The 56,997-nt window shown below is 39.9% G+C and carries 64 protein-coding genes and 1 tRNA gene (1 of these 65 only partly in view); 24 read left to right on the forward strand and 41 right to left on the reverse strand.

Annotated features, from left to right (window positions below):
• From AB6T38_RS16845 to rpsJ, 15 genes are all read right to left on the reverse strand, one after another.
• A partial coding sequence (locus AB6T38_RS16845) for a hypothetical protein (RefSeq protein WP_372548418.1) occupies positions 1-1,161 on the reverse strand: 1,161 nt, incomplete at its 3' end.
• A gap of 595 nt (positions 1,162-1,756) precedes the next feature.
• On the reverse strand, positions 1,757-1,909 hold the full coding sequence (locus AB6T38_RS16850) for a type II secretion system protein (protein ID WP_372548419.1): 153 nt from the start codon (positions 1,907-1,909) through the stop codon (positions 1,757-1,759).
• A gap of 90 nt (positions 1,910-1,999) precedes the next feature.
• Positions 2,000-2,806, reverse strand: coding sequence for a substrate-binding periplasmic protein (locus AB6T38_RS16855; RefSeq protein WP_372548420.1), 807 nt, complete (start codon positions 2,804-2,806; stop codon positions 2,000-2,002).
• A 231-nt stretch (positions 2,807-3,037) separates the two neighbouring features.
• A complete protein-coding gene (locus tag AB6T38_RS16860; RefSeq protein WP_372548421.1) occupies positions 3,038-3,805 on the reverse strand; it encodes a substrate-binding periplasmic protein in 768 nt (255 codons plus the stop codon).
• Between the two features lie 251 nt (positions 3,806-4,056).
• Positions 4,057-4,317: a 30S ribosomal protein S17 gene (gene rpsQ / locus AB6T38_RS16865; RefSeq protein ID WP_348491445.1), complete on the reverse strand. Its 261-nt coding sequence runs from the start codon at positions 4,315-4,317 to the stop codon at positions 4,057-4,059.
• Positions 4,317-4,505 (reverse strand): 50S ribosomal protein L29, encoded by a 189-nt coding sequence (gene rpmC, locus AB6T38_RS16870; RefSeq protein ID WP_348491444.1) that lies wholly within the window; start codon positions 4,503-4,505, stop codon positions 4,317-4,319. The genes rpsQ and rpmC overlap by 1 nt, the downstream gene beginning before the upstream one ends.
• Positions 4,505-4,918: a 50S ribosomal protein L16 gene (gene rplP, locus AB6T38_RS16875; protein ID WP_348491443.1), complete on the reverse strand. Its 414-nt coding sequence runs from the start codon at positions 4,916-4,918 to the stop codon at positions 4,505-4,507. Before rplP ends, rpmC begins: the two co-directional genes overlap by 1 nt.
• A gap of 5 nt (positions 4,919-4,923) precedes the next feature.
• Complete coding sequence (gene rpsC, locus AB6T38_RS16880; RefSeq protein ID WP_216048884.1) at positions 4,924-5,625, reverse strand: 30S ribosomal protein S3; 702 nt, start codon at positions 5,623-5,625, stop codon at positions 4,924-4,926.
• A 10-nt stretch (positions 5,626-5,635) separates the two neighbouring features.
• On the reverse strand, positions 5,636-5,965 hold the full coding sequence (gene rplV / locus AB6T38_RS16885; RefSeq protein WP_008845781.1) for a 50S ribosomal protein L22: 330 nt from the start codon (positions 5,963-5,965) through the stop codon (positions 5,636-5,638).
• Between the two features lie 11 nt (positions 5,966-5,976).
• Complete coding sequence (gene rpsS / locus AB6T38_RS16890; protein ID WP_014107406.1) at positions 5,977-6,252, reverse strand: 30S ribosomal protein S19; 276 nt, start codon at positions 6,250-6,252, stop codon at positions 5,977-5,979.
• Positions 6,253-6,267: 15 nt separating this feature from the next.
• Positions 6,268-7,092, reverse strand: coding sequence for a 50S ribosomal protein L2 (gene rplB / locus AB6T38_RS16895; protein ID WP_348491442.1), 825 nt, complete (start codon positions 7,090-7,092; stop codon positions 6,268-6,270).
• Positions 7,093-7,106: 14 nt separating this feature from the next.
• Positions 7,107-7,409 (reverse strand): 50S ribosomal protein L23, encoded by a 303-nt coding sequence (gene rplW / locus AB6T38_RS16900; RefSeq protein ID WP_216048886.1) that lies wholly within the window; start codon positions 7,407-7,409, stop codon positions 7,107-7,109.
• Complete coding sequence (gene rplD, locus AB6T38_RS16905) at positions 7,406-8,011, reverse strand: 50S ribosomal protein L4 (protein WP_216048887.1); 606 nt, start codon at positions 8,009-8,011, stop codon at positions 7,406-7,408. The genes rplW and rplD overlap by 4 nt, the downstream gene beginning before the upstream one ends.
• A 17-nt stretch (positions 8,012-8,028) precedes the next feature.
• The gene (rplC, locus tag AB6T38_RS16910) at positions 8,029-8,667 is read right to left on the reverse strand and encodes a 50S ribosomal protein L3 (RefSeq protein ID WP_348491441.1); all 639 of its coding nucleotides are present in this window, start codon (positions 8,665-8,667) and stop codon (positions 8,029-8,031) included.
• Between the two features lie 18 nt (positions 8,668-8,685).
• Positions 8,686-8,997: a 30S ribosomal protein S10 gene (rpsJ, locus tag AB6T38_RS16915; RefSeq protein ID WP_006002183.1), complete on the reverse strand. Its 312-nt coding sequence runs from the start codon at positions 8,995-8,997 to the stop codon at positions 8,686-8,688.
• A 458-nt stretch (positions 8,998-9,455) separates the two neighbouring features.
• Here rpsJ and AB6T38_RS16920 point away from each other — a divergent pair, with 458 nt between their 5' ends.
• The 4 genes from AB6T38_RS16920 (at position 9,456) to AB6T38_RS16935 (ending at position 12,581) form a co-directional block, all read left to right on the forward strand.
• Positions 9,456-9,623 (forward strand): class IIb bacteriocin, lactobin A/cerein 7B family, encoded by a 168-nt coding sequence (locus tag AB6T38_RS16920; protein WP_372548422.1) that lies wholly within the window; start codon positions 9,456-9,458, stop codon positions 9,621-9,623.
• Between the two features lie 17 nt (positions 9,624-9,640).
• A complete protein-coding gene (locus tag AB6T38_RS16925; RefSeq protein ID WP_372548423.1) occupies positions 9,641-9,796 on the forward strand; it encodes a hypothetical protein in 156 nt (51 codons plus the stop codon).
• 287 nt (positions 9,797-10,083) lie between these two features.
• Entirely contained in the window at positions 10,084-10,296 is a 213-nt protein-coding gene (locus tag AB6T38_RS16930) for a hypothetical protein (RefSeq protein WP_372548424.1), read from the forward strand.
• A gap of 134 nt (positions 10,297-10,430) precedes the next feature.
• Positions 10,431-12,581: an ATPase, T2SS/T4P/T4SS family gene (locus tag AB6T38_RS16935; protein ID WP_372548491.1), complete on the forward strand. Its 2,151-nt coding sequence runs from the start codon at positions 10,431-10,433 to the stop codon at positions 12,579-12,581.
• A 95-nt stretch (positions 12,582-12,676) separates the two neighbouring features.
• Here AB6T38_RS16935 and AB6T38_RS16940 read toward each other — a convergent pair whose 3' ends face one another.
• Positions 12,677-14,107, reverse strand: a complete 1,431-nt coding sequence (locus AB6T38_RS16940; protein WP_372548425.1) for a DUF5610 domain-containing protein — start codon at positions 14,105-14,107, stop codon at positions 12,677-12,679.
• Between the two features lie 215 nt (positions 14,108-14,322).
• On the opposite strand from AB6T38_RS16940, the gene trmA reads away from it, so the two are divergent.
• Positions 14,323-15,423: a tRNA (uridine(54)-C5)-methyltransferase TrmA gene (gene trmA, locus AB6T38_RS16945; protein ID WP_372548426.1), complete on the forward strand. Its 1,101-nt coding sequence runs from the start codon at positions 14,323-14,325 to the stop codon at positions 15,421-15,423.
• A 6-nt stretch (positions 15,424-15,429) separates the two neighbouring features.
• Here trmA and fabR read toward each other — a convergent pair whose 3' ends face one another.
• Positions 15,430-16,047, reverse strand: coding sequence for an HTH-type transcriptional repressor FabR (fabR, locus tag AB6T38_RS16950; protein ID WP_372548427.1), 618 nt, complete (start codon positions 16,045-16,047; stop codon positions 15,430-15,432).
• Between the two features lie 146 nt (positions 16,048-16,193).
• Between fabR and AB6T38_RS16955 the strand changes: the two genes are divergently transcribed.
• Positions 16,194-17,309, forward strand: coding sequence for an acyl-CoA desaturase (locus AB6T38_RS16955; RefSeq protein ID WP_372548429.1), 1,116 nt, complete (start codon positions 16,194-16,196; stop codon positions 17,307-17,309).
• Between the two features lie 90 nt (positions 17,310-17,399).
• On the opposite strand, the gene AB6T38_RS16960 is transcribed toward AB6T38_RS16955, so the two are convergent.
• Positions 17,400-17,711, reverse strand: coding sequence for a pyridine nucleotide transhydrogenase (locus AB6T38_RS16960; RefSeq protein ID WP_372548431.1), 312 nt, complete (start codon positions 17,709-17,711; stop codon positions 17,400-17,402).
• A gap of 108 nt (positions 17,712-17,819) precedes the next feature.
• Here AB6T38_RS16960 and AB6T38_RS16965 point away from each other — a divergent pair, with 108 nt between their 5' ends.
• Entirely contained in the window at positions 17,820-18,383 is a 564-nt protein-coding gene (locus AB6T38_RS16965) for a uracil-DNA glycosylase family protein (protein ID WP_372548433.1), read from the forward strand.
• A 45-nt stretch (positions 18,384-18,428) separates the two neighbouring features.
• On the opposite strand, the gene AB6T38_RS16970 is transcribed toward AB6T38_RS16965, so the two are convergent.
• Positions 18,429-20,654 (reverse strand): EAL domain-containing protein, encoded by a 2,226-nt coding sequence (locus AB6T38_RS16970; RefSeq protein WP_372548435.1) that lies wholly within the window; start codon positions 20,652-20,654, stop codon positions 18,429-18,431.
• Positions 20,655-20,875: 221 nt separating this feature from the next.
• Here AB6T38_RS16970 and AB6T38_RS16975 point away from each other — a divergent pair, with 221 nt between their 5' ends.
• A complete protein-coding gene (locus AB6T38_RS16975) occupies positions 20,876-21,775 on the forward strand; it encodes a TIGR03899 family protein (RefSeq protein WP_372548437.1) in 900 nt (299 codons plus the stop codon).
• A gap of 87 nt (positions 21,776-21,862) precedes the next feature.
• Positions 21,863-22,723, forward strand: a complete 861-nt coding sequence (gene yghU, locus AB6T38_RS16980; protein WP_372548439.1) for a glutathione-dependent disulfide-bond oxidoreductase — start codon at positions 21,863-21,865, stop codon at positions 22,721-22,723.
• A 214-nt stretch (positions 22,724-22,937) separates the two neighbouring features.
• Here the strand turns inward: yghU and AB6T38_RS16985 are convergent, their stop codons facing one another.
• The 13 genes from AB6T38_RS16985 to dusA form a co-directional block, all read right to left on the reverse strand.
• Entirely contained in the window at positions 22,938-23,702 is a 765-nt protein-coding gene (locus AB6T38_RS16985) for a phosphoadenylyl-sulfate reductase (protein WP_348491429.1), read from the reverse strand.
• Positions 23,695-25,404 (reverse strand): assimilatory sulfite reductase (NADPH) hemoprotein subunit, encoded by a 1,710-nt coding sequence (gene cysI, locus AB6T38_RS16990; RefSeq protein ID WP_372548441.1) that lies wholly within the window; start codon positions 25,402-25,404, stop codon positions 23,695-23,697. The genes AB6T38_RS16985 and cysI overlap by 8 nt, the downstream gene beginning before the upstream one ends.
• Positions 25,404-27,227 (reverse strand): assimilatory sulfite reductase (NADPH) flavoprotein subunit, encoded by a 1,824-nt coding sequence (locus AB6T38_RS16995; RefSeq protein ID WP_372548442.1) that lies wholly within the window; start codon positions 27,225-27,227, stop codon positions 25,404-25,406. Before AB6T38_RS16995 ends, cysI begins: the two co-directional genes overlap by 1 nt.
• A 114-nt stretch (positions 27,228-27,341) precedes the next feature.
• On the reverse strand, positions 27,342-28,100 hold the full coding sequence (locus AB6T38_RS17000) for a TIGR04219 family outer membrane beta-barrel protein (RefSeq protein ID WP_372548443.1): 759 nt from the start codon (positions 28,098-28,100) through the stop codon (positions 27,342-27,344).
• A gap of 3 nt (positions 28,101-28,103) precedes the next feature.
• Positions 28,104-29,096 (reverse strand): DUF2333 family protein, encoded by a 993-nt coding sequence (locus AB6T38_RS17005; protein WP_372548444.1) that lies wholly within the window; start codon positions 29,094-29,096, stop codon positions 28,104-28,106.
• 56 nt (positions 29,097-29,152) lie between these two features.
• Positions 29,153-29,710: a copper chaperone PCu(A)C gene (locus AB6T38_RS17010; RefSeq protein ID WP_372548445.1), complete on the reverse strand. Its 558-nt coding sequence runs from the start codon at positions 29,708-29,710 to the stop codon at positions 29,153-29,155.
• Between the two features lie 125 nt (positions 29,711-29,835).
• A complete protein-coding gene (locus tag AB6T38_RS17015) occupies positions 29,836-30,165 on the reverse strand; it encodes a hypothetical protein (protein WP_372548446.1) in 330 nt (109 codons plus the stop codon).
• A gap of 53 nt (positions 30,166-30,218) precedes the next feature.
• Positions 30,219-30,419, reverse strand: coding sequence for a PspC domain-containing protein (locus AB6T38_RS17020; protein WP_348491422.1), 201 nt, complete (start codon positions 30,417-30,419; stop codon positions 30,219-30,221).
• A gap of 82 nt (positions 30,420-30,501) precedes the next feature.
• Entirely contained in the window at positions 30,502-31,161 is a 660-nt protein-coding gene (pspA, locus tag AB6T38_RS17025; RefSeq protein ID WP_372548447.1) for a phage shock protein PspA, read from the reverse strand.
• A gap of 512 nt (positions 31,162-31,673) precedes the next feature.
• Positions 31,674-32,093, reverse strand: a complete 420-nt coding sequence (locus AB6T38_RS17030; RefSeq protein ID WP_372548448.1) for a MarR family winged helix-turn-helix transcriptional regulator — start codon at positions 32,091-32,093, stop codon at positions 31,674-31,676.
• A gap of 231 nt (positions 32,094-32,324) precedes the next feature.
• A complete protein-coding gene (locus AB6T38_RS17035) occupies positions 32,325-32,486 on the reverse strand; it encodes a hypothetical protein (protein ID WP_372548449.1) in 162 nt (53 codons plus the stop codon).
• A 14-nt stretch (positions 32,487-32,500) separates the two neighbouring features.
• Positions 32,501-32,788, reverse strand: a complete 288-nt coding sequence (locus AB6T38_RS17040) for a hypothetical protein (RefSeq protein ID WP_372548450.1) — start codon at positions 32,786-32,788, stop codon at positions 32,501-32,503.
• Between the two features lie 223 nt (positions 32,789-33,011).
• Positions 33,012-34,043 carry a tRNA dihydrouridine(20/20a) synthase DusA gene (dusA, locus tag AB6T38_RS17045; protein WP_372548451.1) on the reverse strand — a complete coding sequence of 344 codons (1,032 nt, stop codon included), beginning with the start codon at positions 34,041-34,043 and terminating at the stop codon, positions 33,012-33,014.
• Positions 34,044-34,375: 332 nt separating this feature from the next.
• Here dusA and AB6T38_RS17050 point away from each other — a divergent pair, with 332 nt between their 5' ends.
• Together AB6T38_RS17050 and AB6T38_RS17055 are read left to right on the forward strand one after the other, a co-directional pair.
• A complete protein-coding gene (locus AB6T38_RS17050) occupies positions 34,376-34,669 on the forward strand; it encodes a hypothetical protein (protein ID WP_372548452.1) in 294 nt (97 codons plus the stop codon).
• A gap of 147 nt (positions 34,670-34,816) precedes the next feature.
• Positions 34,817-35,377: a CBS domain-containing protein gene (locus AB6T38_RS17055; protein WP_372548453.1), complete on the forward strand. Its 561-nt coding sequence runs from the start codon at positions 34,817-34,819 to the stop codon at positions 35,375-35,377.
• A 56-nt stretch (positions 35,378-35,433) separates the two neighbouring features.
• Here the strand turns inward: AB6T38_RS17055 and AB6T38_RS17060 are convergent, their stop codons facing one another.
• Positions 35,434-36,555 carry a zinc-binding dehydrogenase gene (locus AB6T38_RS17060; protein ID WP_372548454.1) on the reverse strand — a complete coding sequence of 374 codons (1,122 nt, stop codon included), beginning with the start codon at positions 36,553-36,555 and terminating at the stop codon, positions 35,434-35,436.
• Positions 36,556-36,793: 238 nt separating this feature from the next.
• Between AB6T38_RS17060 and AB6T38_RS17065 the strand changes: the two genes are divergently transcribed.
• Positions 36,794-37,387, forward strand: a complete 594-nt coding sequence (locus tag AB6T38_RS17065; RefSeq protein WP_372548455.1) for a pyridoxamine 5'-phosphate oxidase family protein — start codon at positions 36,794-36,796, stop codon at positions 37,385-37,387.
• A gap of 18 nt (positions 37,388-37,405) precedes the next feature.
• Here AB6T38_RS17065 and AB6T38_RS17070 read toward each other — a convergent pair whose 3' ends face one another.
• Positions 37,406-38,695 carry a ribonuclease J gene (locus AB6T38_RS17070; protein ID WP_372548492.1) on the reverse strand — a complete coding sequence of 430 codons (1,290 nt, stop codon included), beginning with the start codon at positions 38,693-38,695 and terminating at the stop codon, positions 37,406-37,408.
• A gap of 357 nt (positions 38,696-39,052) precedes the next feature.
• On the opposite strand from AB6T38_RS17070, the gene AB6T38_RS17075 reads away from it, so the two are divergent.
• The 4 genes from AB6T38_RS17075 to AB6T38_RS17090 all read left to right on the forward strand — a co-directional run bounded on the left by AB6T38_RS17075 (position 39,053) and on the right by AB6T38_RS17090 (position 42,760).
• The gene (locus AB6T38_RS17075) at positions 39,053-39,610 is read left to right on the forward strand and encodes an HNH endonuclease (RefSeq protein WP_372548456.1); all 558 of its coding nucleotides are present in this window, start codon (positions 39,053-39,055) and stop codon (positions 39,608-39,610) included.
• 94 nt (positions 39,611-39,704) lie between these two features.
• Positions 39,705-40,613 carry an acyltransferase gene (locus AB6T38_RS17080; protein ID WP_372548457.1) on the forward strand — a complete coding sequence of 303 codons (909 nt, stop codon included), beginning with the start codon at positions 39,705-39,707 and terminating at the stop codon, positions 40,611-40,613.
• 6 nt (positions 40,614-40,619) lie between these two features.
• Positions 40,620-41,516: an acyltransferase gene (locus tag AB6T38_RS17085; RefSeq protein WP_372548458.1), complete on the forward strand. Its 897-nt coding sequence runs from the start codon at positions 40,620-40,622 to the stop codon at positions 41,514-41,516.
• Positions 41,516-42,760, forward strand: coding sequence for a mechanosensitive ion channel family protein (locus AB6T38_RS17090; RefSeq protein WP_372548459.1), 1,245 nt, complete (start codon positions 41,516-41,518; stop codon positions 42,758-42,760). The genes AB6T38_RS17085 and AB6T38_RS17090 overlap by 1 nt, the downstream gene beginning before the upstream one ends.
• 89 nt (positions 42,761-42,849) lie before the next feature.
• Here AB6T38_RS17090 and AB6T38_RS17095 read toward each other — a convergent pair whose 3' ends face one another.
• Positions 42,850-43,032, reverse strand: a complete 183-nt coding sequence (locus AB6T38_RS17095; RefSeq protein ID WP_303471126.1) for a hypothetical protein — start codon at positions 43,030-43,032, stop codon at positions 42,850-42,852.
• Positions 43,033-43,361: 329 nt separating this feature from the next.
• Between AB6T38_RS17095 and AB6T38_RS17100 the strand changes: the two genes are divergently transcribed.
• Positions 43,362-44,141 (forward strand): YggN family protein, encoded by a 780-nt coding sequence (locus tag AB6T38_RS17100; protein ID WP_372548460.1) that lies wholly within the window; start codon positions 43,362-43,364, stop codon positions 44,139-44,141.
• 17 nt (positions 44,142-44,158) lie between these two features.
• On the forward strand, positions 44,159-44,971 hold the full coding sequence (locus AB6T38_RS17105) for an NAD-dependent epimerase/dehydratase family protein (RefSeq protein WP_372548461.1): 813 nt from the start codon (positions 44,159-44,161) through the stop codon (positions 44,969-44,971).
• A gap of 66 nt (positions 44,972-45,037) precedes the next feature.
• Here the strand turns inward: AB6T38_RS17105 and AB6T38_RS17110 are convergent, their stop codons facing one another.
• Both AB6T38_RS17110 and AB6T38_RS17115 read right to left on the reverse strand, forming a co-directional pair.
• Positions 45,038-46,459, reverse strand: coding sequence for a sodium-dependent transporter (locus tag AB6T38_RS17110; RefSeq protein ID WP_372548462.1), 1,422 nt, complete (start codon positions 46,457-46,459; stop codon positions 45,038-45,040).
• Positions 46,460-46,656: 197 nt separating this feature from the next.
• Complete coding sequence (locus AB6T38_RS17115; protein ID WP_372548463.1) at positions 46,657-47,391, reverse strand: SDR family NAD(P)-dependent oxidoreductase; 735 nt, start codon at positions 47,389-47,391, stop codon at positions 46,657-46,659.
• A gap of 208 nt (positions 47,392-47,599) precedes the next feature.
• On the opposite strand from AB6T38_RS17115, the gene msrA reads away from it, so the two are divergent.
• Positions 47,600-48,136 (forward strand): peptide-methionine (S)-S-oxide reductase MsrA, encoded by a 537-nt coding sequence (gene msrA / locus AB6T38_RS17120; RefSeq protein ID WP_372548464.1) that lies wholly within the window; start codon positions 47,600-47,602, stop codon positions 48,134-48,136.
• Here the strand turns inward: msrA and AB6T38_RS17125 are convergent, their stop codons facing one another.
• Complete coding sequence (locus tag AB6T38_RS17125) at positions 48,137-49,255, reverse strand: hypothetical protein (RefSeq protein WP_372548465.1); 1,119 nt, start codon at positions 49,253-49,255, stop codon at positions 48,137-48,139. It abuts the gene before it with no gap.
• A 197-nt stretch (positions 49,256-49,452) separates the two neighbouring features.
• Here AB6T38_RS17125 and AB6T38_RS17130 point away from each other — a divergent pair, with 197 nt between their 5' ends.
• The 4 genes from AB6T38_RS17130 to AB6T38_RS17145 all read left to right on the forward strand — a co-directional run bounded on the left by AB6T38_RS17130 (position 49,453) and on the right by AB6T38_RS17145 (position 53,366).
• Positions 49,453-51,303 carry an alkaline phosphatase D family protein gene (locus AB6T38_RS17130; protein ID WP_372548466.1) on the forward strand — a complete coding sequence of 617 codons (1,851 nt, stop codon included), beginning with the start codon at positions 49,453-49,455 and terminating at the stop codon, positions 51,301-51,303.
• A gap of 190 nt (positions 51,304-51,493) precedes the next feature.
• Entirely contained in the window at positions 51,494-52,036 is a 543-nt protein-coding gene (gene fldB, locus AB6T38_RS17135) for a flavodoxin FldB (RefSeq protein ID WP_372548467.1), read from the forward strand.
• A gap of 7 nt (positions 52,037-52,043) precedes the next feature.
• Positions 52,044-52,826, forward strand: coding sequence for a CLCA_X family protein (locus AB6T38_RS17140; RefSeq protein WP_372548468.1), 783 nt, complete (start codon positions 52,044-52,046; stop codon positions 52,824-52,826).
• A 129-nt stretch (positions 52,827-52,955) separates the two neighbouring features.
• Positions 52,956-53,366 (forward strand): biopolymer transporter ExbD, encoded by a 411-nt coding sequence (locus AB6T38_RS17145; RefSeq protein WP_216048934.1) that lies wholly within the window; start codon positions 52,956-52,958, stop codon positions 53,364-53,366.
• Between the two features lie 187 nt (positions 53,367-53,553).
• On the opposite strand, the gene AB6T38_RS17150 is transcribed toward AB6T38_RS17145, so the two are convergent.
• The 3 genes from AB6T38_RS17150 to purE form a co-directional block, all read right to left on the reverse strand.
• A tRNA-Thr gene (locus tag AB6T38_RS17150) sits at positions 53,554-53,629 on the reverse strand.
• A gap of 206 nt (positions 53,630-53,835) precedes the next feature.
• Positions 53,836-54,978 (reverse strand): 5-(carboxyamino)imidazole ribonucleotide synthase, encoded by a 1,143-nt coding sequence (locus AB6T38_RS17155; RefSeq protein ID WP_372548469.1) that lies wholly within the window; start codon positions 54,976-54,978, stop codon positions 53,836-53,838.
• Positions 54,975-55,466 (reverse strand): 5-(carboxyamino)imidazole ribonucleotide mutase, encoded by a 492-nt coding sequence (gene purE, locus AB6T38_RS17160; RefSeq protein ID WP_372548470.1) that lies wholly within the window; start codon positions 55,464-55,466, stop codon positions 54,975-54,977. Before purE ends, AB6T38_RS17155 begins: the two co-directional genes overlap by 4 nt.
• Positions 55,467-55,921: 455 nt before the next feature.
• Between purE and nhaA the strand changes: the two genes are divergently transcribed.
• Positions 55,922-56,997, forward strand: partial view of a Na+/H+ antiporter NhaA gene (nhaA, locus tag AB6T38_RS17165; protein WP_372548471.1) — the 5' portion only. The gene runs 79 nt beyond the window's last position; only the first 1,076 of its 1,155 coding nucleotides appear in the window; the start codon lies at positions 55,922-55,924; the stop codon falls past the right edge of the window.

A 56,997-nucleotide genomic window follows, 5' to 3' on the forward strand; every position in this document is an offset into this window, starting at 1 on the left:
GTCTAAGCGTGCTTTGGCTAACAAAGCCCGTTCAGACTTAGACATATATTCAAATGCTTTCTTGAAATTGCCTTGCGCGTTGAGAATCTGTCCATATTGATTATATGCATCCCATTGGCCTGCGAGGTCGTCCGTTTGTGCAGCTAAGTTAGCCGCTTTTTCCCCATAAACAAGAGCTCGTTCAAGAAAGCCATTTACTTGTAAAATTGAGCTGTAATGAACATAGGAATTAGCGATAGCAACAGGATTGTTCAACTCTTCTCGTAAGGTAACAGACTCTGCAATCCAGCTAAGTGCTTCTTTATCATTACCATCTTTACTATGAAAGTAAGATTTAAGTAAGTAGGCATAGGCTAAGGAAGAAATATCCTCAATTTTGGCAAACACCCGAATGGCATTGTCCAATAAAAAAAAAGCATGTTTTCGGTCACCCACGATATTGACCATTTGCGCTTCACTCATCAGCGATATCGCTCGAAATATAGTAGTTTTCTCTGTAAACGTTTGCTTCGATAGTTCGTAAAAAACTTGAGCTTGTTCGTAATTTTTCAATTCATAATTAACATCACCACTGAAGTACAGTGATAACCCTGAAAGCACGGGCCAATTGTTTTCGTTGGCAACCTTGTTTACCTCAGAAAGTTCCTCCGTAGCTTTAGTATAATGTTGCAAGTAAGCATCATTAATACCGCTATACATGCTTAATACCGTTGATAAATACAAAACTTGGGGTTGATGGCCTTGCTCTGTTCTACTATTTAGTACATCCAGAATTGCCTGTGCTTTGAGAAAAGTTGTCTTTGCAACTACGTATTGGCTTGCAGAATAAAAGCTATACCCTTTGAGTAACTGCCACTTTAGTGCATTAATATCGTCAGACTGGTTTACTCCTATTGTTGCCATCTCTTCTAATAATTCTGTTAATAACTCTACCCGATCAAATTGCAAATACAAACACGCCAAAGAGATACTAGCTTCAACTCTTTGTTCTAACGAGTTGGAATTAGCAATATGGGTTTCAAATGATGCTTGCATGGATGAAAAAGGAGTTTGTGCATTAGCATGTTCAAAGAAAAAGTCCGTTTCAGCGTTAAGGCTAAAACTACAAATAAACACTAAGACTGCACATATGGATGGATAGTTTATTACGGGCAACTTCATAAGGCGCGTATTGCCTTCTATATGCTTAAGAACCGGTAGGATAAATATTTGTTTAATCGAGCAAATTAATCAACAGATATATTCAGGATTGAGAAGAAAAAGTAAAAAATACAACAATAAAGTGGATAATTAGCTTTAAAACAGCATTGAATTAACTCTTGGCTCTATAATTAAATTCGAACACTGTCTTATTTATGTGGATGTTATACAGCTGTTTACATATTTATTTTTTGAATGTCAGCAGCGGATCCTGCATAAGTTTGATCTAAAAACGCCCCCCTGATACATCATCAAATAAAATAAGCAAAAAGTGGTAGTTCGCCTAAAGCTCAAGTCGCACCGGTAAGCTTATTTCCGTAAATAGAAATATTAGAACTGCCAAATAGACACCAACCTGAGACTTGAGGGCTAGCGTTACTAATAGCATTCATGGGCTTAGCTTCTTCTAACAAACTATTCCACAGATTAATACACAGAGTTGTGCCACCTCCGATGGCAATTGGCCATCTAGAATCGCTATCAATTTCAACTTCAGAATCATGAACAACAGTAGGGCTTTTTTAATCAAATAAGTACTTCGCATCAAGTCGACAGATTACTTAAATACTGCAACTTCTCCTTTCATTGCCGCTAAATTCGCATCGTCAGATAAATTAACATAACGCGCTAACAGAGTGACCGCTAATATACCTAATATTACTGTGACTATAATATGCTCAAATAATGTAAAACCACTGTACTTACGCAAAGCACTATCTTCCTGCTTTAATTATTTTGTTGTCCAAGTCTTTTCAAGAATGTTTTAAGATCATTGTATCTCTCGAGCATACTTATAGAATTAATTACAGTTTTCGTTAGCTGCACCATTATAAATTCCACCATTCAAACGAATGGAGTTTTTTAACTGACCTGATTCCTGAAATGAACGCCATTGTCGATTTAAGGTCGGAATAATATGATTTAATTCCTTATTGACCACAAAAACCAATGGAGTGTCGTGAACAGAATTAGGCGATTTATAAAATGTGGTACCACAAAATGGTTTTTGGTTTATCACCGAATTAGCATTGTATTCATTCATAACGGCATAATCACAACGTCCTTTTTGTAGCATATTGGTTATAGTGTGTTGTTCGCTTGAATCTACTCTTATTAACTTTTTTTCTTTGAATAATTGCATTAAGGAGGGGTAAACATAACCTCTCCTCACACAAATCAGTTTTTTTGAAACCGAAGATAATGAAAAATGTTGAGCAAATGGCGTCAGGGAGTAAAAATAACTTTTATGTAGTAATAGCTCGTTGCTGAACAATACCTTGTCTGGTTGACTTAGCCAAGCAGGGCTAGATAAAAAAACATCTGCTTTACCTGCAATTACTAGGTGTTCATTCCTAGATCTATTAGAATCTAAATACACCACATCAAACTTCTTATCGTCATCGAAGCTGTCGAAAAAGTCGGGGACTATGCCTTGGTAAACGTTTCGTTTTTCATCAAAATATAAATAAGGTGGTGCGCCTGGATCATTTATGGCAAATACAAGTTTTCCAGGTGATTTAATTTGTTCAGGATGCTGAGAGGCAAAACTTTTACTACAGATTATCAAACAACTAAAAAACACTACTTTTTTAAGTAATTCCAGCACAGCACAACCCCTGTCGACGGCCTCTATTCCAAACTAAAAATAATTTTATCTGTTAATATTAAAATTGGAAGACGAGATATCCTATTAAAACGCCAAACTAACTATAATGCGGATAACTAAGTATAGGTTGGTCTTAAGAACGACTAAAATATAGTTAATTTTTAACTATATTTTCCTGATAAGTCATGAAAACGAATTCACCTAAATCACTTAATGTTTTAGCAGCTATTATTATCTTTGAATATGCTCTATTTCAGAAAAGTCCTGATATGGTATTGATACGCCATACTTCTGGTAGTACTGATTAATTTTACCGGTTTTTCGATATTTCAACAACACACGAGCTATATCATCGTACAAAACAATAGCTTTTGATTTCCTAGGGATACTGATGTAAAGATAGTTCAAAAAAGTATCTTCAAAAGTCGCCTTTTCGAATTTACTTTCAAATAGCTCTCCATTATGAGACGTAGAACTAACCACAACATCAATTCGCTCCATTTCTAACATTCCTACTAATTGTTCAGTTCTACCGACTAACGTAAGGCTATCAGTGTTGATTTTAGAAAAGCTTGGAGAATAAAAAATTCCACGAATTGCACCTACACTTACATTTTTCAGATCATCATAAGAGGTAATATCAGAGGTAAATGACTTTGATTTATAGAAAAACAAGATTCGTTTTTCTACCGCATATTTAATTGGTTTTAAAAAACTAATCCGCTCTTCGGTCATGGAATGTCGGATTAACAGATCAACATTCCCGCGCTTAGCTTCTTTGGTAGACCGGATCCACGGCGCGTATACCCATTCATTATCATGTCCTAGTTCAGCGAGAATATCTTCTACTAGTTCAGGAAGAATACCGATACATTTTTTGCCATTAAAATATATCTCAGGTGGATAATCGCGACAATGAGAGACGAGTGTATTTGCTAAAACATGTGATGGCAAAAAGGTAAAAAATAGAGTTACCCATATTCGAACAGCTGTTTTCATAGAAGCTTTCTCAATTGAACACACAATCAGTATAGCTATATTTATATCTTTGATTAAAGATATTTAATTTCAATATCTCTAAGGTGCTAAGTTAGTAATTTAATTGTCAAAAATAGAGAGAATTTTCTCTTTCTAAGTGATGAGCTATTCAATCAATTTAACGGCGGAATTTAACAAACAAAGAGTAAAAATATAACAGGCACAAAAAAGCCGCTCTTAAGAGCGGCTTTTTAATTTTCACTTAAAGCAAATTAAATAGCAGTTGCTTTAGTTACTACGTCAACCAAGGTCCAGTTTTTGGACTTTGACAAAGGGCGACATTCAGTAATAGTTACTACGTCACCTTCGTTACATTGGTTTGTTTCGTCATGGGCGTGAAGTTTAGTAGAACGCTTTTGGAACTTCCCATAAATAGGATGTTTTACGAAACGTTCAACAACAACTGTAATGGTTTTATCCATTTTGTTGCTTACCACACGACCTTGAACTGTACGAATTTGTTGTTCAGTCATTAGCTTTCAGCCTTTTCAGTCAGAATGGTTTTAACACGCGCAATGTTACGACGCACTTTACGTAGCTGGTCAGTTTTTTCCAACTGTCCAGTGCTGTGCTGCATACGTAGATTAAACTGTTCGCGAAGAAGGTTTAACAACTCTGCGTTCAATTCTTCAACGTTTTTGGCTTTCAGTTCAGCTTTCATTACATCACCGTCCGAGTTACAAAGGTTGTTTTAAATGGCAATTTAGACGCCGCCAGTTCAAACGCTTCGCGAGCTAATGATTCAGGAACACCTTCCATCTCATATAACACACGTCCTGGTTGAATTTGGCATACCCAGTACTCAACGTTACCTTTACCTTTACCTTGACGCACTTCAAGAGGCTTCTCAGTAATTGGCTTATCAGGGAAAACTCGAATCCAAATTTTACCTTGACGTTTAACGTGACGAGTCATAGCACGACGAGCTGCTTCAATTTGACGTGCGGTCATACGACCACGGCCAATTGATTTCAATCCGTAAGTACCAAAGCTAACTTTGCCGCCCGCAACTGCCATGCCGCGGTTGCGACCTTTATGCATTTTGCGGAATTTCATACGTTTAGGTTGTAACATAATTATTAGCCCTCACGCTTAGCAGAACGGCCTTTCTTCTTAGGTGCTTGAGCAGGTTGCTCTTGCGTAAGAGGCAATCCGCCTAGTACTTCACCTTTGAAGATCCAAACTTTTACGCCAATGATGCCGTAAGTAGTCAAAGCTTCTGAAGTTGCATAATCGATGTCAGCACGGAAAGTGTGTAGTGGTACACGACCTTCACGATACCATTCTGAACGTGCAATCTCTGCTCCGCCCAAACGACCGCTTACTTCTACCTTGATACCTTTAGCGCCAAGACGCATTGCATTCTGTACAGCACGCTTCATAGCACGACGGAACATTACACGACGTTCTAATTGGCTAGAGATACTGTCAGCAACAAGCTGGCCATCTAGTTCAGGTTTACGCACTTCAGCAATATTGATCTGAGCTGGCACACCGGCTAACTTAGATACAAATTTGCGAAGCTTCTCTACATCTTCACCTTTTTTACCGATTACAACACCAGGGCGAGCAGTGTGAATAGTCACACGAATGCTTTTTGCTGGGCGTTCGATAACGATTTTCGATAGAGACGCGTTTTTCAATTCTTTAGTCAGGTATTTACGTACCTGGTGATCATTAAACAGGTTGTCTGCATATTCCGCTGTGTTAGCGTACCAAGTAGACGTCCATGGTTTGCTGATACCCAGGCGTATACCTGTAGGATGTACCTTCTGTCCCATTTCTAATCTCCTAGTCCGCTACTACAACAGTGATATGACTGCTGCGTTTAAAGATACGATCAGCTCGGCCTTTGGCTCGTGGCTTGATACGCTTCATAGTTGGGCCTTCATCAACGAAGATTTTTGCGACAGTCAACTCATCGATGTCTGCGCCTTCATTGTGTTCAGCGTTCGCAATCGCAGACTCTAGTACTTTTTTGACTAGAGCAGCACTTTTCTTCGGACTATAAGTCAGAACTTCAAGCGCCTTTTCAACGTGTAAACCGCGAATTTGATCTGCAACCAAGCGTGCTTTCTGAGCCGAAGAACGGGCAAAACGATGTTTAGCTAAAGCTTCCATAATTTTTCCTCTTATCTCTTCGCTTTCTTATCCGCGACATGGCCGCGGTAAGTACGCGTTGGAGCAAATTCGCCCAACTTATGGCCAACCATTTCGTCAGAGACGAAAACAGGTACGTGCTGGCGACCGTTATGGACCGCAATGGTCAACCCAATCATATCTGGGATGATCATGGAGCGACGAGACCAAGTCTTAATTGGTTTCTTTTCGCCCTTTTCCACTGCAGCCTCTACCTTCTTCAGCAAGTGCAGGTCAATAAATGGACCTTTCTTGAGAGAACGTGGCATGGTGAATCCTCGCTGTTACTTGTTACGACGACGTACGATAAGTTTATCGGTACGCTTGTTACTACGGGTTTTCTTACCCTTAGTTGGTACACCCCAAGGTGAAACTGGATGACGGCCACCAGAGGTACGACCTTCACCACCACCATGTGGGTGATCTACTGGGTTCATGGCTACACCACGAACTGTTGGACGCACACCGCGCCAACGTGTTGCACCAGCTTTACCTAGTGAACGTAGCATATGTTCAGCGTTACCAACTTCACCAATGGTGGCGCGGCAATCAGCTAAAACTCTGCGTACTTCACCAGAACGTAGACGAAGTGTTACATAACCTTCGGCACGCGCTAATATTTGTGCATATTGTCCTGCAGAACGGGCAATTTGAGCACCTTTACCAGGCTTCATCTCAATAGCGTGTACAGTTGTACCTACTGGGATATTGCGCATTGGCATGGCGTTACCCGCTTTGATTGGTGCATCAGAACCAGACTGTAGAGCTTGTCCAGCTTTAGCACCTTTCGGAGCAAGAATATAACGACGCTCACCATCAGCATAAAGCACAAGTGCAATATTAGCTGAACGGTTAGGATCGTATTCCAAACGTTCAATTTTGGCTGGAATGCCATCTTTGTTACGTTTGAAGTCAATTAAACGATAATGCTGTTTATGACCACCACCAATGTGACGCACGGTAATGCGACCATTGTTGTTACGACCACCAGACTTGCTGTTTTTCTCAAGTAGTGGTGCGTAAGGTGCGCCTTTATGTAGATCAGGATTTGTAACCTGAACTACGTGACGACGACCTGCAGAAGTCGGCTTAGCTTTTAATAATGGCATATCAAATCCCCTTCTTAAGCTTCGCCACCGACGAAGTCGATGTCTTGACCTTCTTTAAGCACTACATATGCTTTTTTCCAGTCGTTACGCTTACCAAAAGACTGACCGTGACGCTTGGTTTTACCCTTCACGTTTAAGGTACGAACGCTGCTAACTTCAACTTCAAACAGTTTTTCAACTGCAGCTTTGATTTCAGCTTTGTTTGCGTCTTTTACGACTTTGAAAACAACAGCGTTGTTGCCTTCAGCAGCCATGGTTGATTTTTCAGAAACATGCGGTGCTAATAGCACCTTAAGTAAACGCTCTTCAGAGATCATGCTAACGACTCCTCTAGCTGTTTAACCGCATCGGCAGTGATTAACACTTTTTCGAATGCGATTAAGCTTACTGGGTCAATGCCTTGAACATCACGAACGTCTACTTTATATAAGTTACGAGCAGCTAAGAACAAGTTCTCTTCTACTTCTGACGTTACGATTAACACGTCGTTAAGCTCAAGTTCGTCAAGCTTAGCAATCAATGCTTTTGTTTTAGGTGCATCAACACCAAATTTTTCTACAACAATCAAGCGATCTTGACGTACCAATTCAGAAAGGATGCTACGGATAGCTCCACGGTACATCTTTTTGTTCACTTTTTGACTGTGATCTTGAGGTTTGGCTGCAAACGCACGGCCACCACCGACCCAAATTGGGCTGCGGATTGTACCAGCACGAGCACGACCAGTACCTTTTTGACGCCAAGGCTTCTTGCCACCGCCTCTAACTTCAGAGCGTGTTTTTTGTGCTTTAGAACCCTGACGGGCACCTGCACCGTAAGCCACTACTACTTGGTGTACTAGCGCTTCGTTAAAATCACGTCCAAAGGTTGCTTCGGAGACTTCAAGAGCGCTATTCGCGTCTTTCAATACTAATTCCATCACTTAACTCCCAGACGTTACGCTTTAACTGCAGGCTTGACGATAACGTCACTGCCTGGAGCACCAGGTACTGCACCTTTGATTAGAAGAAGGTTGTTCTCTGCGTCAACACGTACTAGTTCCAAAGATTGAGTAGTCACAGCTTTATTGCCTAATTGGCCAGCCATTTTCTTCCCTTTGAAAACTTTACCTGGAGATTGGTTTTGACCAATCGAACCAGGAGCACGGTGAGACAAAGAGTTACCATGTGTCATACGTTGGTGACTAAAGTTCCAACGTTTGATAGCACCGGCAAAACCTTTACCTTTAGAAGTTCCTGCAACATCAACTTTTGTAGCTTCAGTAAAGATTTCAACAGTAAGTTCACTGCCTACTTCAATACCTTCGCCTTCGTTGTTGTCTAAACGAAACTCCCATAAACCACGGCCAGCTTCCACGCCAGCTTTAGCAAAATGACCTGCTGAAGCTTTATTTACGCGGTTTGCTTTTTTATCACCAGCGGTTACTTGTAGCGCGCGATACCCATCTGTTTCATCAGTACGTAACTGAGTCACACGGTTTGGGGTCGCTTCTATAACAGTCACAGGAATTGAAATACCATCTTCAGTGAAGATGCGAGTCATTCCTACTTTACGACCGATAAGACCAATCGCCATTGTTAAAACCCTCTCTTGTTAGCCCAGGCTGATTTGAACATCAACACCGGCAGCCAAGTCCAATCTCATCAATGCATCAACTGTTTTATCAGTTGGTTCAATGATATCTACCAAACGCTTATGTGTACGGATTTCATACTGATCACGTGCGTCTTTATTCACGTGAGGTGAAACCAATATTGTATAGCGTTCCTTGCGAGTAGGTAGTGGAATAGGACCGCTAACCTGAGCACCTGTACGTTTCGCAGTTTCAACGATTTCAGCCGTAGACTGATCGATCAACTTGTGATCAAACGCTTTCAAACGAATACGAATTCTTTGATTTGGCATCGATTAAGCTCCAATCGAAAGAACAAAAAAAACCATCCACACCAACCTTTCATTAGGTGGGAGGATGCATGTAAACCGATGACCCACAATTGGGGTCTTGTTCATAGTATTTCGATTTCTTCGCTAGCCAACTTTAATTAGAGCTAACTAATGTTGAAATCGAAATCACTGCCCATCAGGGCAAGTGGGCGCGAATTATACATGTGTGTGAAATTAATGCAACGCCTATTAGTAATTAAATGTGAGTTTATAAGGTTAAATTATAAACACAACAAATTAGTGTCATTAAAACGCTAAAAAACTGTACCTAGGAACAGGTGTATTTTAGTTACCATTTCACTAACCTTTTGATATTGCTTTGGCGCAAAGGTTGTTTACGAGGCCAACAGCAATAAAACGTTCTTTTATCTGCAACTCAGTAAAAGGACATTAATTTATTAATCAAAAGGAAATCGCACATGCGAGAATTGAATGTTACGCAATTAGAAGAAGTCAATGGTGGAGTCGCTCCTTTAATTGTTGCTTTTGGAGCTGGGATGTCCGCTGTTGGTTATATTAACAGTTTACCAGGACTCATGTCATTTGGTCGTGGACTCGGTTTTGGTTTTTATGATGCTACTCATTAAACAAAAAGGAATTTTTAATGATCGAATTAAATAGAAATGAATTAATTAAAATTTCTGGAGGCATGCCCGACAACGAAGTTGCAGGTTACGCAATTGGTTATGGTGTGGGATATGTATTCGGAGGAAAAGCGGGTTATCAATTAGGAGTTTCCATTTATAACTTGTTTCATTGATTTTAGAAAAAGTTAAAAGGGGATAGCTCCCCTTTTATTTTTAATAAACTATAAAACAGAAGGGAAGTGTAATGAATCGTAAATTTGTAATATTCACCAATGCTATTTTATTTTTAATGATAGCTACCAATCTCTGGAGTGTCACTTTTAACTGGTTCGTAAACGATATTGACATGTCAGCTAACCCTAATCTACAAACAGCATTGTTATACATTATCTGCGGGTTTCTATTTAACCAATATGGAGCAGAGAAAAATCCTAACGATATTTGTAAAGAGGATTAAATTATGGATCCCAAACTAATTAAGTTTACTAACTGGTTGCTGTATATCTTAGTTGCATTTGCTTTCATTCAAGTTGTAGGGAGCTGGTTTGAAGATGGTACGGGTATCTTCGGAAATCCGGTAGCCCATACAGGAATGTTGCTAATCATACTGGGGTTTTTATTCAACCAAAGCGTAAAACCTAAGCAATCTGAGGAAAAGCAATCTAAATCTTAGGTTTTGTTAATGATTACACTCAGTTATAGTTAGGGAATAAGTAATGACACTGACCGTAGTAGATGGCAACAGAACTTGTTATTGAAGAGACTCTTCAGAAAATAGATAGATTGTTGGAAGCCCATCCATCATTGATGGATGCTTATCAGCAATTGGAACCGATAATTCTTAGTTTGTTTGAAGCTCAGCGTATGAGTATTTTTCAACGCCGACGTCAACATCAAGATTTGGTTGCCCGTTTCAAAACCGGAAAAGAAACGCTACAAATCAAAGTTCCGATTAGTCCACAGTCTATCGCTGGATATGTTGCACTGAGTCAAAAGCCCCTGCTAATTAGCGACCCTTATAATGCGCAAGAACTGGCAGAGATACATCCACGTCTGAAGTTTGCCGATAAATTTGATAAGAACAGTTCTTTTAAAACTGAAAATATCATTTGTGTTCCCATTTTGAATGCCGGCGTACTGATGGGTGTGATGCAAATCATTAATAAAAATGTGGGCTGCTTTGGTGATGCCGATTTACGCTTAGCCAATTCATTGTCAGAAATATTAGGAAATAAATTCCGCTATGAATTGGGCGGAACCAGTAATCCGTTTGATTATCTTGTTCATCGTAAGTTGATGTCTGAAAAAGACCTCAAACAATTTACTGAAACAAGTAAAGATATTCGTCAATTAATCCAACGCATGGTCTCCGAAGCTCGTATTCCCGAAGATGAGTTGGGAAATGCATTATCGGTTCACTATCAAGTTCCCTACATTAGTTACCTGCCTGAGAAATACCATGTTCTGCAAAGCGGTAATAAACTAAACCTATCTTATTTAAAGCGAAACTACGTAGTGGTGTTGGCAGACGCTGCTGAAAATCCAATTGTTTTGATGGCCGAACCTAATAATGCTGCCCTATTAATGGAAATTGAAAGTGCATTAGGAATAGACAGCTATGAAATCTCTGTAGGTTTACCCAATCAAGTGCTGCAATACTTAGGCGCGAGCGGGGGCGGAGGCGCGCCTGGAGAGATGGATGAAATACTGGACGAAATTGGTACCAGTAGTGAAGAGTTAGATGAAACTAGTGAAGAGATGTCTGATGATGCGCCTGCAGTAGTTCGTTTAGTGAGTCGCGTTTTGCATGACGCAAAGCGATTAAATGCATCAGATATCCATGTGGATCCTGAAAAGAACGGTCCGACACGGGTTCGAATGCGCATCGATGGTGTTTGTCGAGATATTACCCAGGTACCGGCTTCTCATCACAGCGCAGTTATTGCACGTATAAAAATCATGTCAAACTTGAATATCGCTGAAAAGCGTGTTCCACAAGACGGTAAATTGGCATTTAAAATGTCAGGTCAGTTGGTTGAAGTTCGGGTCGCAACAATACCGACAGTGGCTGGCGAAGGTGTGGTCATGCGGATTTTAGCCTCAGGTGGCGCGTTACCCATTGAAAAAATGAACATTTCGCCTAAGAACATGAATATGCTTCGGGTAATGATTAAAAAACCCCATGGAATATTATTAGTTGTGGGTCCTACAGGTTCGGGTAAAACCACCACATTGCACGCCATATTAGGTTATTTGAATACACCAGATAAGAAAATTTGGACAGCAGAAGATCCGGTGGAAATAACACAGCCAGGATTGCAGCAAGTTCAGGTGAGTCCCAAAATAGGCTTCACTTTCGCCAACGCATTAAGAGCTTTCTTACGAGCCGACCCTGATATTATTCTTATTGGTGAAATGCGTGATAAAGAAACGGCGCATGCTGGTATAGAAGCCTCTCTGACCGGTCACTTAGTGCTCTCTACTTTGCACACTAACTCGGCACCAGAAACCATCACTCGCTTATTAGATTTAGGCCTAGATCCGGTGAACTTTTCCGATGCCTGTGTTGGCATCATGGCGCAACGCTTGATTCGAACTATATGTCCAAACTGCAAAGAACAATACCCCGCGACTGAAACAGATATGGCGTTTATTCGTCGTCAATACGGCGAAGAATATCTGGAAGAACTTGGTCTGGAGGAGCCGCTAATGTTGTATCGTGGCAAAGGTTGCGATGATTGCGGTGATACTGGTTATAAAGGAAGAACCGGGGTACATGAATTGTTAGCCATGACATCTGATCTTCGCTCTCTAGTGTACAAAGAAGCATCGGTAACTGAAATGAAAGCCCAAGCGATGAAAGATGGAATGAGAACCCTCACGCAAGACGGGATCTTAAAAGTACTAAAAGGTGATACTGATATAGCTCAAATTCAGATTATCAGCGGAACTGAGTAACTGAAAAAGGCACTCAATGGATAAATTGAGTGCCTATTTTAAGGTCTCATCGGGTTCAAAATTAAATAATTTAATACCCCCTGATGTTGCCTACCTTACTCAGAATCAATGGTTCCATTTGCGTTAGGTAAGTTATTCAGTAACTGCTTATTAAACGTATGGAAATCGTTGATTGCCGTTACTAAATCATTGGTTCCCAAGTCTTGAACTTCATTAATAATACGATTAATTAACTTATCGTACTGATCGCCATCCGCTAACTTTTGCTGCGACTGCTCAAAAACATTGAGCATTTTTTGCAAGTAATCACTTACTCTTTCTATCGGTTTTGATGACGGCTCTTGACTGCTGTCGTCATCGTTATATTGAGAAACCGACTCGTAAGCTTTAACTACCTCAACTTGATCTTGTCGAGTGAGTTGCAACGCAAAACCTGCTAGTTCTTGTTCGTCAAAACCAATTTCCAAGGCCTGTTCAAAAGCTTGCTCAATATCTCCTTCAAAAAAAGTGTTGGCCAAATCATTGGCATCAGAAACTAACTGACCTATAGACTCCAGTTCACTTTCATCCAACTCACCAGTTACTGAAAAGCTGTAGTTACTCTGTGCAACAAATACCGATTGCTGAGCCGCTGTAGGCTCGCCGTTTGTTTCAGATGCTTCAGGTCGAGCATTTGCTGGTGTAGAGCTTTCATCTGACTCAGCACTTTGTAATTCAACCTCATCAGCCTGAACATTTGCATTGCTTGGAGTTTCAACATTATCTGTAGAAGCACGCGGTAAAACATCGTTCTTTTCGATGTCTGAACTTTGTGTAATTTGTTTCTCTTGCTCCATTAACACCTGACGATTTAACTCAAACTGTTTTAAATCCTCAAAACGAATAGTGACTTCATCACCATCCCGGGTGCGAATTTGCAACTCGCCACTTTGTTGGCGAGACGCAGAAAGACTCTCTGTTACAGTTGACATAGGAGACTGCAAAGCAGCGTCATCTACTTCGTTTTCGTTACCAAAAAGTTGATCTTGTAATCGTTGAATACCTTGCTCAATTAAATCAGCGCTACGATCAATCCCCTCAGAAATATCTTCATTCATAAAACCTGACAGATCTTTTTCTGCCAGATTGATCCCCTTAGCAACCCCCGAACGTGCTTGGTCAAATAAGCTACTTAAGGTTTCTTCATCCGCACCATTGCGTGCAGCTCCAGAAATCACGCCGCTCACAAAATGAAGTACATTGTTTGCTACTTCTTCAAAGTCGAATAAACTTTCATTTGTTTGTTCAGGACTTTTCAGATTTGCCCGTTTACCATCAAGTTCTAATGTTTGGTTTAACGAGTTACTGTAAATTCTTAACCCGACTGTCGTTTGTGAACTGAGCTTGCTAACAGTAGATTCAGCAGACATACTTAGCCCTGCTTCTGCTTGTTTCAAACCAGCTTCACGCAATTGATTTTTTACCGCGTCATTGGGGTTAACCTGGGCTTTGTCGCCCATAAACGCTTTAATTTCGCCAAAATTCATGTGGAATACCTCACTATCCTCATTTAATAGTATCGACTATAAATTCAGTTTATTGAGAAATTTAATAAAATAAACTTAGTATTACACGAAATTATGAGCAAAATTAGTTAGTTAGCTTCAGGTCAAAAAACAAACACCAAATTGCGTTTGCAAGCGCGCTGGAAATCTTTAAAATTCGCGATTCTTCTTATAATGCCCAACTAATCGAGTTTTTGATGCGCCCAACAGAAATAAATCCCCAATTTTACCAAGCTCAACTCGACGACAAAGTATCCGCTTTAAATCAGCAATTTTCTGAATTTAGCATGCCAGAATTAGAAGTGTTTAACTCTGAAAAGTTGAATTATAGAATGCGTGCAGAGTTTCGTGTTTGGCATGATGGTGACGAACTGTTTCATATTATGTTCGACCAAGAAAGCAAAGAGAAATATCGCGTCGAAACATTTCCTCCTGCTAGTAAATTGATTAATAACGTCATGACAGACTTGGTCGCTTTGTTAAAAGAAAACGACATAGCCAGACGAAAGCTTTTTCAAATCGACTATTTAAGTACTTTAAGTGGCGAAATTATCGTTTCATTGCTTTATCACAAAGCCATAGATGACCAATGGCTTGAGCAAATCAACAAAATTTTGAAACAGTTAAGACAGCATTACCGAATAGATATAGTCGGTCGGGCCCGTAAGCAAAAAATATTAGTTGATAAAGATTTTGTAATTGAGCATTTACCTGTTGGCCAGAAAACCTACGAATTTAAACAAATTGAAAATAGCTTTACCCAACCCAATGCCTTAGTGAATCAAAAAATGGTTGAGTGGGCACTTGATGTCACCACAAATAGCGAAGGCGATTTACTCGAATTATATTGTGGTTTGGGTAATTTCAGTATTCCCATGGCACAAAATTTCAAACGCGTTTTAGCCACTGAAATATCTAAAACCTCGGTAGCTGCAGCACAATATAATATTGAGGCTAACCAAGCCCACAATGTCACCATTTTACGCATGTCCAGCGAAGAGTTTGTGCAAGCTCAAGCTGGGGTGAGAAAATTTAATCGTCTCGAAGGGATAGATTTAACCCAATACGACTGTCGTACTGTATTAGTTGATCCCCCTCGAGCGGGTTTAGATGATGAAACCGTTGCTATGGTTAGTAATTATGACAATATTGTTTATATTTCATGTAACCCAGAAACTTTGCTAGATAACTTGGCTGTTCTAAGTCAAACACACGAAGTGCGCAGATTTGCTTTGTTCGATCAGTTCCCTTATACCCATCATGTGGAGGCAGGGGTTTATTTAGTGCGGAAAAACTAAGCTGAATTATAAAGATTCATTGCTTTTGGCGAACTCTAAAGAGCCATTGGTAATGAACCTTAACTGAATTTTCAAACGTACAGCCAACTGCTCACGTTGAATAGGATCTAAATCTAACGCTTCAGCACCTGTACTAAAAACTAGCTTAACCATAGCTTCTGCTTGCAAGTTAGCGAGCTTTTTACTTAATCCCGTGGTTGCCACGGTATAATCAGTCAGCTCTTCTGTGAAGTGCTGAATCTCCCTAAATACAGCCGTTCGAAACGCGTTCGAAGTACCTGTGTGTTCACGTAATAATAATCTAAAAATATTACTGTTAGCAGAAATGAACTCCATAAAAGTATCAATGGACGTGCTGATGACTCCCCCTCCTGACGCAATTCTGACTCGAGCTTGTCGCATCAACTGGCGCAATGTTAACCCAGCCTCATCCACTAGAGTTAGACCAAGCTCATCAATATCTTTAAAGTGTCGGTAAAAAGAAGTTGGTGCGATGCCCGCCGCCCTTGCCACTTCTCTAAGACTCATACTAGAAAAGCTATGTTGTTCATCTAAAAGACCAAAAGCAGCATCTATAATTGCGCGACGTGTTTTTAACTTCTGTTGTTGCCGAGTTTGAATCACTTAGTACCCTCAGATATTTCCAGTCGTGAGATAATTATCAGGTTGAATTACACCTTAGGTTAACAGGCTTTTCAATTTATTTACTTGATAAAATATGCGGCTCAGGATAAATTAGCGTACAGTTGTAAGCTCAAAAGCATTTTTAAATGAACAAACCTCGTCTTTTATTGACCAATATTTTGGTCTTTCTCATCACCGGAGTCATTGCTGTAGTTGGCGTTCCATTGGAAGCATATTTCAATGGGTTCGACGCATTTGAAGTGACGGCCTGTATATTCTTAATATACTTTTCTGGCATGTCCATAACCGCTGGCTACCACAGATTATGGTCTCATAAAGCATACGAAACTAATTCCGTTGTTCGCTTTATACTTGCTGTAGGTGGTGCAATGGCACTGCAGAATAGTATTTTACATTGGAGCTCTGATCATCGAGTTCATCACAAATTTGTTGACCAAAATGGTAAAGACCCCTATTCAGCCAAACGAGGGTTTCTATTCTCTCATATAGGCTGGATGCTTAGAGATTATGAGTCACATAGATATGATGACTACAAGAATTGCAGAGATTTGCAAAAAGATGCCATTGTAATGTGGCAACATAAATATTATATACCTATTGTTCTGGCTACCAATTTTGGCATCCCTATGGCATTAGGATTTCTTAACGGCGACGTATTAGGAATGCTTCTATTGGCTGGTGTATTCAGATTAGTAGTTGTCCATCACGTTACTTTTTTCATCAACTCACTAGCCCACATTTGGGGTAAACAACCCTATACCGATAAAAACACAGCTCGTGACAATGGTATTTTAGCCTTTTTCACCTTTGGTGAGGGTTATCATAACTATCATCATATTTTTGAGTATGACTATAGGAACGGTATTCACTGGTGGCAGTTCGACCCTACTAAATGGTTAATTCGTGGACTCTCTGCTCTAAAACTGGCTCGGAACTTACGTCGTTGTCCAGAAGAAAGAATTGAAAAAGCGCGTTTTGAAATGATGATGAAGCGCACTCAGAAGAAAATTTCTCATCTTCCCGACGCTGAAGAAATCATGGTTAAGCTGCAACATGAATATGACGTATTAGTTGCCAAAATGAGTGACTATTATGCAACCAAGAAAAAGCTATTAGAGTTTAATCAAGCACGTATCAAAAAGAGTTACGACAATTTCGAGCTAGCAAATAAATACCAAGAACTAAAATTAAGTATGGTTCAGCAGAAACAGAAGCTCTATGAATTGTATCAAATGGCGTAAATTCTATTTTACTTCCATGGCTCAAAAGCCCGTGTCACAGTGCAAAAAAAAACCTGACGAAAGTCAGGTTTTTTTATAAGATTAATAAACTTAAGGTTGTACTGCTGCAGTTAACGATTGGTCTGTTAAAGCATCTCGGTGAGCGACAACTTCGATTAACGCATCTTTTGGATAATATTTAATGGTGGCCATAATAGCATCACTTTGAATATTTGCTTTTTCAGCAATATCCATTTGAACGTTTCGATAAGTCATATTTTGGCTAATCTTATTTGCCATGCATTGACTATTCACTTCAAACGATTGTTTGTCTACACAATCAAACGTTTTTAACTGATCGGCTTGAGCATGCGCAACCGCTCCTAAAGATAAGACGGCAAGAAAAGAAAATAATTTACGCATTGTGTTACTCCTATTAATTCATCGGTAGTCCGATGTAAAGAATATAACACAGACTATCCCAGGTTCGAAGCATAGTTTTATGACATTAATATGACAAGGTGTAATTTTTTGAATGAAAATGACTTTGATTTAGCCAGAAAATGCCGAGAGTGCACGGATTTACTGCCCTTAGAACCTCGACCGATAATACAAGGAAGCTCAAACAGCAAAATTTGTATCATTGGACAAGCCCCAGGTTTGGCAGCACATAATACTAATTTACCATGGAATGACGCCTCAGGAGACAGATTGCGAAGCTGGATTGGATTGTCCAAAGCAACTTTCTACGATAAAAATACAGTGGCAATATTACCAATGGGATTTTGCTACCCAGGAAAGTCATCATCCGGCGACTTACCACCTATCAAACGTTGTGCAGAACTATGGCATCAACGACTACTCGCTTTATTCTCACCTAAAATCACTCTTTTAGTTGGTCAATATGCACAAAGGTATTACTTAAATGATAAGTTAAACCTGACCGAGAGAGTAAAAAACTGGCAAGATTACCTGCCAAAATACATCGTACTCCCTCACCCTTCTCCTCGGAATAACATTTGGTTAAAGAAAAATGAATGGTTTGAACGTTCAGTTTTACCGGAAGTCAAAACGTTAATCCAGATGGCATCTTAAGGATAGTTAAATCGTTAAAACCTTAAACTAAACAGCCAGTATGGTTTACTGATACTTATCAAGAAATTTAATGAGTTCACTAAATGGCATAGGTTTAGCGTATAAATACCCTTGAGCTTCATCACAGCCTAGTTTTAACATGTAACTGGCTTGTTCTCGTTTTTCAATGCCCTCAGCAATGGTGTTTAAACCCAGGCGGCTACCTAAGGTAACAATCGTTTCGGCAATAAAGGCCGATTTATTGGGTTTAATTTCATTAATGAATGACCTGTCAACCTTCAGTCTATCAAGGGGTAACTGCTGTAAATAACTCATTGAAGAAAAACCAGTACCAAAGTCATCAATGGCTATTTTTACTCCAAACTCTTTAAGTTCTTTAAGTGATTCGACAACTATCTGAGGCTCATCCATGACTACGCTTTCTGTTATTTCCAGCTCTAACTGTGCAGGCACAATAGAATACTTATTAACGGAGGCTTTAACCATCTGAACGAAATCGGGATCTCGAAATTGCGGCATGGAAATATTTACCGCCATGCGCAAGTCATTGTAGCCTTGCTCTGTTAATGCCTTGAGATGCTGACAAGACTCTTCCAACACCCAAGCACCAATTTCTATTATCAGACCAGAGTACTCCGCCAATGGAACAAATACTGCTGGTGAAATAAAGCCATCATCTTCTGTTGGCCAACGCAGTAATGCTTCCATCCCAACAACCTGCTCAGTTACCAAGTCAACTTGGGGTTGGTACCAAACTTCAAGCTTGCGAGCAGAAAAGTCAGTCCTAAGTTGCCTAATCAGACTCAACCGCCAAGTTGTTTTTTCTTCCATTTCCGGTTCGTAATAACCGTAATTGGTGTTCAAATCCTTTTTAGCGCGATTTAATGCAATATTAGTTTGTTTTAATAAATTGATTCCCGAGCAATCGTCGTCGATTAATTTGCAAAAACCCATGGTTATATTGATAGGTAGCGTATGATCACCGGCTTTGAAAGGAAATGCGAATAATGAATTAACTCTTTCAGGGTTAACGACTTCTTCAGAGCCAATTAAACCGAACACATCAGCACCAATGCGACCCATTCTAACTTTAGACCCTAAACTATCTTGTACACGCTTGGATACAGCTTTTAAAAGATTATTACCTGCATCTTGCCCTAACCCATCGTTAACGTCAGAAAAGTGCTTAATATCAAGTAGTGCAACAACGTTGTAACCAGTACTTGTCATGACAGCAGTATCATCAAGCATATTGATGAACTCATTACGATTAGGGAGTTTAGTTAGCCAATCTTTAAAGGCTGCTGTACGCAATTGATGGAATAAATTTACATTTTCATAGCCGATTGAAATACTGTGTAAAAATACTTCAAGCAATTTCCTGTCTAATGAGTTTATTGGCTCTTTAGCATTAAGGAAAACCGCCGCGTCGTAACCTGAACTATTCAGATATAAAACTGAATAGTTTTTTTCGTAAACGTGCTCTTTTTGAGATAGACATTGACTAACTGATTCTACAATTTTTTTATTGTGCAGATTGTCTAAGTTTTCATTAATGTATTTAGCAAATTCTCCTGCGGCTCCTAAAACATAAACGTTATTATCCTCTTTATCTAAAATGGCACCCGCTCGCGCACAAACAACACCGCCAGCATCAAGACCAATTAGAGAACTAATTTGTGTGACAATGCCTTCGCAATATCCTTTAACTGAGTGTTCTTCGAGTAAATTAGCCGAAGAATGGATAATCTTTTCTAAGCCTTGTCGACTTTGGTTTATAGTAAGAATTTGTTGGTAAGAGCGTAGAGAGGCGATAATTGTGGTAACTAATTTACTACGGGTAAGTTCGGTTTTAGTTTTGTAATCATTAATGTCGTATTCTTTTATGACATTTTCTTCTGGTGCGTAACCTGGCTGACCTGTTCGCAGGATTATTCGGGGCTCCATAAGTTTCAGCTCTTCACGCATCTTACGCGCGACCACTAATCCAGCGTCATCAGTTTCCATTACAACGTCTAACAGAATAATAGCTAATTTGCTGCCTAATTTTTCAATGATAGTGAGTGCTTGCTTGCCTGAATAAGCATGGTGAAAGTACAGCTTCTTATCATTGAGCTGCAAGTCCGATAACGCTAATCTCGTTACAGAATGAATCTCTTCATCGTCGTCAACTACTAACACATTCCAGCGACCTAAGTTAGTCTCCTGTTCCTGTGATTCGTCTTCATCCAAGAAAATCAATTCATCATTTTCATAATCCGTTGGAAACATTCATCCTTCCACTATACAAACTTCATAACTGGTGAATACTGTAAAACCGTCGACCACACTTTAAACATATCTCAATATGCCGCAAAGAGGAATTATAAGTGTAGCAAAAAACAGCAGAATCGCTTTTTTTTGTCTTAATTTCGTCAAATAAGACAAATTCGTCAACTTAGTAGCTTTTCAGTTATAATCATTTTTTCGTTATATAGGTCAATTCTTCCTTTATGAAAATAGATTCTAATACGCCACCTCCCCACCTTATACAGAAAAAGGACTCCGCAACTAAAAGTGCGGCACAAGCTGAGGTGCCTTCAACTCAAAAAAGCAATACGGAATATAACAAGCAGACGAAGCTCAAGATGCTGCAATGGTTTAGTAGAGCAGGTATCGCAATTGGCCATAAAAGCTCTATCGAACAAGATTTACAGAAAAAAGTTAGTCGTCACCAGTTTGTTAAAGCCCAACGAAAATTAAAAAATTTAGAGCGAATTCTTTCCCTAGCTACTGATTTCAGTCAAGAGCAACCCATACAAGATGAGCTTGATCCGGATTGGTTTTTCAGTTTTAGTGAAATGGCTGAAAACATCAATTCGCCAGCAATGCAAGAATTGTGGGCAAAGATTTTCACCGTTGAGATTAGCGTCCCTGGCTCGTTTTCCCTTAAAACCTTACAAACTTTAAAAAACTTAACCCATAGAGATGCAAAAATTCTAAAATTAGCAGTGGGTATGGCAAGTAGAAGAAAAGGCGAGCACGGCTTAAAAATTATTTATGGTTACCATCGAAAACCGAATATTTTATCCGTTTTTAGGCTCACCAAGAATGAACAGATTAATTTAGCCGTACACGGTCTAACCTACCCAGATCTTCTCTCGTTAATGGATCTTGGTTTAATCTATAATAGTGAGATAGAGACAAGTGAACTTGAAATACAAAGCCGGTTGCAATATCGCTGCGCTGGGGAAACTTTTCACCTAGCCCCTAAAAAAAGAGGCTTAAGTTTACAATATTATAAATTCACTTCTATTGGCTCTGAATTAGCACGTTTGATAAATAACACAGTGAATAAACAATATTTAGACGACTTATTGGTATTACTTGGAAATGAATTTGAATTAAATTGAAATTTCCCCGTTTAAGTTTTTCAGATAGTCCCAATTTACTTACCCTATACAACTCAACATCCTTAACAAAATTTAACAGGAGCTAAAATGAGTGACTCTTATACCCCACCTAATGTATGGACCTGGAATAAAGAAAGTGCTGGAAAGTTTGCTAATATTAATAGACCCATTTCTGGAGCAACTCACGAGAAAGATTTGCCCGTAGGCAAACATCCTCTACAACTATATTCTTTGGCAACACCAAACGGCGTTAAAGTGACTGTAATGCTCGAAGAGTTGCTAGAAAAAGGTCATCAAGGGGCAGAATACGACGCTTATTTAGTTGATATATTAGAAGGGGGTCAATTTAGTAGCGGTTTTGTCGCTGCCAATCCAAACTCTAAAATACCCACTTTTGTTGACCATAGTACATCAAAACCCACTCGCGTGTTTGAATCAGGTTCAATTCTATTGTACTTAGCTGAAAAGTTTAATGATTTCATTCCACAGGACCCAACTCAGCGTACTGAGTGTTTGTCTTGGTTATTCTGGCAAATGGCCAGTGCACCGCTATTAGGTGGTGGTTTTGGTCATTTTTATGCTTATGCACCTGAAAAACTGGAATACCCCATAGACCGTTACACGATGGAAATAAAACGCCAACTTGATGTGTTGGATAAACTGCTAGCTAACAATGAATATATGTGTGGTGATGAATATACCATTGCCGATATCGCTACATGGCCATGGTACGGTGCCTTAGTAAAAGGATTAGCTTATGATGCGGCAGAGTTCATTGAAGCGCATACCTATAAAAATGTTATTCGCTGGGCCGATAAAATTGCCGAACGCCCAGCAGTTCAGCGTGGCCGCATGGTAAATAAAACTTGGGGTGAACCAGAATCGCAATTGCGTGAGCGCCATGATGCCAGCGATTTCGAAACCAAAACCCAAGATAAAATAGGCTAGAAACCATTCAAGCTTTGTTCAAAAAATTTATGTAGGTAGGGGCTTCAGCCCCTATATCATGCTGAGCAGTGCTACTGGGCTAAAGCCCAGCCTACAAGAGCTGGACATGAATTCCTAGCGAAGAGAACCAATGTAAGTAGGGGCTGCAGCCCCTATGCCATGCTGAGGAGTGTTACTAGACTAAAACCCAGCCTAGAAGATGACGATAAGCTGATTAGATTCCGTCACCAAATTCATGGAGACCACACTCACGTTTTAATCCGAAGAAACGGGTGTCTTGTTCACTCATACCGGCTTCTAAAGCTTTTGAAGTATGCCAGTCACCAATAGACACAAAACCTTTTTCCCATAGAGGATGATAAGGAAGATCATGTGCTTTTAAATATTCATGGAGCGCTTTGTTTGACTGATCAATGATTGGATAAACTTTGGTTTGTCCATTTAATCTTTGCAGTACATTCAAGTTCTCACGAGAGTCAGACTGAGAGCGTCTCAAACCAGCAAACCAAGTTCCCACTTTCAGGTCTTTCAAAGCCTGCTGCATGGGTAAAACTTTATTCATTTTGTTGTATTTTTCGATACCTTCAATACCTTGTTCCCACAACAAACCATGACGCGCCTCTTGCCAAGCAGGAGACTGCGGAGCTCGATAGACTTTTAAGTTAAGCTTAAGTCGCTCAGTTAATTCATCAATAAAATTGTAGGTTTCTGGAAAAAGATAACCCGTATCAGTGAGTACAACAGGAATATCGGAATACTCCTGGGACAACAGATGTAACATTACTGCCGATTGAGCACCAAAACTAGACGAAACTATGTGCTCACCGGGCAGATGTTCAAGCGCCCAAACCACTCGTTGTTGAGGGGTTTGTTTTTCAAGTTCTGCATTAAGTTCAGCGAACTGCTCAGCATCCAGACTGTTAATCCAATCTGCTGCATGCGCTTTTTCGGCTGAGTTTTGGAATACTGCGTTAGGCATAAAAATCCTTGGCTGAATTAACAACCGGAGCGATGACTTTAGCGCGAATTAAGAAGTCACCAAAACCTTCGTCTTCGTTACCTTCTTGAGCCCAACGACCAATAAGTTCGTCGAGGTGAGCTAAAATCTCTTGTTCGCTGATATTTTCTTTGTACATTTTAGGAATACGTGTGCCCTGGCGATCTCCACCTAGATGGAAGTTGTATTTACCAGGACCTTTTCCAACCAAACCAACTTCTGCAAGCATTGCGCGACCACAGCCATTAGGGCAGCCTGTAACACGGAATATAATACTGCGGTCAGCCACGTTATGCTTGGCAAGTAAACCTTCAATTTCCGTTACCGCATCAGGCAGGTAACGCTCTGCTTCTGCCATTGCCAAAGGACAGGTAGGAAGAGAAACACAGGCCATTGAATCTAGGCGTTGATTACTTACACCATCAGAGATCAAGCCATGGGCTTTAGCTAATGTTTCAATTTCTTCTTTTTGCTCCGCTGGCACACCTGCAATCACAAGGTTTTGATTTGCGGTTAAGCGAAAATCACCAGTGTGAACTTTTGCAATTTCAGCGCACCCAGTTTTTAAGGTTTTACCCGGATAGTCAAGAATACGACCATTTTCAATAAAAACGGTTAAATGATACTTACCATCAACGCCTTCAACCCAACCAAAACGATCACCACGAGAAGTAAACTCATAAGGACGGCTTTGGGCAAACTCGATACCCGCTCTCGATTCCACTTCGGCTTTAAAATTCTCTACACCAACACGTTCAAGGGTATATTTGGTTTTCGCATTTTTACGATTAACACGGTTTCCCCAATCTCGCTGGGTACTCACTACAGCGGCAGCTACATCCAATGTTTTATCCAATGGAATAAAACCAAAGTCATCCGCTTTACGAGGGTAAGTCGAATGGTCACCATGGGTCATGGCTAAACCACCACCCACAAGAACGTTAAAACCAATGAGCTTGCCGTTTTCAGCAATAGCAACGAAGTTAAGGTCGTTAGCATGCACATCAATATCGTTATGTGGTGGAATAACAACTGTTGTTTTGAACTTACGAGGTAAGTAGTTGTTACCTAGAATTGGTTCATTTTCAGTGGTTTCTACCTTTTCACCATCTAACCAAATTTCCGCGTAAGCACGAGTTTTCGGCAACAAATGTTCACTAATTTTTTTAGCCCACTCGTAGGCTTCTTGATGTACCGCAGACTCTACAGGGTTTGAAGTACACAACACGTTACGGTTAACATCACCAGCGGTGGCAATAGAATCAATTCCCACTTTATTGAGGGTTTGATGCATCATTTTAATTTGCGGCTTCAACACACCATGAAACTGAAACGTTTGACGAGTAGTTAAACGAATACTGCCATAGAGGCTATGATCTGCAGCAAACTTGTCGATGGCTAACCATTGGTCGGGAGAAATAATCCCGCCGGGCAAACGTGCTCGCAGCATTACATTCTGTAATGGTTCTAATTTCTGCTTAGCGCGCTCAGCACGAATATCACGATCATCTTGCTGATACATACCGTGGAATCGAATTAACTGAAAATTGTCAGCGATAAAACCACCGGTCAAATCATCTTTAAGGTCTTGAGCAATCGTTCCACGTAAAAAGTTACTTTCGCCTTTAATACGTTCGTTTTCTGCCAATTTACCTTCAACTATAAACTTTTTATCGGAACCCATTAGTACACATCCTTCTGGTAACGCTTACCGCGGCGCATTTCGGTTAAATACGCTTCAGCATCTTCTTCACTTTTACCACCATGCTCTTGAACAACGGTCAAAAGTGCATCATGAACATCTTTAGCCATGTGGGTTGCGTCACCACAGACATAAAAATGTGCGCCTTGCTCTAGCCAATCAAATAACTCAGCACCATTTTCTAAGATACGATGCTGTACATAAATTTTTTGCTCTTGGTCACGGGAAAATGCCAAGCTAACTTTGTCTACCACTCCATCTTTTACAAAACGCTGCCATTCGGTTTGGTACAAGAAGTCTTGGGTAAAACTAGGGTTACCAAAAAATAGCCAGTTTTTGCCATCAGCTTCATCTTCTGCGCGCTGTTGCATGAAAGCTCTAAATGGTGCGATACCAGTTCCAGGGCCGACCATGATAACTGGCGTCTCTGGATTTTCTGGTAAGCGGAAATTGTTGTTATGCTCCACAAATACTTTCAGTTCTTGCCCTTCTTCTAGGCGTTTACCTAAAAAGTTAGATGCAGAACCATTGCGCACATTACCGTTAACATCATACTCAACCATAGCAACGGTAAGATGCACTTCGTCATCTACCTCAGCTTGACTTGAGGCAATTGAATAAAGTCTTGGCGTAATAGGTCTTAGGGCTCTAGCTAACTGCTCTGCTGTAATTTTTGCTGGGAAATCAGCTACAATATCAACTATTTGCTTGTCTGCTAAATACTCTCTTAGCTTTGCTTTATCATCAAACAATGTTTGCAGCTTTTCATTTGGCGCAGACTCCAAATAACTCTTAACAAAAGTTGGATAACTTAGGGTTAGCTCAAATTTTTCAATTAGCGCTTGCTTGATACTGAGCGTGTCGCTACCCACCTCTATACTTTCATTTCCGTCAACACCAACTAGTTGCAATAGTTCATTTACTAGAGCATCGTCATTAGTAAACCAAATACCTAAGGCGTCACCTGGTTGATATTGGATCCCAGAGTCTTCAAGGGATATTTCAATATGACGAATATCTTTTACTGAATCTCGGCCTGTAATTTTCTGACTTTCTAATAAAGTTGCAGTAAACGGGTTTTTCTTTGAATACTCAGATTTAGCGGCATCTAAAGAAGTGCTGTTAACACTTCCAGCGATAGGCTCAACTGGCGCTTGGCTGGCAGCAAACTCTTCTTTCAACTGAATCGCTATTTGATCAAAAAATGCGTTAGTTACGGTTTCGTAATCAACATCACAATCCACTCTTGGAGTAATACGCTTACCACCCAAAGCTTCAAGGCGTGCGTCGAAATCTTTTGCCGTCTGACAAAAGAACTCATAACTACTGTCACCAAGACCAACTACCGCAAAGTTTAACTCAGGTAGTTTTGGTGCTTTTTTACTGCCTACAAACTCATGTAGCTCAACTGCATCATCAGGAGCATCACCTTCACCATGAGTACTAACAACGATAAGAAGATGGGTTTCGTTTTTAAGTTGCTTAGCTTTGTAATCAGCCATGCTGTGTAGGTTAACTTTCAACCCAGCATGTTGAGCTTTTTCTTTAAACTCTTGGGCAACACCTTTTGCATTACCGGTTTGCGAGCCAAAAAGAATGGTAAGTTGTTTTTCAACAACAGGAGCTGCTGAGGCAGGAGCCGCAACGTGTCCAGCCGACTGGTGATGAGCCAAACCCGCCAAATACCCACTCATCCAAGTGAGTTGATTATTGTTAAGCGGCGCTATGGCGCTATTTATTTGCTGCCATTGGGATTCATTAATAACCGCTGATGGCACTAGTGCTTGATTGTTCTTTGAAGACATAAAAACGCTAACCTTTTAATTGATGGGGGCAGATTAGCGTTTTTTATTATTAACAGGAAAGACCTAAATAGGATTTTTTATTACTTAATGGACTTAAAACCAAACTTTAATGACTTAGAAGTGTATTTCTATACCAGCAAATGCCCCACTAAACTCTAAATCTGAGTAGATATCATCTAAATCTTCCAGCTCCAGTGAAGTCGCTCTGTAACCCAGCTGTAGCGACATATCAATGGCTAGATTGTCTACAAATTGATAAACTAATGCAATTTCGTAGTCACTTAATGAATGATCGTCAATGGCTAAATAACTACCTTCCGCATAAGCTCCTAAGCCAGTAAAAGGCAAGCCAATGTAAAGTTTTGAGTACACCATTGGCACAACGCCAGAGAACTCTTCTCTGGCAAAGTTAGATGCATCAGCGGTTTCTCTAACAAAAATTTCTCCGTCTACATACTTACCATTGATACCGAAATCAAAACTAACCAAATCGTTGTCGAATAATTCATAATACAAAATAAAGTCTGTATTAGTCATATCCACTTCAGTGTTTAAGGGGGTGTCGACACTGAAGATCTCGCCATTAAAGGTAAATGTACTATTTAAGGTAACGTCTCCGCTAGTATCTAAAGTAGTTTGTCGCACCTTAATGTTAGGAATTAACGGAATTGGATGCTCTAGTGCTACATATAAGCTCGATTTGGTTTCTGTATCAAAATCGAACCTTGTTATATCAGCATCGTTTGAAAAGCCACCTTCAGCATCCATGTTCCAGCCTTGAGCACCAACGTACAAACCTAGTAATGTGTCTGCCTGGGCGGGCACAGCAACAACGGATGTAGCTAAAATTAGCGATTTAATTTTGTGTTTCACTTTTTATCCTTGATTTAATAGTTCATTTAATTCGATTAAAGCAGCATTTGCTCGAGAAATATAGTTCGCCATAACTAACGAGTGATTGGCTAACATACCTAACCCACTTCCATTCAAAATCATTGGGCTCCAAATGGTTTGCTGGGTTGACTCCAGTTCACGGATAATCTGGCGCAGGCTGACGGTGGCATTTTTCTTTTCAAGCACGTCAGCAAAATCGACTTCCACCGCTTTTAAAAAATGTATTAACGCCCAAGCAGCCCCTCTAGCTTCATAGAAGTTGTCATCAGTTTTCCACCAGCTGGTTTTTTCAAATCGCTGTTTTGCCTCTGGGGTAGATTGTCTAGCCGTCGCATCACCTGCCAAATCAGTGTTTAACACTTCTTGGCCGACACTAGCACTTAACTTTTGCGATAAATTACCTAAACGTTTCTCGACCTGTTTTAACCAGTCTCTTAGATTATCCGCGCGAGAAAAAAACTGCGCAGTCCCTTGACCTCTATCAGCCAAATCCGTTCGATATGCGTAAAGATCTTTAAGTGCGTCTTGGTACATAGACTCTGCAGAAGGCAACATCCAACTAAGGTGATTCATATTTAATGCGGGTTGTGCTTTGGTTAGTTGTGGATTTTCCATTGACTGAGATTGAGAACGGCTAAAATCTTTGCGCATTGCCAGCGCCAAATCCCGAGACATTTCCAAGGCTCCAAATTCCCATCGGGGCATATTGTCCATAAATATTCCAGGAGGCATTACGTCATTCGATAGGTAACCACCAGGCTTATCCATGAGTGATTCCACCACTCGAATCAGGGTATGGGTAGTGGTGTAACCAATCACCACATTTTCTGAGTTAGTTTGAGCATAAGTTTGTGCTTCAGTACGCACGTCGAAGGCTTCAGGTTCAAAGCTCCAATAAACAGAGATTAACCAACCAATAAACACTATCAATAGGAAAGTGGTGGTGAGCCATTTCGCATTTAAAAACCGTTGCATAATATGCTTCCTGTATTTTGAATTAATGACACTTTACACTCATAACACTATCTATTCTAATGATGGTTATGTGACTTTTCTTTGCCTGGCATTACGGCTTTTGCAGTAACCTGAATCGTTTTTTGATCTTCACTGACAAGGGTAATGGAGACCATTTGATTTTCTGCTAATGGTTTTTTAAGGCCAAATATCATGACGTGTAAACCGCCAGGTTTAAAGCTAACTGTTTGTCCAGCGGGAATTCGAATTTGATCTTGTTCTTGCATACTCATCATACCATTTTCCATTACATGAGCATGCAATTCCGCTTTTTCAGCAACGTCGGTGCTGACAGATACCAGAACGAGATCCTTATCTGATGAATTGTGAATATTAAAGTAGGCGGCGGTGTTGGGCACAGTGGGTGGTAACAAGCGTACTGATGCATCTGATATCTTAATATTTGCTGCGCTTGCAAAACTACAAACCAATAAGCCGATAAAAATCCACCATGGTTGTTGCTTGATAAATTTCATAAATTGCCTTTCCTGAATAATAAATTTCCCGTAATTATCAATTAATTCACGGGCATTTACCAGAATAGTCAACGCATTTTCAGTGTTGAGGTGACTCATTCTCAATTAAAATCACCCTAAAGAATTGTCCATAGTTAATGCGGTTAGTGTAATAAAGTGCGAAGAAAGCAAGGGTCATGGGAGCTGCAACCTGCAGCTATTAAGCTCTCACCTTTCCGTTGACGCTAATACTGAGTTTGACGCTTATCTTTTACTAACCAGAAAATGAAGGCAATCACTAACAACATTGGCCAAAACATGGTTACACCTGCAAATAACATAGCAACAAACGCTACAAACAGAGCTAAAGCCAAGGCACCAAATACGCTGATAGCGACGACAACTCCAACAATTGCCATGACCGCCCCGATTACAGTAACGCCCACTACCGATTCCATTGGACCAAATATATGTTCATCGAAATGAATTGAGAAATTAAACCACTCATTAGCAACGATCCCACAACTATAGGTAATCAGTATCGCAATCAGAACAGCTAAAATAAAATTCTTCATGATGTACATCCTTTATAATAGATTCTTGTCAGTTCACTCTTTGCAATAAAGAATTACCTAGTTGGAATTAATAATACAGCTAACAAATAAGCCACACCAACCACCATTGGCATAAAAATAAAGGCGGCAATAGCGGCTATTCTTACCATCCAAGCTTCAACATTGAAGTGCCTTGCTATACCTGCACATACACCACTAATTTTGCCTCGCACAGTGTCACGATATAATTGATTTGTATTTAAATAGTCTTTCATTTGGATACTCCTACTAAAACTTATTTTAGCTGTAGACTTGAAGTTTCAAGTCTACAGCTAGGGCTTGTTCTGGCTTCTTTTTTTAAGCAACTTTCTTGCGCAGAGCTGCTAACTCTTTCTCGATATTTTCATCTTGTTCAAGTTGCTCAATTTGCGCACTTAATGAATTGCTTTGTGAAACTAAATCATAAGCTTCAACTTGAGACTCTAGGTCGTCGATACGATTTTCGTAGTGTTCAAATCGAGCTATCGCATCATCAATTTTTTCAACATTTTGCGACGTTTTCGCTTTCAAACGCACTGACACTGATTGTTGTCTTATGTCTAATGCTTTTTGACGACTTCTAGCTTCTTTTAATTTTTCCTGCAAACGAGATGTATCTTCTTGCAACTTAGCAATGGCCTCATCTACAACGTCCATTTCCTTAGTTAAGGATTTTAACGATTCTTGCGCTTTGTTTTTTTCTACTAACGCTGCTCTAGCAAGATCTTCACGTTCTTTTTTCATGGCTACAGTAGCTTTATTTTGCCAGTCTTTAACTTGCGCTTGGAGCTTTTCTTGTTTGCGCCCTAAGTGCTTTTTGTCAGCCAAGCTTCTTGCTGCCACAGAGCGAATTTCAACTAAAGTTTCTTCCATCTCTTGAACGATTAAACGTATTACCTTTTGCGGGTCTTCCGCCTTGTCTAAGATGGCATTAAGATTTGCTTGTACTATGTCTGACATTCTTGTGAACATACCCATTTTTCGATCCTCCGAGATTTATATGAGTGTTGTAATATGAACTAGATTTTAAGGTTCTAAATTCAATTATCTTTACCAGTACTCCTGTTATTACAATCTACGTGCCAAACTTTCAAATTAATGTAAACCCATGTATTTAATGAATATTTTAAAAATCTAATATTGATAGCGAATAATCTGAAATCATTTCAATTTAGAAATTTAGTCAAATTAACCAAATAATTGGTCAAATTATTAAAATGAGAAAAGTACAGAATTGAGTGCTTGATAATGCAATTTCTAAGATTGGAGACCAGGTCGACATAAGACTCATTAGTTACTTTTACTTTCCATATCTAAATTGCTGTAGAAACTTAACCATTGAAGCTAAAGGAGTATCAACGAAGTGGGCAGTAAAAAAACGCACAGCTAGTGGGGAATTTAACGAATGGTTAAAAACAGGGTTTCCCACTAGGGCATTGAACAATAGAGAGTGTATAACAAATAAAAAACAGTCCTCAAAAGGAAATGAGTTAAAGCTTTTTAAGTACGTCTAAAACAGACTCCATTTGATATTGTCGTAAGTCAGATAAAAGATGTTCAGAAAAGTGTTTAAACGTAACCGATGCATCTGCATACAGAGATACTCCAGTTTCTGATAACTGCACTAAACTTACCCGGGCATCTCTTGGATTGATTTGTTTTTCGATTAGGTGAATCTTTTCCAGAGGATTTAGCATACGAGTCACACCTGAAGCTGTCATGCCCAGTGATTCAGCCAACGCTATACGACTCATGGTATGAGAGGGTTGTTCTGCAAGGAAGTGTAAAGCCATGTATTCACTAAAACTAATTCCATGTACACCCAAACTTCGATCAAGTTTTTTATTCAGTTTGATTGATGCCAAGTTTAAATTAGTCAGTAGTAACATAGCGTCAGTAAGTTGTTTCATTTAAAGCCTCAATATTAGTTAACTAGTCAAGTATATATCAAATATCAGAAAAGTAAAATGAGTCTAAGGTAAATTTTAGTAGGCTAGTGAAAACATCAATACTGAATGAGGGATCTTTTCTTATAAACGAGCTGGAAAAGGTTTACATGTTATATGGTGACTGCGGGAACCCGTTGAGAAACAGTGGATTGATTGGGTTTCGAAAAGTAAGGTGAAAGAGAATGACGGTCTCTACTGCGTATTGCGACCGTCATGATATTGGAGGTTAGAACCGTTAACCGGTACTGCATGGCTGTTTTTCTTACTCTCGACCAGACTAAATACAAGTGCTGCTGCGAGGTACGCCATAACCGGTGCTAGTAATAAAGTAAGTAGATGTATGTGATTAAACATCGCTAGCCTCCTTACTATTCAGCTTTGTCGCTTTCTTCTTTTTTCTCTTCAGTATTGCTGTTCAAGTCAGTAATAGTGACGTTAGTAACATAATCTTGTGAATCGGATTCAAATCCAATTGAATTGTTTACTGTCAAAATTGCTTCTTCAACACCGTACGATAATTCTTCTTTGGTAACTTCAACGGCTTGGGAAACAAGTGAACCAACAAGTTGCTCTAAAGAGACATCTGCGGCTTGTGCAGATGATGCTACGAATAAACCTGAGATAAGTACAGTTGCAGTTGTGATTTTCTTAAACATAATAATTTCCTTAGTAGTTGTGCTGTGTTTGTAACTGATTATTCAGTTACTAGTTAAGTCGCAATATTTATTGCGATAGTTGTGCCAACTACTAAAAAAATATTCATCTAATTGATTTATATGCACTTTTTAAAAATCAGAAGAATTAAATTAAAAACTAATGGGAATTTTTGTGAAGTGAAAAATTACATTTTAGTGTTTTTGACCAAGTAAGTTAGTTATTTTAACCAACTTGATCAGGTGCATGGGTATTCCGGAATTGTTCTGCTTGGTATTGAGCTTCATTAAGGGTATCTAAGGCATCATTTAATAACTCAATGCCAGTACCTTTTTGGGTACCATTTTGGCTCAAGTACCTGCGCCAAATGCGCGCGCCAGGTTGCCCTTGAAATAACCCAAGCATATGCCTAGCAATATGCCAAATTCGGGTATGAGGTAGTTCCAATTGAACTTTGGCATATTCAACCATGTTTGCCACTATATCGTGGCGAGTCGGAATCTTGTGGTTATCGTCGTAAAAACGTTTATCAACTTCAGCCAAAATATAAGGATTGCTATAGGCCTCTCGACCGATCATCGCTCCGTCTATATATTTTAGGTGTAAAGCCACATCATCCAAAGTTTTAACACCACCGTTGATACTAATGTGTAGATCTGGAAATTGTTCTTTTAGATGGTAAACACGCTCATACATCAATGGCGGGATATCGCGATTCTCTTTTGGACTTAACCCTTTTAACCAGGCTTTGCGGGCATGCACAATGAAAGTATCGCACCCTGAGTCTGCGACTTGACTGATGAACCGCGTTAAGTCCTCGTACTCATCCATTTCATCAATACCAATGCGTGATTTAACCGTCACGGGAATATCCACTTCAGCTCGCATACTCTTAATACAGGCTGCAACGGTTTCTGGTTCGGCCATCAAGCATGCGCCAAAACGACCATTTTGCACACGGTCAGAAGGACAACCAACATTAATGTTCACCTCATCATAACCACGCTCTTGGGCTAACAACGCACAACGGGCCATATCTGCGGGGTCAGAACCACCTAATTGCAAGGCGACGGGATGCTCTTCATCATTAAATGCTAAATAATCACCTTTACCGAAAATTATCGCGCCCGTTGTGACCATCTCGGTATATAACAAAGAGTGTTGTGATATCTGGCGCAAAAAATAACGACAGTGTTTATCCGTCCAATCTAACATTGGTGCAATTGAGATGGTGCGGTTGATGGTTGAAGTATTCAAAAGAGTCTGGTTGCCTAAAGTATGCAGGTCATAAACCTATGATTAAAATGTAAGAATAATTTAGCATGACAAGTTTTGACAATTTCTTAACATTTACGACAACTGGTCGATTTAATGGGTTAAAAAGTTTGTACTCTGTCACTGTATCGGAGTATTTTAACACATAACAAGTTAGGAGAAAGTAATTGCATCGTCTTTGCATTGATTCTAACTGGTCTACAACTCGAGGTTCGTAGGTATTTAATTGGGTTCAAAACCTTTTTATACAACAAACCGTCAAGTTTACTAACGTAGTTCATAAACAAGTTTACTTATTTAAGAGTAGGAATTTGATGAAAGTCCTTTGGTTCAATATATTGTTAATGTCATGGGTAGCTAGTTTTAGCTTCTCGTCATTAGCAAATGAGAACCAACAAGGGGCAGTAGATCAAAGTACTTCCGTAGTCGAGCAGGCTGAAATATTTAACCTTGATCCCTTCGATTTCGATTTAGATGCGATATTAAACTCTGTTTTCGCATCCGCTAACCCCATCAACTACCTTGCCATTATTTTTCAGCAGAATGAAGCCTTTATGGTTTCTAAAAACGCTGTTCTTATTCGTGGACCTCCCTCTTTAACCAACTGATATAAAAACAATCTTTCTAAAAATATAAATCAGAGGGTATTCCTATGAATATAACTGACGTGCTAATTCGTTATCGTAGTGACTGTGCTTTTATTCAGTCTAAAACTAAAAGCAATTTACTAAAAACCGTTAAAAAGGAGCGTGCAAATGAAAAAGTTAGCGCTCTATAACACTGAATCCGTAGACAAGCTTGCCTGGCCACCAGAGAACACAGGTATTACTATGCGCTCAAACGCATTATCCATTTTCACTGATTTCAAGGAGTTCACACCTTTAGTAATTGATGCGTCAGCCAAAGCAGTGGAGCTTGAAGGTTTGATGAAAAAGTCTCATGTTAGAATGGAGCTAGTGCTCGATAACGAGCAAAATTTCATTGGCATTGTGGCCTTAAGTGACTTAAACGAACAAAAGATTCTCGCCAAGGTAACAAAAGATCAACCTCGAGAAGAGATAACCGTCACTGATTTTATGCGCCCAAGAAACATGCTTAAGGCCTTTGCATACGAAGATTTAAGTGCCGCCAGTGTTGGTGATGTGGTGGAAACCCTTAAGGATAATCATCAACAACATTGTTTAGTCATTGATAAAAGTAACCACGAAATCCGGGGGCTGATATCTGCAAGTGATGTGGCAAGAGTATTAAAATTGCCAGTGGATATTCAATTACAGCCGTCTTTTGTTGACTTGTTCAACGTCGCAGCTGCGTAAAAATTCGCGCCCTATCTAAACGATAGATAGGGTGCGCTATTAGACTTAATTTCAACTTACCCTAAGCTTGGGTTTAGTAGGAATTTCTCGCCTGTCTTCTTGGCCATGTATTTACCAATAACACTTGGTTGCAGAGCCTGTTCGAACGTCAGTTCATCGGTAAAATCTATGGCAAAAGTCGTATCGATTTCATTGGCAACCCGTTGATGCAATTGTTTGACTTTTTGTGGGCTTTGTTTGCCTAAGAATTGCATTAGCAACCAGCCTCCAATTCCCCACGTCATTCCATAAGCACGGTTTAACACGGTTGGCGAGAAATCTAATCCACCATAAATGTACACTTGTTTGTTATCAGGTGAACCATAGGTATTAAACCCTTTGGCGTCTTTACTGCCAACTTTCTCCATTGCTGCCAGAATATTACTAACTAAATCACCACCTCCAATGGCATCAAAGGCCAGCGTAGCACCCGTAGCTTTAATTGCTTCGTAAAGATCTTGTTTAAAGCTATCACTTGAAGAGTTGCAAATGTATTTAGCGCCCAACTTTTCTAAAAGCTCCACTTGTTCTTGTTTTCTGACAATGTTTACTAAGGGAACATCTTCGGCAATACATATCTTATTTAGCATAATTCCTAAGCTCGAAGCTGCTGCTGTATGCACCAAAGCAGTATGACCTTCAGCTCGCATGGTTTCCACCATTCCTAATGCGGTAAGAGGATTAACGAAAGAAGACGCAGCTTGTTTAGCTGTAGTATTTTCATTGTGAACAATACAAGCCTGCCAAGGCACAACACAATAGTGAGAATAGGCTGCACCGCTTAAAATTCCCACGGTTTTTCCTAGCATTGCCTTGGCCCCTTCACTTTCACCAGTAGCAACCACCTTACCAGCGCCCTCATTACCAATAGGCAAAACCTGATCAAGCCTAGATTGCACGCGGGCGAGCATAGATTGAGCTACGGGAGCGGTAAATTCCATTTTCTCTTTATTAAAAGAGCCTTCGGCTAAATTTGCAGGCCCGAACATTGGCCACATATCTGAGGGATTGATAGGCGCAGCTTGAACTTGAACTAAAACTTCATGAGGTTTTAATGAAGGAACATCTCGCTCTTTTAAGGAAACCACTAATTGACCGTTGGAAGTAATTTCGGTAAATAATTGTTTGCTTACTTTCATTTATTGACTCCGATATTGAAAAGACAAAATAAGTAAATCCAAGCTAACATTAAGTTTCGAGATATTCGAATGCTAAAATTTGTTTGACGTATATTAGTTACATTAATGTAACAAGTTTGCAAGACGATAAAGAAGTATTGCTGCTATTGTCAAACCTAACAAATACCGTGTAACTCAAAAATTAAAGACCTTGTGCAATATTTTTACTAGCATGGGTTAGAAAAAGTTGAACGAACAAATGAATAACAATAAAAGTGCCACTAGTTGGCTACAAACACTTCAGGGTTCATTAAATGAGAACCAAGCATTGCCAGAGGCAAAATATCTGCAACTAGCCACTATAAACAGTGAAAACCATCCTGAAGTAAGAACAGTGGTGTTTCGCGGCTTTGTGGACTCAAGCGCTTCGTTATTAATTCACACTGATATACGTAGCCAAAAAATTCAGCACATATCGACTCACAACCAAGCTCAAATATGTTGGTACTTTAGCCAATCCAGAGAGCAGTATCGTTTAACTGGCAAGGTTAAGGTCGTCACCGCTAACAGTGATCAACAGCAGTCACTTCGCTTACAACATTGGCAGAACCTTTCCGTCAGTGCAAAACACTCTTACTACTGGGATACACCTGGGGAAGTTTTAGGGCTTGATGACGAATTTCAGGTACGAATTGATGAAAACAAACACATCGAGCAAATAAGTGACAACTTTTGTTTATTGGTGTTTTCAGTTTTAGCGGTAGATCATTTGCAACTAAAAGCAACTCCCCATAAACGCAGTCGTTATGTATACAGTGACGATAGTTGGCAAACCATCAAGGTGAACCCATAAAGTATTCGTCAACTTTAGCTAATTATTTTGCAGGGCAATACGTCCAGTTTTGATAGCTTGGCGCTTCACTCCCAATTGGGGAGCAAGTAAAAATATGTCGCCATTTTGCCCCGTTAAGGTGCGTAAAACCTTTGATTGTTTCGCTAAATAAGCATTTCGCTGCATATGCATCTCCTCACCATGGGTAGGCACTGCAACTTGCGGTCTAACCCAGCTATACATTAATTTCAATTCTTCCTCGCAAGGATGTCCAGAAGCGTGAATGGGGAGTGCACTGTCATCTGACAAAACCGTTTTTATTTTGCGTGCTTTAAACGCTTTAATGAGAGTCTCTACGTCTTTTTCATTGCCAGGGATGATAATAGAACTAAAAATCACTAAATCGCCTTCATCAAGAGACAAATCACGATAGTTGTCTTGGGCGAGCCGAGACATAGCTGCTCGAGGCTCTCCCTGACTGCCGGTTGCAACCGCGAGCACTTCATTGGACGGTAAATAGCCACTATGATAGGCATCAATAATGGTTAAATCTTCGGGCCAATGCCCGGTTGCTTTGGCCGCTCCCACGGTGTTTTGCAGTGAACGTCCAAGTAAAACTAGGTAACGACCTGTATTTTTGGCAATTTTCGCCAAGGTTATCAGCCGCGCAATGTTACTACTAAAACAGCCTACAACTACGCGCCCCTCCGCCCCATCTACCAATTGTTTCAAGCCTCGATAACACGCACCTTCAGATACAGAATAACCGCTTTTTGTGGCATTAGTTGAATCGCAAATCATGGCTAAAATATTTTCTTTACTCAACTGCTTAAATGGCTGTTCTTTAAAGGCTTTACCCGTTACCGGATGGTTATCAATTTTCCAATCAGCAGTATGGAAAATATTCCCAGCCTCAGTACGTATAATTAAACCGTGAGGCTCCGGAATAGAGTGAGTCATTGGCACCCACTGAACATTGAACGCACCAATATCCACTACTTGATTGGATACCACTTCAATAATTGGCATATTTTGATTGGCTGTATTTCGTAACTTTCGGCGCAGTATCTCAGCGGTATAGGGCGTTGTATAAACGGGACACTTGAAGCGTTGCCAAAGGTGAGGCAAAGCGCCAATGTGATCTTCGTGGGCATGGGTAATGACAATCCCAGCTAAGGTTTCTTTCTGACGGGTAATAAACGTTGGATCAGCACATACAACATCGTACTTCGGGCCTACTGCACAACCATGCTTAAGAATTAATGGCTCATCGAACGTGATACCACAATCAACCATCAGCCATTGATTATCATGACCGAAAAGGTTCATGTTCATACCGATTTCACCTGTCCCACCTAACGGTAAGAACCATAGGTCGTTGCGACCAGGAGTATAAGACTGAATAAATACCGTCCCTTTATAGATTCACTTTCATAATCTTATTATGCACTAGCTACATAAAAAGTTTTGTTTAAACATAAATAAATATTTGTCTTTTGGCAAAATTGTATTGTTAGATTTTTTGCATTAAATCTGTCACAGTAACTGTATATTATTTATACCGCTGCAAAATCATATAGATAAATATAGACTTGAAATTCTTGCAAGGTAGTTGTTGGCGAAGCTAAATCGCAAAACACTATTTTCATACGGGTTTCAAACAACTAGAGTGAATTGGGGAAGTGTATGTTGGTACTGCGATTGAACAAGTCAGGTATGCCGCAAGCTTGGATTACACCTGAAGAAGCGGCGAAGTATTATGCACAAGAGCGCGTTCTATTTGAGTTAGGAGAAAGTAAAAAAGTCATGCTCGGTGGCTGGAATAATCAAGGTGTGCAAAGTCGTCTACAACTATCTTCAATTATTGGTTGCGAAGGTAAAGTGACTAATTTAAATGGCAAAATATCTTTGTGTAATCGTTATTTGTTTCGCCGCGACAATTACCTTTGTATGTATTGCGGACAAAAATTTAAGTCATCCCAACTCACTCGCGATCATATAATTCCCCGTTCTCGTGGCGGCAAAGATGTCTGGACTAACGCTGCGACGGCTTGTATTCGTTGTAATTGCCACAAAGCTGCAAGAACCCCTGATGAAGCACAAATGTCGTTAATTGCAGTGCCTTTCACCCCCAATTTATATGAACGATTTTATTTGATGAATCGACGGATTTTAGCTGATCAAATGGCCTTTTTGGGAAACCACTTTTCACGAAATAGAAGTTGGTTAGAGCAAATTTTATAATCCCCTTAGCTGATGCAATAATTGTATATAACAATATCTGCAATTTAGTTTACAATATCCCCCATTAATTCTGAGAAATAGGGTCTATTCTAGCGTGTCTATCCGCAATATTACTGCTCATTTTGTTGGTGCCATATCTGTCATTATTTATTTCATTAATACTGTTTTTTGGGTCATACCCATTGTACTTCTTTCATTTCTAAAGCTTATTCCCATTATGACTTGGCAGAAATTGGTAAGTTATCCTTTAGATGGGTGTGCTACAGCTTGGATAAGTATTAATAATTTAAACCAAAGAATCACGTCGAATACACAGTGGAATGTTGAAGGCATAGAGACACTTACACTTAATGACTGGTACTTGGTGACCTCTAACCATCAATCTTGGGTTGATATACTTGTTTTGCAGAGAATATTTAACCGAAAAATTCCCTTTTTAAAATTTTTCCTTAAAAAGGAGTTGATTTGGGTTCCGTTTTTAGGCATTGCGTGGTGGGCCCTAGACTTCCCATTTATGAGTCGTTATTCAAAATCTTTCCTAGCAAAAAATCCGCATTTAAAGGGAAAAGACATGGAAAGTACGCGAAAAGCCTGTGAAAAATTCAGTACTAAACCCGTTAGTATCATGAACTTTGTAGAAGGCACTCGCTTAACAGAAGAAAAGTTAAAGCGAGTTAATGGTCCGTATAAACATCTACTAAAACCTAAGGCCGGCGGAATGGCTTTTGTGTTAAGTGCCATGGGCAACCAGTTACACAAATTATTAGACGTAACAATCTATTATCCAGAAGGTATCCCTACTTTTTGGGATTTTGCCTGTGGCAGAGTCAAAAGGATAGAAGTTAAAGTTCGTATCTTGTCCATTGAAGATATTCTCAATAGTGATGCGTTTGCCATGGATTATTTTGATAATCCCGAACAACGTGCTCGTTTCCAACGATGGTTAAATCAATTGTGGATGGAAAAAGATCAAACTCTCTCGAACATGTCTTCGAGTAAATAAAGCACTATGTTGAGTTTTATCCCTGCTTTTTTAATGTTTCCAATTCACTTTACTCTGCAAATGCTTAACCTTAGCTTTTGGGCTGTGTTAATTATCTGCTTAGGCTTGGTTAAATTTCTACTGCCGTTTAACTGGGTAAACTCTTTGCTGAGCCCCATCATGCACTTTATGATGTTTGCTTTTGGTGTGGTGAGTATCAAGCTTATACGTCTAACTAATAACGTTCAATGGGACTGTTCAGTTGAAGGTGAGTTAAGTAAAGACAACTGGTATTTAATGATGCCAAATCACCTGAGTTATTTGGATATCATTTTATTAATTGAATTTTCCGCCTCTCGGATCCCTGCTCCTAAGTTTTTTCTAAAAAAAGAACTCATTTGGCTGCCTTTTGTAGGCATGGGAGCTTGGGCACTTGGGATGCCGTTTATGCAGCGTTATAGCAGAGAGTTCGTGGAGAAAAATCCTCATCTTAAAGGGAAAGATATAGAAACGACCCGAAAGCACTGTAAAAAGTTTCAAACTACGCCGACCACAGTGATTAACTTTGTAGAAGGCTCAAGGTTCACGCCCAAAAAACAACTCATCAAAGCGAGTCAATATCAAAACTTACTACCGCCAAAAGCCGGCGGGGTTGCATTTACGTTAGCGACCATGGGGGAGCAATTTACCAACATTTTAAATGTCACTATTTTGTACCCCGAAAATACTAAGCACCCGATGATGGATATGCTCTGCGGTAACCTGACTCGCGTATTTATTCATATTGATGTATTGCCAGTAACAGATGAAATGATTGGGGATTATTTTAATGATGTTGAATTTAAAGGTCGCTTTCAAACTTGGTTGAACCAGTTATGGTCCAGTAAAGATAAGTTTATTTCACAAGTAGGTAATTCAAAATAATGCTTAAACAAGAGAAAGTAAAAGATTGGTTACTGACAAATTTAAGTACCATTGATGTCGGTATCACTGAACACAGTTGGTTATATCAAAGTTCCGCTATTTTACTATCTTTAGGCGTAGCCATTATTGCCTTTATGTTGACCCGTTTACTAATGCGAGGGCGTATCTCTCAGATCGTTTCTTTAAGCCGAAATAACTGGGATGACGAACTCCATAAACATGGTTTTTTCACTCGAATTGGGCATATAGTGCCAGCTTTGGTTATGTTCTTATTAACCCCCGTTTTCCTGGACAGTTCGAATATTCTTTACGCCTTTATTCAAAAATCCATGCTGGTTTATATAGCCATCTCTGTTGTGTGGTCAAGTAGTGCATTATTTAACACTATTGAAGATATTTACAATGCCTCAGAATTAGCCAAGCGAGCCCCAATAACCGGGTTTATTCAAGTGGCTAAACTGGTAGTAGTGATTGTTGCAGTACTGCTAATTATCTCCAATTTGCTTAATAAATCTCCGCTATTATTGCTATCAGGCTTAGGTGCTGTTACCGCGGTTTTATTGTTATTGTTCAGAGATACTATTCTTGGTTTTGTCGCGGGAATTCAGATCGCAGCCAATCGAATGGTAAATAATGGTGATTGGATTGAACTACAAAAATACGGTGCTGATGGTGAAGTTTTAGAAGTGGGCTTAACTACAGTGAAAGTGCAAAATTGGGATAAGACAATCTCAACAATCCCCACTTACACTTTGATTAGCGATTCAGTCAAAAACTGGCGTGGTATGTCTGAATCAGGTGGCAGACGCATAAAACGAGCAATTCAAATCGATATTAATAGCATTGAGTTTTGTGATACTGAAACCCTTGCTGAATATAAAAAAATTAGATACATCAGTGATTATATTGAGTCTAAAATTCAACTTCTGCGGGATTATCACAATCAACAACATATTGATGAGCAAGATTTATTAAACAGTCGTCGATTAACCAATATAGGTACTTATAGGGCTTACGTTAATGCATATTTGCAACACCATATGCAACTTAACAAAGAAATGACGATGATGGTTCGACAGTTACCCCCCAACGAAACGGGCTTGCCGTTAGAGATATATTGCTTTTGTGCTGATAAAAATTGGGTCAATTACGAAGGGGTCCAAGCAGATATTTTTGACCATTGTTTAGCTATGTTACCTGTATTCAACCTTAGAGCTTATCAAAGAGTCAGTGACAAACTCTAAAGCAAATTGCAGACATAAAAAACGCTGACTAATCGTACTCTTTTCAAATACATTCGTCAGCGTTGAAGTCTCTGGTAAACAGAGTGGATTTAGCTCCAGGCAATGGCGACAGACAATAGTAGTGTTGCAACTAAACCTGTAACGCCAAAAAAGCCATACTCTACTTTTTCACGCATTCCACCAGCTGGGGAAGGTAGAAAGCCCATAATTAAACAAGTTGTGCCTAATACAAACACAAGAACAGTTATTCCAAACAAAACGGCATCAACCATGCTATCTCCAAATTAATTAACGTTAAACTCCGTATATTATGCACCAAAATCATTAATTGGGGGAGTGATCTATATCAAACAGTTAAAATATTCTTCAATATATAATAGCCAGAAGAATGTAGTGAAATTGACTAACATTTAGCATATCTTCCTACTCGCTTACACTAACTCCGCCTTAATGAAACCTTAAAAACACACTATCCATCTGATTTTAATAAGCTTTTAAAAAGTGGCTAGAGTGTTGCTACTCTATAGCCATAACTAATCATCACAGGCGGTGTGTGCTAAAGCCACTGTCTAAACTCGTTAAAGTATACAAAGGAAAAATTATGAAACAATCAGTGATCGCCGCAAGTTTATTATTGCTATCTGGCGCAGTGGCAGCCAATGAGTGCGACGTTAGTATGAACGGTCAAGTTTCATTGATGAATAACGTGTTGACCGTTACCACAGTAGATAACGATATAATTAAAATAGACGCTGGCGAGAAGCTTTTTGTAAATGGCCAACGTATGGATGTCGACAAAAATCAAGAACGCTGGGTATCTGAGTATTATAATGGTATTTACAATGCTGTTCCTGAGGCTGCTGACCTTGCTTTAGAGGGGGTTGCAATTGCCAATGTAGCAGTATCCGAAGTCTTAGGTAATTTACTGGGAACGGATAGCAACGCCGTTGAAAAAATCCAAAGCAAGCTAGATGACGTTAAACAGAAAATCGAATATAACTTTTACGCTGACGATGGCAGTATTCAATTAGATTCAACCAACTTCTCAGATGGAGATTTTCTCGGCGCACAGTGGGAACAAGATTTTGAAGATACAGTTGAAGAAGTTGTTACCGCGTCCATAGGTCACTTGATGATCGCCTTAGGAACTGAGCTTATATTTGGTGATGGTGATACCGATGACTTTAGTCAACGTATGGATAACTTTGGTCAAGATATTGAACAAAAAATTGAAGCAAGAGCGGGTAATCTAGAGCAAAAAGCCGATGCATTTTGCATGAGTTTAGCGAAAATTGATATCGTTGAAAATAATCTACAAAATTCAATGCAAGCGTTGTCTGGGTTAAACCTGATTACTGTTGATTCTGACCGCAGAATGTAAGGAACTCATTAAAAATCGTGAAAATTGCAATTATTGGGGCGGGTTGGTTAGGTTTACCACTTGCCCAAGCATTAACTAAAAGTGGCCACGCAATAGTGGCCACAAAGCGTTCTGGCACTGAAGTTAACAAGTTACAAGAAATAGGGATTTCGGCAATCCAATATGAACTTGGGGATAACTTAGACACTCAGCAATTAACTCAATTGTTCAATACGCAAACATTGATCCTAAATATCCCGCCAGGTAGAAAATCACCTTCATTAGACACCTTTAGCCAGAACATGCGAGCCTTGCTCTCTACTGCTAAATACAAAGGTATTCAAAATGTGCTTTTCATTTCCACTACTGCGGTTTACGGCAACACTAAAGGAACCATTTACGAATACACACCTGTTGCCCCTCAAACACAAAGCGGCAAAATCCACGTTGAAATTGAAAATTGCGTTCGTAGCTTGTTTCAGCAAAATGCCTGCATTCTTCGACTAGGGGGATTAGTTTCGCCAGACCGACACCCAGCACGCAGTTTAAGTGCGAGAAAACAGATTGAAAATGGTCAACAACGTGTGAACCTAGTTCATAGAGAGGATGTTATTCGTGCCATTGAAAAGATAATTAACAGCAATAAATTTGGTCAAACTTACCACTTGTGTAGTCTTGAGCATCCCACGCGACAGCAATATTATACGGATGCTGCAACCGCTATGAAATTGGCGCCGCCGGAGTTTGTTGAAGACTTATCATTATCCTCAAGCAAATGTATAAATAGTGAATTTACCCTCAACGCCCTTGAAATGGCGCTCACCTATCCCAGCCCGTACGATATGTTTTAGGACTTACCAACCCCCTGCAAAAAAAAGCCGGTCGTTTGACCGGCTTTGAATTAGACGACATTCGAACTAGCCAACCAAAGCTTTACCAAAATATTTTAAAGCAACGGTGTTAATAAAGACCAGAAGCAGTATCAAAGGAATAAAAGTCCCTACAGAGAAATCAACGTATCGTTCAAAGAAGCTACCCTTGTAATTAGGAGCTCCTTCATCTAACTCGGCATTAAAGTTCTCTTTTTTCCAACGATAAATGACGAATAAACAGATCAGTAAGCCGTTTAGAGGCAGAATTGTGTCATAGAAAACATCGACGATAATATCGAACAATGACTTGTTCAAGCCAGCGTAGCTGATCAATGAGGTAACTGAGTCCCAAATACCGAATGACAATGACGTTACACCAGAGGTGACAACTAATAGCAACCCCATTACCCCTAGGGCTTTTTTACGGCCGACCTTTTTTGATTCCATGTAAGACGCTACTGGCACTTCGAATATTGAGACTAAGGAAGTTATAGCCGCAAAGAAGACGAGTAAGAAAAACAACCCGGCAACGACACTCGCCCCGACATAACCAATTGATGCTTGTAACGCTAAAAAGATCTTAGGCAAGAAGGTAAAAATCATTCCTATAGAGGAGTCACTTAACTCTGCGGTATTGGTATTGGGATTAAAAGAGAACACCGCAGGAAGAATTAAAAGTCCAGCAATGAATGCGACTCCGGTATCAGCCAAGGCCACAAATTTTGCCGATCCTGGTACATCACTCTTGCTATCTAAATAGGAACCATAAGTGATCATAATCCCCATCCCCAAAGACAATGAGAAGAATGCCTGAGACAAAGCAGCACTAACCACAGATGCATTAATTTTACTAAAGTCTGGAACCAGATAATATTCAACTCCAGCAAAGGCATTATCTAATGTAAGAACAAAAATCACTAAACCTATTAGCATTACAAACAGGGCTGGCATCATTACTTTGGCTGCTTTTTCGATACCTTGTTTGACCCCACCTTGTAAAATCAAATACACCACAGCTAAAACACCCACCATATAAATAAACAAATGAGATGATTTAACAAAGTCAGTAAATGTGGAGGGATCAGCTAGTATATCGAGGTTCCCAGAGCCTATTTGAAAAAGATAGCCAAAAATCCATACGGTAATGACGAGATAAAATACCGCGATCATAAAAGGAGTAATGATGGACAGCCACCCCGCTATTCGCCAGTGCAGTTGATTCTTGCTCAGTTTTACATAGGCGTTAAGAGGGTCCATTCGGCTTCGTCGACCTACCGACATTTCTGCTAACATTACTGGTAGACAAATTAACGCAACAAAAAGCGCATAAATGAGTAAGAAGGCCCCTCCTCCATTTTTAGTAGCAGCAACGGGGAACCCCACCATGTTACCAATACCCACTGCGGACCCAGCCGCGGCTAAAATGAATCCAAGGCGAGAGCCAAACTGCTCACGATCTGCTGCCATAATATTTTCCTTTCTTATTGGTTGTTGACTCCCAATAACTTCAATTTAATGGGGTTTAATCAACCTTATTGTTTTTAGTTTAGAATGACGATGTTAACAGTCTAAATTTAAAATGTCTTTCACTTAAAAAACTAGGGGAAGCAAAAACCTGTTATTAAAAGTTTGCACACTATTATTGCTCACGTAACCGATTACAGTTACCACGGAATGGGCTTATTGTCCCAATCAATAAAGTGTGGTGCATTATTAATGTCTAAGGTTGCTAAGTGTGAAAGTAACTTTTCCACCGTAAAACTCACTGAAAAAAGCTTGTTTTTAGGTACGTTAGCTTGAAAAGGTTTAGATAGGCCCGTATCAACTGTACCAGGATGATAGGCAACGATTTGAACGGTTTTAAATCGACGTTGGTACTCCACCTGACTGGTTTTTATCAGCATATTTAAAGCGGCTTTACTCGCTCTATATCCATACCAACCACCAAGCTTATTATCCTCAATACTAGCAACTCTAGCAGATAGGAAAACAACGTGAGAATCAAAAGATGGAGAAAAAAGCCTGGGCAAATGTTTCATCCACATCATGGGCGCAAGAGTATTAACTTTGAAATAAAACTCTAATTGCTTAGCCGATAAATCCTCTAGTCTTTTTTCTGGTTTTATGTGTTCACCTTGTCCATTTAAATGAAGCATACCAATACAACAAACGACTAGGGTAAAGGGACCGTGTTTTTGTAGGGTTTGACAGATATTTTCAACTTCGCTTTCTTCACTACTATCTGCCTGATGCGAACACAGTTTGGGGTGAAAAAACGATAGTACATTCCGTGATACTGCATGAACGTTATCAAAGTAACTGTTAACACATAATTGACGCACCAATTCCGCGCCAATTCCTGAGGAGCTACCAATGATTAACGCATTTGTTTTCGACATGACAGTATCTACCTCTTTACTTAAAATTCGACGGCTTAATGCCGTTAGCTCCTCAGGTTAACCTTTCATTCACCGCACTATTTCATTGTTGACGGGTACGAATATAGTTTAGTACGCAAAACTATCTGTTGTGGATGCCTTGAACTAAACTAATTTCATAACCATGTTAATCTCAAACAAATCCACTAATTAGATATCTGAGGAAAAAATGGCAAATATTCAACAAGCAACTCTGGCTGGTGGCTGTTTCTGGTGCCTTGAGTCAGCGTTCAATTCAGTCGAAGGAATACAATCGGCGTATTCGGGTTACGCTGCAGGCCATGTAGACAACCCAACTTACCAACAAGTTTGCTCTGGATCTACGGGTCATGCTGAGGTAGTTAGAGTCAACTTTGACGAAGACAAGATTTCATATCGAGATGTATTAGAAATATTTTTTGCTTTACATAACCCCACCCAGTTAAATCGGCAGGGCAATGATGTTGGCAGCCAGTATCGAAGCGCAATTTTTTATCACAATGACGAGCAAAAGCAGCTAGCAAAAGAGATTATTACTGAAATTGAAGAGCAAAAAATCTGGCCTGATCCTGTTGTTACTGAAGTGACTCAGATTAATAATTATTATCAAGCTGAAGACTATCATCAGGATTATTTTAGTAAAAATCCTCAGAACCAATATTGCAATATGGTGGTGGCCCCTAAACTCGCAAAATTTAAACAAAATTTCGCGAGTCGCCTGAAGTAATTAAACGGCATACTTAAACCACAATGGATTAACTGGCATCGAGAATATTAACGGTGCCATTTTTTCATATTTGCCGCGATTGGATTCACAAATTACATTTTTTGTATAATTCTTTTTCCACGGATCATTAATCATCCAAATTCTGTCACCATTTACAGCGACACCTTCTAGTGAAGCGTTGTGCATCAACTCCCACTCGTCGCAACTTGCGTCGTTTGAGTCAGTAGGTGCGTAAAATTCGAGAGGAATAATTAAGGTGGGGTGTTTCTTGGCTAAATCTATTAACCAAATATCGTTGTCATTTCTCGCAGCAGCAACCAAGTAGCCTGGATGGTTATCCCTCGGTAAATAGTCCATGCCATTCACAGGGTGATTACCTTTTTCATAATATGGCAGGTTAAGTTCTAAGTCAGTTACTTGAGCAAAGTCATCGGAGTTCCAAAATTGCTCATCAATTTTTACGGAAAAGATTCTAGCTTGCACTTTTTCGTCTTTTTCTTTGCCAAGATATAAAGTGCCTTCCAATCCAAACGCTAACCCTTCAATACCATCATTGGGGAAATTTCCGATATTGTATGAGGCTTTGAATTGCAGGGGTCTGACATTGGTCATCAAAAGGCTATTGTCGTCTTGTAATTCAAGTCTAATTAACAAACTAGGATAATCCGTTGAACCGCTACCTTGATATTTTTCGAAACAGCTATCAGACATGGTTTTACTGCGGGTCGCATCTTCAGTAACAACCACAAAAACTTTGTCATTTTGAGGGTCAACAGCTAGGGCTTCTAAATCAGGAGAGTCATTTAAATAATCGGCAAAACAACTTTGTTGAACATTCTCTGACATTTTAAATAATAACGATTGCTCCGCTACCATCGCGCTTTGAGGATCGATGATATGCAACTGCTTACGTTGCGAAATGTGAGCACTTCCATCTGAAACAGAAAGTAATTTCCCTCTCCAAGCTTTCAGCCCAGAGGTTTGTGGGTTTAACATTACTTCACCATTTGACTCAGTTAACCATTGCCCTTTTAAAGAAATCAGTTCAGGTTTAAACGTTGTTGATGCACAACTGATTAACCCCGTGGCAATAATGATTATTAGACCAAATTTTTTCATTTTCCTTCCTCTCCGCAGGCAGGGTTTGTAAATTTATATGATTCATTAGCAAGTAATTCAGAAAACAATTTGATTGATCGGTTAAAACTAATGCAAACTTAGTTGTAATCGTGGCTATTTAAATTATTGATTTGCAAAAAACACACCAATTTCAAAACTCACAACAAGCGCTCCCCCCTATTATTGCGGGACCCATTTTGCGTGCAATAGATGAAACAAGCATGACATTATGGATGTTAGTTAGCCATAAACATGAATTCAAAGCAAAAATCTGGACCAAAGAGTCTGAAACTCTATTTGACCAGAATATTAAGCAATTCTCAAATATTGTGAAAGTCGGAGAAAGTGCTTTCATCTATGTTACGACCTTAACATTTTCACAAACCCTAGCGGAGGGCAATCGGTATAATTACGATATTACATTTACCGACGGTCAGGGGACCTGTAAAAATCTGCAAAAACTAATGCCAGATATTGTTTATGGCAATCAAAAAACCCCAAGTTTTTGCTTCAACAAACGCATAAAAAATATTTTACACGGCTCGTGCCGTAAGCCTCACCACACGAGTAGAGATGGTATGTTGTCCGTGGACCAAACCATCGCGCAATCATTCGAAAATGATACCTCACCACCAGACTTACTTATATTATCTGGAGATCAAGCTTATATTGACGATGTGGCAGGGCCCACATTATTTGCCATAAACCAAGTAATAGATTGTTTAGGCCTGTTCCAAGAGGATTTACCAGGCGCAACTGTTAACAATAGTAAGCAGTTACCAACTGACGAACATTGTTACTATCAACGACCCGCTTTATTACCTGATAATGAAACCACTGAAACTGTGATATCGTACTTTTTCAAAGGTAAAAAGAAGCCTATATTTACCTCGGTGAATGCCAATAACCACCTCATAAGCTTTGCAGAAGTAATAGCTATGTATGCGCTAATTTGGTCACCTGAAATGTGGCGTTATACTGCATTAAATCCTGAAAATATCGCCCCTCAATTTGCAACAACTTACGCAGAAGAACTGAAATGGGTTGAGGACTTTAAACAGGGACTATCAAAAGTTCGTCGAGCAATGGCACACATTCCTGTGTATATGATTTTCGACGATCATGACGTAACCGATGACTGGAACTTAACCAGAGGTTGGGAAGATGCCGTATACAACAACGCCTTTGCTAAACGTATTGTGGGTAATGCCCTCATCGGCTACTGGTTATGTCAAGGCTGGGGAAATGATGTATCCAAGCTTTCTCCCTTAACAGAAAAACTGCTGCCTTTTTTCACTGCTACAGGTATCACCGAGCATGATAAAGTCATTGATATTCTGCTGCATTGGGATCAGTGGCACTATACCTTAGATACACAACCAAAAGTCGTCGTGTTAGATACAAGAACACAGCGCTGGCGTTCTGAATCAAGTTTGAGCAAGCCTTCAGGATTAATGGATTGGGAAGCCCTGTGCGATTTGCAGCAAGAGTTAATTAATCAGCCAGCCGTTATTATGGTATCCCCAGCCCCTATTTTTGGGGTTAAGTTAATTGAAACTATTCAACGTATTTTTACATTTTTCGGTCGAGCACTAGTGGTCGATGCAGAAAACTGGATGGCCCATAAAGGCACAGCGAGTGTTATCCTTAATATATTCAGACATTATAAAACACCACCGAATTTTGTCATTCTATCTGGGGATGTGCACTATTCATTTGTTTACGACATCACCTTAAAATTTAGACGCAATAGTCCCCACATCACACAAATAACCAGTAGCGGGATCAAAAACGAATTCCCAGCAAGGCTGTTAAACTGGTTTGATCGACTTAACCGTATTTTATTCGGTACCAAGTCACCTTTAAATTGGTTTACCCAACGTCGAAACATGACAATTCGCCATCGACGCCCAAGTAATCAACAAATCAGCACCCTGCTAAACGGGTCCGGAATAGGGCAAGTAAAGGTAAACCATGACTGCTCTGAGGTTGATGCCACGGTTTTGCTATCAAATGGTGAAGAAGTGGAGTTTATTAAGCGGGATTAACAGATTGTAATCCCGTCTTTAGCAAGTTCTCTTTGCAAAGTGAACATCACCAAATGAATAACTTAAAAAATCGTTGGATATTGCTAACGCATACAGGGACAATAATGTCTGAATAATCGTGAATACCTTTTTCGTTAAAATCCCGGTGACAGATAACGGCTTTTTTAATGAAATGAGTATGAGGAAAAAAATGTCAGAACACGCTGTAAATATTGGCTTATTTTTCGGTTCTACCACCTGTTATACGGAAATGGCTGCGGAAAAAATCCAATCAGAAATTAATGAACTTTTCGATGCACCCGTAGTTGAGCTATTTAACATAAAAGACGTGGCGTTGAGCAAAGCACAATCATTCGACATATTGTTGTTTGGTATTTCCACATGGGACTTTGGTGAGTTACAGGAAGATTGGGAGTCGACTTGGGATGATATAAAAAACCTGAATTTAAAAGGCAAAACCGTGGCTCTATTCGGTCTTGGTGACCAAATTGGTTATGCCGACTGGTTTCAAGATGCGCTAGGCATGTTACACGATGAACTTGCTGTGCTTGATTGTGAATTTATTGGCTATTGGCCTAATCAAGGTTATGAATTTAATCATTCAAAAGCACTTACCGCGGATAAAAGTCATTTTGTTGGGCTGTCGCTAGATGACGAGAACCAATACGATTTAAGCGAACAACGCATCAGCCAATGGTGTGAACTACTCCTCACTGAACTTCCACTTAGCTAATTATCCCATGTCAGATATTCGCCCTAGAATCCAACGACCTTTTTATCGAAATGGTCCAGAGTATAGGGCTGGAGCAGACGTAAGTTTTGGCGATATCCGTAAAATATTTGGCTTCAAAACAATTCAGATTGGTAAATGGGTAACCCAAGCTGAACAACAGTTGGCCGCCAACCTTTTTTTCGACGCCCTATGTGATTTAATGGATATATTGCAAGTTAATGAGCAGGTAATATCCCTCAACGGCACTTTATCACTAGCTTTTGGTATCGGTGGGCAAAAGCATAGTAGTGCCCATTATCATGCGCCTAAAAGGCAATTATCCTTAGCTAAAAACGCCGGTGGCGGTGCCCTCGCCCATGAATGGTTCCATGGTTTCGATCATTATATTAGTCGTAAAATGTATAACACGACGTTACCCAATGGTTTTGCCTCAAGCCTTTGGCTAGAAGATGCCACTATGCATTCACACTCTTTAAACCAGACCCTTTCACAATGGTTTCAAACATTATTTTTAGATGCCGATGGAAACGAGCCTAGCGACTACGTAACTCGCTGCGTAAAAGCAGATAAGAGCCTACAATTTTATTATTTTGCTCAACCACAAGAGATGGCAGCAAGGGCCTTTGAAGCCGCGATTCAGGATCAAGCCATCAAAAATGCATTTTTAGTACAAGGCACGAAACAAACGGTTGAAGCACAGGTAGGTATTTACCCCATCGGCCAACATCGTTCAGAAAGTAACGCAAGCATACTGAAATATTTTAAAGTTTTAGGTGAAGCGCTCAATTAATGGGCAAATTTAAACTCAAAATAAAATTAATTGCCAAAATCTATCAACAAATTGCATTTAACGCATTTACTCTGACACCAAAGTAATTCTATACTAGGACATTAACGATTAGTAACTGTGGTTGAATTTATGAGAAAGAAAAAGCACGGCTCCGCTGATGACGAAGCTCAAATTGATATGACCCCCATGCTAGACATCGTTTTTATTATGTTGATTTTCTTCATTGTAACGACGTCTTTTGTAAAAGAAGCTGGCTTGATGGCTAATCGTCCAAAGGCTCCAGATGCGCCGCCACCGCCAAGTAATGCAAAAACCTTGGCAATACGTATTGATCAGCAAGGTACCATTGTAATGGATAACCGTGAAGTTGATATCCGTCGTGTTGTGGCAAACATCCAAAGCTTTTTAGCAGAGAATAATACGGATTCTGCAGCTATCCAGGCTCATTCAAAAACTAAACACGGTATCGTGGTTGAAGTGATGAACCAAGCTAAAGAAGCAGGAATAGACAAAGTGTCGATTCTTGTAAAAGATAGCTGATAAGTTTCAAGACTAATTGAAAAGCCCTTCAATCGAAGGGCTTTTTTGTATCTGTAATATGCTTATTCTTTTGAATGTGTCTTACTTAGCAATGATATTGCAATAAAAAGTTAACTTTAACCCAGAGTATCTGACGCTAAAGGAAATATGTTTGAGTTTTGCACTAGATTAAGGCATGAAGAGAAAATGGTGCCGACTGCCGGAGTCGAACTGGCGACCTACTGATTACAAGTCAGTTGCTCTACCAACTGAGCTAAGTCGGCACACTAAGGTGACGGCTTTTGATTTACTGATGCAAGACGTTCTACAGCAGTGACAAGGTTGGTAAATCTTGTCTCAAAAGCGAGGCGCTATTTTAAACGCAGATTGAATCTTGTCAACCGTTGTTTAACGACTTATTGCGTTTTACTGCAAGTTTTAGTCTAAACGCCTGATTTTTCATCGTAGTGATGAAGTTATCTACAACAGGTTAGTCAATTTTCGCCAATTTATCAGCTTCACCTAGAAGTTTAGGGAAATGCTCTACCGGTAAGTACTTGGCTAAGGTGGTCATTAATTCGGCTAGGTCGGCGTAGGTACCTCCGGTAAGATTGATATGTCCCATCTTACGTTTTGCTCTGACGGTTTTACCGTACAAGTGCAAGTTACAGTGATCCAAGCTGAGTAAATCAGTAGAGTAGTCATCACAACCAATGATATTGATCATGGCACTTTTGCCATATGCTTGCGTGTTTCCTAGGGGCAAACCAGTAATTGCACGCATGTGATTTTCAAATTGACTACAATCTGTACCTTGCATACTCCAGTGACCAGAGTTATGAACTCGGGGGGCGATTTCGTTCACTAACAATTGCTTGCCAACTTGGAAAAACTCCACCGCTAACACACCCACATAATCAAATTCATCAACCAGTTTTGTGAAAGCACTGTGTGCCTGTTCTATAAGCCCGCTATCAATTTCCGGAGCAGGGGCAACTGAAACGTGAAGCTGACCTTCATGATGTAAGTTTTCAGCCAGCGGGTAGAACTTAACTTCACCATGTAACCCACGGGCTCCCACTAGGGACAACTCTCGGTCAAAGGGTACCATTTGTTCGGTGATGAGTGGAACTTGAACCAAGTCGAGATCGGCGAGTTGCTGTTTTAAGGACGGTAAACCGTCTTTACTCGCCAAACGCCATTGGCCGTAACCATCGTAACCATCTCGGCTAGCTTTAATTATCAGCCTTTCACCTAATTGCGCCACCGCATCATCAAGCTGCTCGATGTCAGTAATGATTAAATGTCTGCTGTTGTTGATGTGCAGTTTCTCAAGAACATTTTTTTCACGTACCCGATCAGCACCTGTTAAAATTGCTTCCATACTGGGATAGAGCTTTCCGCTACTTTGCGCTTGCTCCAGCAAATCTTCAGGAACATGCTCAAACTCCACTGACAAAGCATCCGCCCTATCAATGGCTTGTTCAATGCTAATGTCGAGTTTCATTTTACTAATTGGATCAACCACAGTGTGATTTGCTACATCCACAGCCTGAACTTTGAATCCCAAAGGTACGGCAGACAAATACATCATTTGTGCTAATTGCCCTGAACCATAGATCAGAACATTCACTCAGGTAACTCCAACTCATCTAATGCAAGCACGGTATCAGTTTGCTTTTTGCGAAATGCTATTACTGCTTCTGCTACTTTTTTATCGTGTAAAGCAATCACTTGGGCAGCAAGTAAACCCGCGTTAGCCGCTCCGGCTTCTCCGATGGCTAACGTACCTACAGCCACGCCTTTTGGCATTTGCACAATTGAATAAAGTGAATCAACACCGCTTAACTGGCTCGAACGTACGGGAACCCCAAAGACTGGAATATGTGTATGGGCAGCAATCATGCCAGGCAAATGCGCAGCACCACCAGCTCCACCGATAATGACATGATAATCATTATCAGCAGCAGTTTTTGCGAATTCAGTCAGTAAATCTGGGGTTCTGTGTGCCGACACCACTTTTGCATCGAACTTCACACCAAGATTTTTCAACATAATTGCAGCCTGCTGCATGGTTGGCCAATCTGATTTAGAACCCATTACTATTGCCACTTTAGGCATATCTGCTCCTAACGTTTTAGGTCTGAAACCAACGTAGTGTTGGTGATACATTTTGAGGGCTGTTACTTTCGTTTAAATAATAAAAATAATATTCAAAAAGCACACTTTCGTTAGCTTTTGCATTACTTCAATCAAATAAAAATATGAATAAACCAAGAACAGGAATATTTCCCTCAATAATTGAGGCGGCAGATTGTAGCCTAAATTTCGCCCAAGCCCAAATATTGGGAGAGGGAAATTAGAGATTTAATGCTTCTGGTTAAACATTTCCCCTAAATAATTTAAAATTTGTGGGCTTTTTCGTGCTTTACTTACGTATTAGACAAGGGATTAGCTATTATATAGTTAGTAACGTTGAACATGATATGGAATGTAAAAATGTAGCAACAAACTACGCATTCTATGCATCCACGAACTAACCTTAAGGTTGTAAAGTAGTTTAAAAGGAGTGATGAATGTTAGACAGGTTTTTGAAAAAAGAATCCGCCGGCGGTATTTTACTAATGTGTGCTGCAGTGCTTGCATTAATTGTTGCCAACTCTCCTTTATCCTTAGTATACGATTTACTCATCGATATGCCTGTGGTAATTCAAATCGGTGCGCTGGAGATTAATAAACCCTTACTTTTATGGATTAATGATGGGTTAATGGCGGTTTTCTTTTTCATGGTAGGCCTCGAACTCAAGCGCGAAATAATGGAAGGGGGCTTATCTAACCCAGCGAATATTGTATTACCAGCAAGTGGTGCAATTGGAGGCATGATTGTACCCGCCGGGATATATGCATTTTTTACTTGGGGAAACCCCGTAGCGTTGGCAGGCTGGGCAATACCTGCTGCAACTGATATCGCCTTTGCCATGGGTATTTTAGCCTTACTGGGGAGTAGAGTACCCGTTAGTCTAAAAGTGTTTTTAGTAACCTTGGCAATCATCGACGATATAGGCGCGATATTAATCATTGCCCTATTTTACAGTGATAACATTTCTACTTGGCCATTAATTGTAGCGGCATTCTGTTTGATGTTATTAACCAGTATGAACCGCAAAAACGTGCAACAGGTCCCGTCTTATATTTTAGTTGGTGTGGTATTGTGGGTTGCCATGCTCAAATCCGGAGTTCACGCAACGTTAGCTGGCGTGTTACTTGCCTTCTTTATTCCTATGCGAGATAACAACGATCCGCGTGTCTCGCCAGTCAAATCTTTGGAACACAGCCTACTTCCCGCGGTTAACTTTGTTATTTTACCCGTGTTTGCTTTCGCCAATTCAGGTATCAATCTTGGCAGTATTAATGCCGATTCAGTGTTGCACCCCGTTACTTTTGGCATATTCTTGGGCTTATTTGTAGGTAAACAGATCGGTGTGTTCGGGTTTAGTTGGCTGGTTATAAAACTTGGTTTAGCCAAATTACCGTCTGACCAGAACTTAGCCCAACTGTATGGCTGTGCCATATTATGTGGTGTAGGTTTCACCATGAGTCTATTTATCGGCTCCTTAGCCTTTGCCCAAACCGGTAATAATGCATTTTTTGA

The organism is Aliiglaciecola sp. SL4 (assembly GCF_041538045.1).
Taxonomy (GTDB): domain Bacteria; phylum Pseudomonadota; class Gammaproteobacteria; order Enterobacterales; family Alteromonadaceae; genus Aliiglaciecola.

Excerpts from the sequence above, each read along its gene's own strand:
- AB6T38_RS16860 (WP_372548421.1), bottom strand. The coding sequence starts at position 3,805 with ATGAAAACAGCTGTTCGAATATGGGTAACTCTATTTTTTACCTTTTTG.
- rpsQ (WP_348491445.1), bottom strand. The coding sequence starts at position 4,317 with ATGACTGAACAACAAATTCGTACAGTTCAAGGTCGTGTGGTAAGCAAC.
- rpmC (WP_348491444.1), bottom strand. The coding sequence starts at position 4,505 with ATGAAAGCTGAACTGAAAGCCAAAAACGTTGAAGAATTGAACGCAGAG.
- rplP (WP_348491443.1), bottom strand. The coding sequence starts at position 4,918 with ATGTTACAACCTAAACGTATGAAATTCCGCAAAATGCATAAAGGTCGC.
- rpsC (WP_216048884.1), bottom strand. The coding sequence starts at position 5,625 with ATGGGACAGAAGGTACATCCTACAGGTATACGCCTGGGTATCAGCAAA.
- rplV (WP_008845781.1), bottom strand. The coding sequence starts at position 5,965 with ATGGAAGCTTTAGCTAAACATCGTTTTGCCCGTTCTTCGGCTCAGAAA.
- rpsS (WP_014107406.1), bottom strand. The coding sequence starts at position 6,252 with ATGCCACGTTCTCTCAAGAAAGGTCCATTTATTGACCTGCACTTGCTG.
- rplB (WP_348491442.1), bottom strand. The coding sequence starts at position 7,092 with ATGCCATTATTAAAAGCTAAGCCGACTTCTGCAGGTCGTCGTCACGTA.
- rplW (WP_216048886.1), bottom strand. The coding sequence starts at position 7,409 with ATGATCTCTGAAGAGCGTTTACTTAAGGTGCTATTAGCACCGCATGTT.
- rplD (WP_216048887.1), bottom strand. The coding sequence starts at position 8,011 with ATGGAATTAGTATTGAAAGACGCGAATAGCGCTCTTGAAGTCTCCGAA.
- rplC (WP_348491441.1), bottom strand. The coding sequence starts at position 8,667 with ATGGCGATTGGTCTTATCGGTCGTAAAGTAGGAATGACTCGCATCTTC.
- rpsJ (WP_006002183.1), bottom strand. The coding sequence starts at position 8,997 with ATGCCAAATCAAAGAATTCGTATTCGTTTGAAAGCGTTTGATCACAAG.
- AB6T38_RS16920 (WP_372548422.1), top strand. The coding sequence starts at position 9,456 with ATGCGAGAATTGAATGTTACGCAATTAGAAGAAGTCAATGGTGGAGTC.
- AB6T38_RS16925 (WP_372548423.1), top strand. The coding sequence starts at position 9,641 with ATGATCGAATTAAATAGAAATGAATTAATTAAAATTTCTGGAGGCATG.
- AB6T38_RS16930 (WP_372548424.1), top strand. The coding sequence starts at position 10,084 with ATGGATCCCAAACTAATTAAGTTTACTAACTGGTTGCTGTATATCTTA.
- AB6T38_RS16935 (WP_372548491.1), top strand. The coding sequence starts at position 10,431 with ATGGATGCTTATCAGCAATTGGAACCGATAATTCTTAGTTTGTTTGAA.
- AB6T38_RS16940 (WP_372548425.1), bottom strand. The coding sequence starts at position 14,107 with ATGAATTTTGGCGAAATTAAAGCGTTTATGGGCGACAAAGCCCAGGTT.
- trmA (WP_372548426.1), top strand. The coding sequence starts at position 14,323 with ATGCGCCCAACAGAAATAAATCCCCAATTTTACCAAGCTCAACTCGAC.
- AB6T38_RS16955 (WP_372548429.1), top strand. The coding sequence starts at position 16,194 with ATGAACAAACCTCGTCTTTTATTGACCAATATTTTGGTCTTTCTCATC.
- AB6T38_RS16960 (WP_372548431.1), bottom strand. The coding sequence starts at position 17,711 with ATGCGTAAATTATTTTCTTTTCTTGCCGTCTTATCTTTAGGAGCGGTT.
- AB6T38_RS16970 (WP_372548435.1), bottom strand. The coding sequence starts at position 20,654 with ATGTTTCCAACGGATTATGAAAATGATGAATTGATTTTCTTGGATGAA.
- AB6T38_RS16975 (WP_372548437.1), top strand. The coding sequence starts at position 20,876 with ATGAAAATAGATTCTAATACGCCACCTCCCCACCTTATACAGAAAAAG.
- yghU (WP_372548439.1), top strand. The coding sequence starts at position 21,863 with ATGAGTGACTCTTATACCCCACCTAATGTATGGACCTGGAATAAAGAA.
- AB6T38_RS16985 (WP_348491429.1), bottom strand. The coding sequence starts at position 23,702 with ATGCCTAACGCAGTATTCCAAAACTCAGCCGAAAAAGCGCATGCAGCA.
- cysI (WP_372548441.1), bottom strand. The coding sequence starts at position 25,404 with ATGGGTTCCGATAAAAAGTTTATAGTTGAAGGTAAATTGGCAGAAAAC.
- AB6T38_RS16995 (WP_372548442.1), bottom strand. The coding sequence starts at position 27,227 with ATGTCTTCAAAGAACAATCAAGCACTAGTGCCATCAGCGGTTATTAAT.
- AB6T38_RS17005 (WP_372548444.1), bottom strand. The coding sequence starts at position 29,096 with ATGCAACGGTTTTTAAATGCGAAATGGCTCACCACCACTTTCCTATTG.
- AB6T38_RS17010 (WP_372548445.1), bottom strand. The coding sequence starts at position 29,710 with ATGAGTCACCTCAACACTGAAAATGCGTTGACTATTCTGGTAAATGCC.
- AB6T38_RS17015 (WP_372548446.1), bottom strand. The coding sequence starts at position 30,165 with ATGAAGAATTTTATTTTAGCTGTTCTGATTGCGATACTGATTACCTAT.
- AB6T38_RS17020 (WP_348491422.1), bottom strand. The coding sequence starts at position 30,419 with ATGAAAGACTATTTAAATACAAATCAATTATATCGTGACACTGTGCGA.
- pspA (WP_372548447.1), bottom strand. The coding sequence starts at position 31,161 with ATGGGTATGTTCACAAGAATGTCAGACATAGTACAAGCAAATCTTAAT.
- AB6T38_RS17030 (WP_372548448.1), bottom strand. The coding sequence starts at position 32,093 with ATGAAACAACTTACTGACGCTATGTTACTACTGACTAATTTAAACTTG.
- AB6T38_RS17035 (WP_372548449.1), bottom strand. The coding sequence starts at position 32,486 with ATGTTTAATCACATACATCTACTTACTTTATTACTAGCACCGGTTATG.
- AB6T38_RS17040 (WP_372548450.1), bottom strand. The coding sequence starts at position 32,788 with ATGTTTAAGAAAATCACAACTGCAACTGTACTTATCTCAGGTTTATTC.
- AB6T38_RS17050 (WP_372548452.1), top strand. The coding sequence starts at position 34,376 with ATGAAAGTCCTTTGGTTCAATATATTGTTAATGTCATGGGTAGCTAGT.
- AB6T38_RS17055 (WP_372548453.1), top strand. The coding sequence starts at position 34,817 with ATGAAAAAGTTAGCGCTCTATAACACTGAATCCGTAGACAAGCTTGCC.
- AB6T38_RS17060 (WP_372548454.1), bottom strand. The coding sequence starts at position 36,555 with ATGAAAGTAAGCAAACAATTATTTACCGAAATTACTTCCAACGGTCAA.
- AB6T38_RS17065 (WP_372548455.1), top strand. The coding sequence starts at position 36,794 with ATGAATAACAATAAAAGTGCCACTAGTTGGCTACAAACACTTCAGGGT.
- AB6T38_RS17070 (WP_372548492.1), bottom strand. The coding sequence starts at position 38,695 with ATGAACCTTTTCGGTCATGATAATCAATGGCTGATGGTTGATTGTGGT.
- AB6T38_RS17075 (WP_372548456.1), top strand. The coding sequence starts at position 39,053 with ATGTTGGTACTGCGATTGAACAAGTCAGGTATGCCGCAAGCTTGGATT.
- AB6T38_RS17085 (WP_372548458.1), top strand. The coding sequence starts at position 40,620 with ATGTTGAGTTTTATCCCTGCTTTTTTAATGTTTCCAATTCACTTTACT.
- AB6T38_RS17090 (WP_372548459.1), top strand. The coding sequence starts at position 41,516 with ATGCTTAAACAAGAGAAAGTAAAAGATTGGTTACTGACAAATTTAAGT.
- AB6T38_RS17095 (WP_303471126.1), bottom strand. The coding sequence starts at position 43,032 with ATGGTTGATGCCGTTTTGTTTGGAATAACTGTTCTTGTGTTTGTATTA.
- AB6T38_RS17100 (WP_372548460.1), top strand. The coding sequence starts at position 43,362 with ATGAAACAATCAGTGATCGCCGCAAGTTTATTATTGCTATCTGGCGCA.
- AB6T38_RS17110 (WP_372548462.1), bottom strand. The coding sequence starts at position 46,459 with ATGGCAGCAGATCGTGAGCAGTTTGGCTCTCGCCTTGGATTCATTTTA.
- AB6T38_RS17115 (WP_372548463.1), bottom strand. The coding sequence starts at position 47,391 with ATGTCGAAAACAAATGCGTTAATCATTGGTAGCTCCTCAGGAATTGGC.
- msrA (WP_372548464.1), top strand. The coding sequence starts at position 47,600 with ATGGCAAATATTCAACAAGCAACTCTGGCTGGTGGCTGTTTCTGGTGC.
- AB6T38_RS17125 (WP_372548465.1), bottom strand. The coding sequence starts at position 49,255 with ATGAAAAAATTTGGTCTAATAATCATTATTGCCACGGGGTTAATCAGT.
- fldB (WP_372548467.1), top strand. The coding sequence starts at position 51,494 with ATGTCAGAACACGCTGTAAATATTGGCTTATTTTTCGGTTCTACCACC.
- AB6T38_RS17140 (WP_372548468.1), top strand. The coding sequence starts at position 52,044 with ATGTCAGATATTCGCCCTAGAATCCAACGACCTTTTTATCGAAATGGT.
- AB6T38_RS17145 (WP_216048934.1), top strand. The coding sequence starts at position 52,956 with ATGAGAAAGAAAAAGCACGGCTCCGCTGATGACGAAGCTCAAATTGAT.
- purE (WP_372548470.1), bottom strand. The coding sequence starts at position 55,466 with ATGCCTAAAGTGGCAATAGTAATGGGTTCTAAATCAGATTGGCCAACC.